This window comes from Nostoc sp. LPT (assembly GCF_017115165.1).
Classification (GTDB): domain Bacteria; phylum Cyanobacteriota; class Cyanobacteriia; order Cyanobacteriales; family Nostocaceae; genus Nostoc.
Map to the genome: position 1 here is coordinate 1 of NZ_JABXKF010000062.1, position 41,499 is coordinate 41,499.

Here is a 41,499-nt window from a genome sequence, read left to right on the forward strand (position 1 = left end):
CTGAGTGCTGAGTGCTGAGTGCTGAGTGCTGAGTGCTGAGTGCTGAGTGCTGAGTTTTGTTTACACTCCTTGTCCGCTGTCCACCAATCCCCATCTATTTTTTAATAGTGACTAATCCATGTATGCCTAGTGCTGTGATTACACCTCCCAGCAATCCCCAGGTTCCATCGGCAAATACGTTGATGCGATGAATGTAGGTGCGATGATAGGCATACTCTAACTGTCTATCATTTACTTTTCCAACCTGTACCAGGTTTTCTACATACTTTTCAGCTTTGATCAGTGCTGCATAATCGAAATTAAACCAATACAACGATACTCCTACCACTGCCAAACCAGGAAAAACCAAGGTAATTAAGAGAATTGCTATACGTGCGTTCATACATCTCACCCACTCACATATCTGCTCAATGCTGACATAGCTAGAATCCTTGTGTTACAACTTGGCAGACAATTTAATAATGTGTTGGAGTGGGTGAATTAGATTTTGGGAATAATCCTCATAGTGTTTGAAAGTATCGTTTTAGTTAGGCTCACACTATGAGAGGGCGATTTCTAGAAAAAAAGCAGATTTATTGCTGTTTATCGATTGCATTTTGCTGCATCTTGTGGATTTGTTTAGCATTAATTCCAGCCCATGCAACGTCTACAGGGTCTATTGATACTCTGCGACAACAGCAGCAACAAATGAACCAGCAGCGTCAGGGTGTGCTTAACGATCGCTTACGCTTAAATAATCTCCAACAAGAGGCCCAAAAACACCTCACTGGTTTAAAGCAAAATCTGCAAACTACAGATAGCTATCTTCTAGAGAGCGAATCACGATTACAACTGGCTACCCAACGCCTCCAGCAGTTAGAAGCTGATTTAGATGTGGCAGAACGTTCGTATCAGGAGCGGCAAATAGCAACAATAGCACGATTGCGTTACCTCCAGCGATCGCCTGCTTCTGCTGGATGGGCAGTTTTGCTCGAAAGTGAAAATATCAGCGACTTTTTCAGTCGTCGTCATCAGTTGAAATTAGTGTTTCAGGCAGACCAACAAATTTTAGCAAAACTCAACACCCAAGCAAACTCCATTGATAAACAAAAAACGGAAGTAGAACAGCAAAAAAACGAAATTGGCTTAATTCGTGAGCAACTGTTGGCACAAAAAGCTGATTATCAAACCCAGGCGCAATCGCAATCAGAATTGATTCAACGCCTGAATAGCGATCGCCTGGCCTTAGAAGCAGCGCAAAATCAGCTAGAAAGAGAATCCAAAAATCTGGAAGTCTTGATTCAACAAAAGGTAGCAGAAGCCCAAGCAAAAACCAACAGCCGCACAAGTATCATCATTCGGGGAACTGGTGTAATGGCATATCCTAGCGATGCTTCTACTAGCAGTCCTTTCGGCTGGCGGATACACCCTATTCTTGGCTATCGTCGCTTTCATGCTGGGTTAGATTTTGCCGCCAGCTATGGTAGTAAAATTCGGGCAGCCGATTCGGGAACAGTAATTTTTGCTGGGTGGTATGGTGGTTATGGCAGAGCGGTAATTATCGATCACGGTAATGGCATGACTACACTCTACGGGCATACCAGCGAATTGTATGTTTCTGAGGGACAAGCAGTTGAACGCGGACAAGCGATCGCTGCTGTCGGTTCCACAGGTTTCTCAACTGGCCCCCATCTCCACTTTGAAGTTCGTCGGAATGGTACACCCGTAGACCCAGCTAATTATCTTTAAAGCTGCGAATTTTATCACAGACGTGCTATAATATTGAAGAATAAGGGCGCGTGGCTCAGTGGATAGAGCAACAGATTCCGGTTCTGTGGGTCGGGGGTTCAAATCCCTCCGCGCTCGTTACCTTTACAAGACTAACCACAAAATCAATGTGTCATTTTCTCTCATGGGATAAACCCAATTTACACTCTGAGAAAGAATGGCAATGGATAGTCTGGAATACAAAAATTAGCCAAAAACCTTAAACTGTGTAGGTTGGGGAGCCACTGCGTTGGGCGGGTTTCCCGACTTGTTCGCGCAGCGTCTCCCCTTGGGAGAAGCAAGTGGCGTTTGAGGAACGAAACCCAACATTTCCGGGGCTTTGTTGGGTTGCGCTTTGCTTAACCCAACCTACAACTTTTCTTAACTCATTCAGTCTCTCACCCCTATACCTACCCCGAACTTTTTTAAAAAATAAAACAACGTCGCATTTGTTAAGGGGAATTCCTAAAGTAGAGGTAGAGGCTAAATCTTCCCTATTTAGCAGCGTATGGGTTTGATGCAACTCGGATTTTTGTGGAGCGCAATTAATTATGACTGCTTTAACCTTACAATTACCTCCTAATCTGCAATTTAGTGATGAGGAATTTGCACAAATTGTAGCCGTGAATAAAGAATTACGACTAGAGTTAACTGCTGAAGGGGAATTAATTATCATGTCACCGACTGGGGGAGAAACGGGAAACCGTAATTTTGAACTATATCTTGATTTAGGAGTTTGGAACAGACAAACTAAGCTGGGAAAAGCTTTTGATTCTTCTACTGGGTTTAAATTACCAAATGGGGCAACTCGTTCACCTGATGCTTCTTGGGTAAGGATAGAAAGATGGGATGTTCTTACCCCAGAACAAAGAAAGAAATTTATCCCTTTGTGTCCTGATTTTGCAGTGGAATTAGTTTCTGAAACTGATGATGTGGAAGATACTAAAGCTAAAATGAAGGAATACTTAAGAAATGGCTTACAATTGGGTTGGTTAATTAATCCTAAAGATAAACAAGTAATAATTTATCGCCCAAATCTTGCACCAGAAGTTTTACAATCTCCCACAAGTTTATCGGGTGAAGATGTTCTCCCTGGTTTTGTTTTAAATTTACAGCAGATTTTTGCATAAATCGCTGATTATCTTGATTTATTTCTACAATCACTGAACGTTCTCAAATTCGCTTAAACCATCAACACTCTCTTTAAAGACAAAAAGCCCTGCGGCTGTGGGCTACTGGAACTATGCTTACAATTTAATAGCGATGCCTGCGGCGGGCTATGCCTACGCACGATCAGAAATCCCCTTCAAGGAACTTGTAGTAATAACTTCCGATCTTTAACACTACGGCTTTCTCGATGCTCAAATTTATGCTGGCTAAATTCCCATTATCTGTATTCACACTTTTATTAGGACTTGCCATAACTCAAACCTTTGAATGCACAACTCAAAAAGATAATTCAGCGATCGCTCAAACTTCACCGAAGCCAGCACCTCAAGAAATTGTGCAACCAGGAGAAGTTCGAGCCTTACCAGGCAAGTTGGATAAAATACCCGTTTTTAACAGCAATAGCCCAGAATGGATTAAAAGTGAGGGTATTTTACTTTCTACCTTTCCTCCAGACGGTAAAAAAGTTCCAGCAGCACACCTTAATTTTCCCTTTCAGGGACGCTTTGACTTATTCGCCCACCACTACAGCCACACTCCCAAGGATTTACAAACGCTATATTTGGGCGTAATTGTGCAGAACCCTGGTAAAAAACCAGTAACAGTAGATGTATTGCAAGCTGCGAGTTATTTGATGCAGGATGCGCCCTTTGTCACCTTATCCCCCTACATAGAAAATAACGATGGTAAGGCTTACTCAGGGCCAGGCGATCGCGCTGTTGGTGATGTACTCCGGGGTGTTCGCCAAGCTGATTTTCCCGCAAAGCTGATAATTCCTCCAGGACAAAGCCGGATGTTATTAAATCATCCGATTCCTGTACGAAATCTAGAAAAGCCGGTGAATGGGCGTTCTAGCTTTATGCGGCTGCGTAGTAGCGATCAAGTTTATGCAGCAAGTTTAGCAATGTTTGCCAAGAAAAATTCTGATAATACAGAACGCCAACCCACTCTTGCAGAATGGCAAGCTTTACTAAATACCGGCAACTTCGCCGGGCCGCGAGATAAAACCCCTACTCCTCCAAATGCTACCAGTGGTGCACTAATTTATGGGCGTGTAGCTGGTGTGTCTAGTGGCTCCCAATGGCAAGCAAAGTTGGTAGATAATCCCCAAACCAAATATCTGACTATTCCTCAGCGTGGCAAAGCTATTTCTTATGGTTTAGACACATTGCTTAGTGGTCGATTGGGCACTCAACAAATCCAAACGGCCAAAATGCTGGTACGTTATCCAGATACGGCTTATGAAGCACATGGTAATTATGGGGTGGAATATAAACTCACCTTACCCTTAAGCAACAATACCAACGAAAACCAGACCGTGACTGTTACTTTAGAAACACCTTTGAAGGAAGATAAATTATCTCAAGGTGGTGTGCGTTTTCGCAAACCATCCTTAGATTTTCCTTTCTTCCGTGGTACAGTGCGGCTACGCTATTTCGATGACCAAGGTCAACAAAAGACGCGCTACATACATCTATGGCACAGAACTGGTCAGGTGTTAGAACCATTGGTGCAGCTTGTACTTCCACCTTCAACTCAGCGGATAGTACAGGTAGATGTGATTTATCCACCAGATTCGACACCGCCGCAAGTGCTGAGTGTAAGAACTTTAGAAAAATGATCTCAAAAAAATCAAATAACTTAAAGCTTATATGGTTTTTCAGTACACTAACGCATTTGTCACCATAGCATCGGTTAATTGTGAGAATTTAGTGAATTTCTATACCAAATTGCTGGAGCAAAAGCCAGTTCTTTTGATTCCGAATGTCTATGCTGAGTTTAATTTGGTTAGTATGCGATTAGGTATTTTTAAACCAAAGAACACAAACGAATCGGAATTTGAAGTTATTGCGAAAAGTAAGATAAGTTTGTGTTTAGAGGTGAGTAACTTAGAAGATGCGATCGCTCATCTAACTGCTTTAGGCTATCCTCCACTAGGAGACATTTCCATTGCTGACCACGGCAGAGAAATCTATGCCTATGACCCTGATGGCAACCGTCTGATTTTACATCAAGCTCCTAAAGAGAGTCATTAGTCATTTGTCATTGGTCATTTGCAAAGGACAAAGGACAAAGGACAAATAACAAATAACAAAGGACAAAGGACAAATGGCTATAACTCAAAACTATAGATTAAACCTGATTCAATGGTATCCAGGTCACATTGCGAAAGCTGAAAAGAAGCTCAAAGAACAGCTAAAGCGCGTAGATGTGGTGTTTGAGGTACGAGATGCTCGGATTCCTTTAGCGACTCACCATCCCCAAATAGGTGAGTGGGTGGAAGGTAAAACACGGGTGTTGATACTTAACCGAGTAGATATGATTACGCCGCAAATGCGATCGCTGTGGATCGATTGGTTTAAACGTCAAGGAGAAGTCCCTTATTTTACCAACGCTCAACATGGTAAAGGTATAGCAGAAGTGGCGCGGGCAGCGCAAGCTGCTGGGGTAGAACTCAATCAAAGAAGAAGCGATCGCGGCATGTTACCCCGTCCAGTGCGGGCTGTGGTGATTGGTTTTCCTAATGTCGGTAAATCAGCTTTAATTAACCGCCTGTTGGGAAAGCGAGTCGTGGAAAGTGCAGCCCGTCCTGGAGTAACTCGCCAACTACGCTGGGTGCGAATTTCCGAACATTTGGAATTGCTAGATGCTCCTGGTGTCATCCCTCTAAGATTAGAAGACCAAGATGCAGCCTTGAAATTAGCTATTTGTGATGATATCGGTGAAGCATCTTACGATAACCAGCTAGTAGCAGCAGCTCTAGTGGATTTACTCAACTATTTAGAAGCTGTAGCCGGAGATTTATTACCAAAAAAACCATTACAGTCTCGCTACCAACTCGATTCGACATCAGAGACTGGAGATACTTATTTGCACGCCTTAGCAGAACATCGTTACAAAGGTGATATAGAGCGAGCTGCAAGGCAACTTTTAACAGATTTTCGCAAGGGATTGTTGGGTGAAATGAGTTTAGAATTACCACCCAATTAAATCTAAATTCAAAGAGTAAAAATTCTGCAAAATGTCTACATATATAGGAAACCTATTTGATTTTTGACAGGACTTACGCAACTGCCATAAGTAATGGCGCAGCTACACACCAAACAACTAGTCGATAAACATGTTAACGTCTTGACGTTTTAATTGCTGAACTAAATAATTTGACAAGAATCTATGCTTGATTTGATAAATTGTTTAACCAGTTTGATCGGCTAAATCTTTGAGCTTAACCAAACTAAAATAGTGCAGGCAATATGATTTCTTGGAGTAGCACATAGTTCCTGTAAAAATGCGATCGCGCTAAATACCAGAGCCACTTGGGACGACCTAGTACAGCACGGCGTAAATAAACATACCATTTCAAATGGTGTAAAAGCCCGAAATACAATTCTTTTGACTTTTGACTTTTGATTTTTGACTTCCGCCTTGCGGTACTAGTCCTACAAGAACAACAGCAATTGCGTGAAACGATCGTTGATGTCCAACACCGACTAACGGTTTATGAAAAATGGGAATTCGCCAATAAAAGTACTTGTGGCTTGAACATTACGGCATTATTTTCTGGGATGAGCGGTACTGGTAAAATTATGTCCGCAGAAGTTATTGCCACTCACTAACTAAATTAATACTTCTTTGCTGTTGCCTCATGCCTTTCTTTGTCAGATCAAAAACTCCTTAACGGAGTTCTGATGCTAATTTAGGAAATTATCAAAAAGCGATCGCCATATCTATATGAAGGTGCTTTGCATTTTTGGGAAATCATCAAAAAGCGATCGCCATATCTATATGAAGGTGCTTTGCATTCCTGCTGTTTGCCTCTAGTGCCCTATACCCAATGCAACTTTTCTAACGTTTGTTAACCAAGATATGGTAGTGGGAATTATAACACTAGTATAAAGAAATTTTCGTCAAAATTTATGAGCGCAAAAGTTGATGGAACTTTAAGGATTGCTGGCTACCAAATCATCAAGCAACTTTATTCAGGTTCTCGTACTCAAGTACATCGGGCAATTCGAGAATGCGATCGCCTACCAGTTGTCATCAAGCTCTTAAAACGAGAATACCCAACTTTTAGCGAATTAGTACAGTTTCGTAACCAATATGCGATCGCTAAAAACTTAGATATTCCTGGCATTATCAAACCCTACAGCCTAGAAGCCTATCACAATGGTTATGCCCTAGTCATGGAAGACTTTGGTGGTATTTCCCTGCGGCAATTTACTCTAGGAAAAACACTGACATTAGAGCAATTTCTACCCATTGCTCTGCAACTGCTAGACACTTTACACCAGTTACATCAACAGCGCGTCATTCACAAAGATATCAAGCCAGCCAACATCTTGATTCACCCTGACACCAAACAAATCAAGCTGATTGACTTTAGTATTGCTTCGCTCTTACCACGAGAAACCCAGGAAATCCAGAGCCTCAATGGATTGGAGGGAACGCTAGCCTATCTGTCGCCAGAGCAAACCGGACGGATGAACAGAGGCATTGACTACCGCAGTGACTTCTATTCTTTAGGTGTGACTTTCTTTGAACTACTGAGTGGAAAATTGCCCTTTGAGTCCCAGGAACCGATGGAGTTAGTGCATTACCACATTGCGAAACTTCCACCCTGCGTCTGCGATTTCAATCCCGAATTGCCGTTGATGCTGGGCGAGATTATCCGCAAACTGATGGCGAAGAACGCCGAAGACCGCTATCAAAGCGCGCTAGGACTTAAACATGACCTTGTTACTTGCTTAGAACAGTGGCGAGAAACAGGCAAACATAACTGGTTTGATTTAGGACAGCGAGATATTAGCGATCACTTTCTCATTCCGGAAAAACTCTACGGACGTGAATCGGAAGTACAGACGTTACTAGAAGCATTTGGTCATGCTGCTAATGGTGACTCCCAACTGATGCTGGTGGCAGGTTTCTCTGGCATTGGCAAAACCGCAGTTGTCAATGAAGTGCATAAGCCGATCGTCCAGTGGAACGGCTACTTCATCAAAGGCAAGTATGACCAATTTAATCGAAATATTCCTCTGTCTGCTTTTGTCCAAGCCTTTCGTGATTTGATGGGACAGTTGCTTAGTGAAAGCGATACTCAACTAAAGCAATGGCAAAACAAGATTTTAGCGGCAGTTGGTGAGAACGGGCAACTTCTGATCGAGGTGATTCCTGAACTGGAGCAGATTATCGGCAAACAGCCTGCGATCGCTGAATTATCGGGCAGTGCGGCACAGAATCGGTTCAATCTGCTGTTCCAAAAGTTTATTCAAGTCTTTACCACACCAGAGCATCCGTTGGTGATGTTTCTTGATGACTTGCAGTGGGCAGATTCGGCATCGCTGAATTTGCTGAAGCTGTTGATGGCCCAAAGTAATCGCGGCTATCAATTCATTATTGGCGCATACCGCGATAATGAGGTGTTTGCAGCTCATCCACTCATGTTGACACTAGATGAAATCAAAAAGGAATCTTCTTGCGTCAACACTCTGACTCTATTTCCCTTGAGTCAAGCAGATGTCAACCATTTAATCGCCGATTCACTCAGTTGTGCAACTGAAAAGGCATTACCGTTAACAGAGTTAGTTCATCAAAAAGCCAAAGGCAATCCCTTTTTCACAACTCAGTTTTTAAAAGCGCTACATGAGGATGGGCTGATTACCTTTGATTCGGAGGCAGGTTTTTGGCAGTGTGATGTGACGCAAGTGCGATCGCTTGCTCTCACCGATGATGTGGTGGAATTTATGGCACAACAGCTTCAGAAATTGCCCAACATCACTCAAAATATTTTGAAACTGGCAGCCTGTATTGGCAATCAGTTCGATTTAACGACGTTAGCGATCGTCTCTGAAAAGTCGCAGATGGAAACTGCCTCAGACTCGTGGAAAGCATTGCAAGAAGGATTGATCGTTCCCATCAATGAGGTTTACAAGTTTTATCAAGATTTGTCATTGGTCATCGATCATTTGCAAATGACAAATGCCAAAGGACAAATGACAGTTTACAAATTCTTGCACGATCGCGTTCAGCAAGCAGCCTACTCTCTAATTCCCAACCAGCAAAAACAGGTCACTCATCTGAAAATTGGGCAACTTTTGCTGAATCATACGCCAGCCGTAGAACAGGATAAAAAACTATTTGAGATTGTTAATCAACTGAATATAGGAAATAGCTTAATTGTTAATCCATCTCAGAAAACAGAACTCGCTCAACTCAATTTACAAGCTGCACAAAAAGCAATAGCTGCAACAGCATACGCCGCCGCATTTGAGTATGCCACTATAGGTATTGCAATGCTTGCACAAGATCCGTGGCAAATAGAATATGAACTAACCCTGACACTTTATGAAGCTGCCACCGAAGCAGCTTACTTAAGTGGCAACTTTGAGCAGATGGCACAATTTGCAGCAGTCATTTTGTCAAATGCTAGAACCTTATTAGATACCGTTAAAGTCTATGAAATCCAAATTCAAGCCGCTCAAGCTCAACATCAATTTCTACAGGGCGTGGATCTGGCTCTCAAGATTTTAGAGCAGTTAGGAATCCATTTTCCCAAGCAACCCAGCGAATCAGATATTGCATCGGCGCTCAAAGTAACCAAATCTATCTTAGCTGGAAGGCAACCGCCAGATTTAATGGCTCTACATCAGATGAGAGAGTCAGACAAATTAGCCGCCATGCGGATTCTCGTAGGTGTCTCTTCTTCTGCCTTTGTTGCCGCTCCAACACTCTTACCATTTATTGTCCTTGAGCAAGTAAATTTATCTGTTCAGTACGGCAATACCTCAGACTCTACAAATGGTTATGCCTACTATGGACTGCTGCTTTGTGGGGCGGTAGGAGATATTGAATGTGGCTATCAGTTTGGGCAACTTGCACTCAAATTACTCGAACATTTTAATGCCAAAAAGTTGAAAGCCAGAACCTATGTCGGAGTATGCTGTAGTGTATTGCATTGGAAGGAGCCGCTTAGGAACACCTTAGCGCTTTTCCGGGAAGGCTATCAAGTTGGGCTAGAAACGGGAGATCTAGAATCAGCTACCATTTGTGCAGTCGTTTACGTCATGCACTCTTTGTTTGTTGGTAAAGAGCTGGGGGAGTTAAGTCGAGAAAGCGATGCCTTCCGCCTTCAACTCACTCAACTAAAACAAGAAGGACTTCTCACCCAGCTGACGATTTTTCAGCAAGGGATTTTGAATTTAAACGGTGATTGTGCCCAAGCATGGCAACTAATTAGTAAGGCTTTCAATCAAGAGCAAATGCTGCCAGATCTCCAGCAATCAGGCGATCAAACAGCGCTGTGCTATTTCTATGTGAGTAAACTTTTTCTTGGTTATCTGTTTGGGAAGTTTGAACTTGCAGTGGAAGCTGCGATCGCAACTGAAAATTATCTCGGCGGTGTCATCGGATTATTTGTGGTTCCAATCTTCCACACCTATGATTCTCTGGCTCATCTGGCAATCTATTCCCAAGTTTCTGCAACAGAACAACAACACATTCTTGGGCGGGTGAGCAAAAATCAGGAAAAGATCAAAACTTGGGCTAGCTATATTCCAGCCAATCATTTACACAAGTTTTATTTGGTTGAAGCAGAACGATATCGGGTTCTGGGACATAAATTAGAGGCAATAGAATTGTATGATCGCGCCATTGCTCTTGCAAAAGAACACGGCTACACCCAAGAAGAAGCACTTGCTAACGAACTAGCCGCCAAATTTTACCTCGACTGGAGCAAACAGCGCATAGCTGGGGAATACATAATTGAAGCCTACTATGGCTATGCTCGTTGGGGCGCTAAAGCCAAAGTCGCCGACTTGGAACGATGCTATCCGCAACTCCTCGCCTCCATCCTTGAGCAAACCCGTTCTCCCCTCTCCACTCACGAAACTATCTTCACATTGGAAAGTGTCACCTCCACCAGTTCCGCCACTTCCAGCAGTAGCAGCGTCTCTGTTGCTTTAGATTTAGCTGCCATTCTCAAAGCTTATCAAACTATCTCAGGGGAAATCGAACTCGAAAAACTGCTCTCAGCATTACTGCATATCGTGATTGAAAATGCGGGAGCCAATAAGTGTGTGTTCATGCTTTTGGAGTCAGATCGTTTGCTAATTCAGGCGTTAGCACAGCTTTCCTTAGAGGGTGTACAGAATCAGGCTGGCAAAATCGATTTTTACCCAATGTTGCTCAACCCACAGTCTGTTGAAGACTCTGTTGATCTGCCAGTTGGTTTAATATATTCCGTCAAACGCAGCTTACAACCAACAGTGATTATTGATGCTAGGGTGCATCCTCAATTAATTAATGACTCATATATTCAACGACAGCAGCCCAAAAGTATCTTGTGTAGTCCGATTTTACATCAGGGTAAGTTGCTGGGCATATTGTATCTGGAAAATAACTTAGTAACCAAAGCCTTTACAAGCGATCGCGTCGAACTACTAAACTTACTTTGCGCTCAAGCTGCAATTTCTCTGGAAAATGCCCGACTTTATCGAAATTCCCAGAACTATGCTCAACAGTTAACACAATATCTAGCAAAATTGCAGGCTAGTGAAACCCGCTTCCAAAATTTGGCGAATAATATTCCTGGTATGGTATACCAATTCCGTCTGGCAGCCGACGGTTCAACTTCAACACCATACGTTAGCTCTGGCTGTTTCGATTTATATGAGTTAGAGCCAGAGTTGGTGATGGCAGGGACGCATAGCCTTTACACTATGAATCATCCTGACGATCGCCCAGCTATTGCCCAAGCGATCGCCAACTCTGCCCAAACTCTCACACCCTTTAAGGAAGAATGGCGGATTATCCTGCCTTCAGGAACCGTGAAATGGATTCAATCTGCTTCTCGGCCAGAGCGACAAGCCGATGGCTCAATCATCTGGGATGGGGTGGTGATTGATATTAGCGATCGCAAACAAGCTGAAGCATCTCTAGCTAAAGAACGAGAGTTCTTGAATGCCATTATTCACAATATTACCGATGGGATTGTTGTTTGTGATCGTACTGGCAAATTGACTTTATTTAACAAAGCAACTAGTGAATTTCATGGTCTACCAGTAGAATCATTACCAGCAGAACAATGGGCAGAACACTTCTCACTCTATCAATCAGATGGTCAAACACCCCTATCAAAAACGGAAATTCCTTTGTTTCGCGCCTTGCAAGGGGAAATTGTCGAAAATGCCGAAATGGTAATTGCGCCGAAGCATGGTTCTAGGAGAATTTTGTTAGCTAGCGGACAAGCGATCTTCGATGCTTCGGGTGATAAACTCGGTGCAGTAGTTGTGATGCGAGATATTAGCGAGCGCAAACAAGGTGAACTTGCCTTGCAGCAAAAATCACTCTTACTAGAACAAGCGCTAACCGATCTGCAAAACGCCCAATTACAAATGGTGCAAAGTGAGAAAATGTCTGCACTAGGCAACTTAGTTGCTGGTGTCGCTCACGAAATGAATAATCCTCTCGGTTTTATTGCTGCCAGTCTCAAACTTGCTAAACCTACCCTGACTGATGTAGTTGAACACTTAAAACTTTATCAATCAAGCTTGCCCAATGTGAATGATGAAATCAAAGATCATGCCGAAGAAATTGACTTGGATTATAGCTTAGAAGATTTGCCCAAGATGATTGATGCCATGTCAATGGCGTGTGATCGCCTGAAAAATATCAGCACCAGTTTACGAACTTTCTCGCGTGCCGACAAAGATTATAAAGTACCGTTTAATATTCATCAAGGTATCGACAGCACGATTTTAATCTTGAAACATCGTCTCAAGGCTAACGAGCAACGTCCAGCAATTGAAGTGATAACTGAGTATGGAAATTTGCCTCAAATTGAGTGTTTTCCTGGACAATTAAATCAGGTATTTATGAATATTCTCGCCAATGCAATTGATGCCTTAGAGGAGTCGAATATTGGGCGGAGTTTGGCAGAAATTCAAGCAAACTCCAACAGAATTACAATTACAACTTCAGTAATAAATAATCTAGTTAAAATTACCATTACTGATAATGGCAAGGGGATGAATGAACAAATCAAGGAAAAAATATTTGACCATTTATTTACGACTAAAGCTGTCGGTAAGGGGACAGGATTAGGACTTGCGATCGCTCGTCAAATCGTTGAAGAAACTCACGGCGGAAAATTGAATTTTAACTCTGTTTTGAGTAATGGTACAGAATTTATCATTGAAATTCCAGTCTAATTTTTGCTCTTGTTGGTAAACAACTTCAGATATCTGGGAATACTAAATCTGGAAATCTTAAGGATTTAGTAATATGATTAACAGCATGGTCAGTATTCCCGGATATCGCATCAGTGAAGAACTCTACAATGGTTGCAGAACGCTCGTTTATCGTGGGTATCGAGAGACTGACGAATTACCAGTAGTGATTAAACTGCTGAAAAATCCTTATCCCAGTTTCAGCGAACTCTTGTCTTTTCCCAATCAGTACACCATTGCCAAAAATCTCAACTCACCGCTAATCGTCCAAACCTACAGCCTCATCGCCTACCAAAATAGCTATGCGTTGGTAATGGAAGACTTTGGGGGGATTTCTCTCAAAAATTATTTCACCTCACCAGAGACGCGATATATGGCGTCTCTACAATAGTTTTTAGTTCTAGCGATCGCACTGTGCAATACCTTAGATATATTGTATTGTGAGCGGATTATTCATAAAGATATCAAACCCGCCAATATTCTCATTAATCCCGAAACCAAACAAGTTAAATTAATTGACTTTAGTATCGCATCTTTACTACCACGAGAAACGCAAACACTCATCAATCCTGATGTATTAGAAGGGACACTAGCTTACATTTCTCCAGAACAAACAGGCAGAATGAATCGGGGGATTGACTATCGGACTGATTTTTATTCTTTGGGTGTAACTTTCTACGAGTTACTTACAGGTGAGTTACCTTTTCAATCAAACGAGCCGATGGAATTGGTACATTGTCATATTGCTAAACTTCCACGACTTTTAGGGAATAGAGAAGAGATTCCCCAAGTTATTTGTGATATCGTGATGAAATTGATGGCAAAAAATGCTGAATCCAGATATCAAAGTGCGTTGGGACTGAAGTTTGATTTAGAAAATTGTTTACATCAGCTACAAGTTTCTGGTAGGATTGGGAGTTTTGAAATTGCGTGTAGGGATGTGTGCCATCGCTTCATCATCCCTGATAAACTTTATGGGCGAGAAACCGAAGTATCAACTCTACTGCAAGCATTTGAGCGAGTCAGCCTTGGTGCAACGGAAATGATGCTGGTAGCTGGTTTTTCCGGTATTGGTAAAACTGCGGTTGTCAACGAAGTTCATAAACCAATTGTGCGGCAACGCGGTTATTTGAATAATTTAGCGACGGGGGCGTTCACGAGTGATCGCGTGGAACTACTCAACCTGCTCTGCGCTCAGGCGGCTATTTCTTTAGAAAATTCCCGACTTTATGAGCGATCGCTAGAAGATGCTCAACAGCTAGAAGCAGCTTTACAAGAACTTCAGGGTGCTCAATTACAAATTGTGCAAAGTGAAAAGATGTCTGCATTGGGTAACTTAGTCGCAGGGGTGGTTCACGAAATGAATAATCCTTTGGGTTTTATTGCTGCTAGTCTAAAACTTGCTAAACCTACGTTTACCGATCTTATTGAACACTTGAAACTATATGAACAAAAGTTTCCTACTCCCAGAGATGAAATTACAGACCATGCCCAAGAAATCGACCTGGATTATAGTTTATCAGACTTGCCCAAGATGATTGATTCCATGTCTATGGCGTACGACAGGCTAAAAAACATTAGCACCAGTTTGAGAACTTTCTCTCGTGCCGATCAAGATTACAAAGTGCCTTTCAATATCCACCAAGGTATCGATAGCACGATTTTAATTTTAAAACATCGTCTCAAGGCAAATGAACAACGTCCATTAATTGAAGTTATCACAAATTATGGTAATCTCCCTGAAGTTGAATGCTTTCCCGGTCAATTAAATCAGGTATTTATGAATCTTCTAGCAAACGCTATTGATGCATTAGATGAATCTAACACCGGACGCAGTTTTGAAGAAATTAAAGCTAATCATAACTGCATTACAATTACAACCTCAGTAGAAAACAATAGCGTGAAAGTTGCTATTACTGATAATGGCCAAGGGATGAATGAATCAATCAAAGAAAAGGTTTTTGACCACTTATTTACTACAAAAGGTGTGGGTAAAGGGACGGGATTAGAATTGGCGTAGACGCAAAGCGGCTTGTCGTCAGACATCGCCCGTCAAATTATTGTAGAAAAACATGGCGGAGCGATTGAGGTGAATTCTCAACTTGGCAAAGGAACAGTCATAACCTGGCTAGGAGTGTATCAGACCATGACCCCAGGAGTGCGTCTTGGTAGATAACCCAACCGTTCGCCTTGATTTGGACAACGAACCCCAACCCGACGCGATGTTATTGATTGATGCTCAGGCGGGTGGGCAATCACACCTAAGCCAGGATGGTTACGTAGAAGGAGCACCAGAACTGGTTGCAGAAATTGCCGCCAGTAGTGTCACGGTCGATTTGGGTGACAAAAAGCGTGCTTATCGGCGGAATGGAATACAGGAGTACCTCGTGTGGCAGGTGTTTGAACAGCGCATCGATTGGTTCCACCTAGAAGCAGGAGAGTATGTAAATTTGCACCCCGATGCGGCAGGTGTGATTCAAAGTCAAGTCTTTCCAGGATTGTGGCTAGACGAATCGGCCTTGCTGGCGGGGGATATGCAACAGGTGTTAACTATATTGCAGGCAGAGGTGAATTCTATCGAACATCAAGCCTTTGTGCAGAAGTTAGCCCTGGCAGTGCAATCGGATCGATAAAGTCAAAGACTGAGATTGGCGTAGACGCAAAGCGGCTTGTCGTCAGACATCGCCCGTCAAATTATTGTAGAAAAATATGGCGGAGCGATTGAGGTGAATTCTCAACTTGGCAAAGGAACTGAATTGGTGATTCAGCTACCATTGTCCGCATAAGCGAGAAAATCGCAGTTGTTGTAGGATAAAAATAAATTGTCTGTGTCCTAATTATGTCTCGTTCCTCGCTTTGGCGTTTGACAGTTCCCCCATTGGAAAACGGCGATCGCCTGACCCGCTTTGAATTTGAGCGGCGCTACAATGCCATGCCAAAGCTAAAAAAAGCCGAATTGATTGAAGGAACTGTCTACATGGCTTCACCGCTGCGTTTTGAACCCCATGCGGAACCTCATGCTGACTTGATCGGCTGGTTATGGACTTACAAGATTGTGACCCCAGGAGTACGTCTTGGTGATAACCCAACCGTTCGCCTTGATTTGGACAACGAACCCCAACCCGACGCGATGTTATTGATTGATGCTCAGGCGGGTGGGCAATCACACCTAAGCCAGGATGGTTACGTAGAAGGAGCACCAGAACTGGTTGCAGAAATTGCCGCCAGTAGTGTCACGGTCGATTTGGGTGACAAAAAGCGTGCTTATCGGCGGAATGGAATACAGGAGTACCTCGTGTGGCAGGTGTTTGAACAGCGCATCGATTGGTTCCACCTAGAAGCAGGAGAGTATGTAAATTTGCACCCCGATGCGGCAGGTGTGATTCAAAGTCAAGTCTTTCCAGGATTGTGGCTAGACGAATCGGCCTTGCTGGCGGGGGATATGCAACAGGTGTTAACTATATTGCAGGCAGAGGTGAATTCTATCGAACATCAAGCCTTTGTGCAGAGTTAGCCCTGGCAGTCCAATCGGATGGATAAAGTCAAAGACTGAAAATTACCTTGATTATCTTAAAAAAAACGGGCGACCTGACAGCAGAAACCAGGTAGTAGTGGGGATGTGAGTTCATCCTCAGATAACAACGTTCCTACCTGAGTCACGTCGCTTCTCTACGAGACGCTACGCGTAGCTTGCTTCCCCAAAGGGGTACGCTCCGAATTCAAAATTCACCCATTACAATCCCCATAAATAGATGATCTTATGGGTAAATTGATGCAAAGTATTGCTGCTTATGCCATTCTTTAATTATGAATTATGAACTAGTAATTATTCGCTCATTCCCAGTCTTTGACTGGGAACAAGGCAAACTCCAAACTTTTTACGCCTTTCCCGCCACCACTGAGTTTTTAACCAAAAGTTCCACTGCTGCTTGATATTGCAGATCCGCTTCAGTGCCAATTTGTTCGCGGTTAATGGCTGCTTGGGAAATCACTTGATCCGGCTTAATGCCTAGTTTGTTAATATCCCGATGCTGAGGAGTTTCATACTTAGCAATAGTGACTGCCAAGCCCGAACCATCTGATAATTCAAATAAGGATTGAATTAAGCCCTTGCCAAAGGTGGTTTCGCCTACCAACTGGGCACGACCATTATCTTGGAGTGCGCCGGCGAGAATTTCACTGGCACTAGCAGTTCCTTGATTCACCAAAATCACCAGAGGATCTTTCGTCAGGGCTGGCCCAAGGGCTTCAAAACTACCCTGAATGCCTTGTCGGTTAACAGTGTAGACGATAATCCCAGAGTCTAACCACAGACGGGCGATTTCAATTCCTGATTGCAATAACCCCCCAGGATTATTTCGTAAATCTAGAATGTAGGCAGCAGCGCCTTTTTTTTCTAGACTAGAAATAGCGTGTGCCAATTCCATTGAAGCGTTGGCATTAAATTGTGTAAGACTTAGGTAGCCAATGGGTGTACCCTCAGCAGAAACACGCAAATCTGAAACCACAGGGTTAAGGGCAATGCGATCGCGTGTCAGTCTAATTTCCGTTTCTGCCTCTCCGTCCCGTTCGATCGAGAGAGTGACAAGGCTGCCACTCGGCCCGCGCATTCTGGTTGCAGCTTCATCAAGGGTGAGATTTTCTGTGGAAACGCCTTCAATTTTGAGAATGCGATCGCGTGGTCGAATCCCCGCTTTATCTGCCGGTGAACCGGCGATGGGAGCCACTACTTCCAACTTCCCATTCTCAGGATTCAGGACAATTTGCAATCCTACCCCAGTCAATTCCCCAGAAGTATTAACCTGCAAGCTGCGGTACTGTTCTGGATCTAAAAAACGAGTAAAAGGATCGTCGAGGCTCTTGAGCATCTTCCCAATTGCCGTATAAGTGGCATTTGAGTCTGCCAGTGGCTTTTCCAGAACCTTTTGCCGCACAGCCGCCCAGTTTTGATGATTAAAGGTCTCATCTAGATAAGTACGATTAACAATTCGCCAAACTTCCGAAACCAGCTTTTGTTCCCCAGTCAAAGCCACCGCCGACTGAGTAAGCGTACCCAACGCCAAGCAAAACGCCATTAACAATGAAAATCCAACCCGAAAGACTTGTTTGTTCATGAACCCCATTATCAATTCCACCTCAACCCAAATTGTCTAGATAATGCCCACTTCCCCTGTTGTTGATGAAATCTATCTCTCGATTATGTTACTTTTTTTATAGAAGTGGTGCATTTTTCTCATCAAGTTGTTCAGTCAACTGATGCCTCGTATCCACTCACCAAAGGATAAAATCTACTTTGTGTCCACCATTTTGTGTGTAGGGGCGTAAAGAGATCGCAATATATTCCATCTTTACAGAGTGTAAAGTTTCTGAAGTCTCTTAGCACGCCAAAAGCCCAAAAGCTTTCCAAAAAACTCCCCTTTACTAAAATCCCAAAATTACTAGTTGGGAGAGAAGTCTGAGCGAAGGCTTCTGCCGATTCAGAACTTCGGGATTTATCAACCGCAACCGACTTTTAGGAACTTGAGATTGTATGGCCAACGTTTCCGACTGGTTTGAGGAACGCCTGGAGATTCAGGCACTCGCCGAAGACGTCACTAGCAAGTACGTCCCTCCCCACGTCAATATCTTTTACTGCCTGGGTGGAATTACCTTGGTTTGCTTTCTCATCCAGTTTGCTACTGGATTTGCCATGACGTTCTACTACAGGCCAACAGTTACTGAAGCTTTCTCTTCAGTACAGTACATCATGAATGAAGTCAACTTCGGCTGGCTAATTCGCTCTATCCATCGCTGGTCTGCCAGCATGATGGTGCTGATGATGATTTTGCACGTCTTCCGGATTTACCTAACAGGTGGTTTCAAAAAGCCCCGTGAATTGACCTGGATAAGTGGTGTCATCCTGGCTGTGATCACCGTTTCCTTTGGAGTCACCGGCTATTCCCTACCTTGGGATCAAGTTGGCTACTGGGCTGTGAAAATCGTTAGCGGCGTACCAGAAGCAATTCCCGTGGTTGGAGTTTTGATTTCTGACCTGCTGCGCGGCGGTTCGAGTGTTGGTCAAGCAACGCTAACTCGTTACTACAGCGCACACACATTTGTACTGCCTTGGTTGATTGCAGTATTCATGCTGTTTCACTTCTTGATGATCCGCAAGCAAGGCATTTCCGGGCCTTTGTAATCTCAGCTATTAGCGAAAGGCAACATTTGTCAGTTTTCAGATCGAGTTGTTTGTTTTAAACTTATGAAACACAAGAAGTTAATTGCACATAAGTTCCAAAAAACAAATACTTGTATTTGAAGCCGAAAGCTGTAGAAAAACTCTAGGCGGCTGACCGGAGATAGACACAAATACTGCCGCCTATTGGTTGCCTAGTAGCTGATAGCTTTCACAAATGCTTTAATTTAACTTAAGCAGGAGAACACATTTCAAAATGTCAACACAAAAAAAACCTGACCTGAGCGATCCTCAGTTAAGAGCCAAACTCGCTAAAGGCATGGGTCACAACTACTATGGTGAACCCGCTTGGCCTAATGACTTACTTTACGTCTTTCCAATTGTGATCATGGGTTCCTTCGCTGCGATTGTGGCTCTAGCTGTGCTAGATCCCGCAATGACGGGTGAACCAGCAAATCCTTTCGCCACACCATTGGAAATTTTGCCAGAGTGGTACTTGTATCCAGTTTTCCAAATTTTGCGATCGCTTCCTAACAAACTTTTAGGAGTGTTAGCAATGGGTTCCGTACCAGTAGGTCTAATCCTCGTTCCCTTTATTGAGAACGTGAATAAGTTCCAAAACCCCTTCCGCCGTCCAGTTGCAACCACAGTATTTCTCGTTGGTACTTTTGTCACCTTGTGGCTGGGTATTGGTGCTGCTTTGCCATTGGATAAATCTTTGACCTTGGGACTATTCTAAATTAGTCACCAGAAAATGCTTTGACGCCTGTGAGTTTCAAGAGCAGATGCAGATGTGCTTTTGAAAACAATCAACAGGCGTCAATTTTAACAGGAAAGAATTCAGGAGTCAGAAGCCAAAATTCAGAATAAAATTCTGAATTAAAAGCGGATAACGCCACCTAAAGCGAGTCCGCGTATCCTACAGGGAAGCAAGTTACGCACAGCGTCTCGTAGATAGCGTCTGAAGAAACGGGTTCAATCCCCACAGTAAATATGCTGTTTTTAGTGGTCAACAAAATAGTGTTGGCTTTGTAGCAAGATCCCGCAGCGTATCCTTCACTGATTGCATTCTGAATTCTGAATTCTCTATTCTGAATTCATCTTCAATAGTTCAGATTGCATCTGGGATTTGAAGTCTTGGATGGAAAAGCTATTCCAAAATCTCAAATCATCAAAAGTCAACAAATACAAACATTTCTTACTTACTTAACGTAAATTGCTAGTTACAACTCTCAGATTGCCAAAATCGTTCATGTTTTGTATTTTGGTACACAGAATATCTCAATTTAGATTTTTTTATGTGAGAGAAATTTTGCGAACAGCGCAGAATTTCATAACTAGCAACTTAGGTTTACTTATATTCAACTCACAGTTAATGCTTAGTATAGTGCAGCAAGACCATCTGACTGTTAAGAGCGAACTCAGGCTCTTAAACCAGGTGCAAGAATGGTTTGAGCAATTTTGTCTGCAACACTTGTCTCAACTTGGCTGGTCAAAAACCCAACTCGATCGCCTCAATTTAGCATTAGCAGAAGGCTTTACCAACGCTGTTCGTCACGCTCATCATGCTTTACCCCCGGAAACAACCATTGAAATTAACGTTTATCTGTGGATTGACCGACTAGAGATTAGAATTTGGGATTATGGAAAACCTTTCAATCCTGATGCGATCGCAGAGCCAGCCCCAGGTACTCTGCAAGTAGGTGGGTATGGATGGTTTCTCCTGCGGCGGTTGGCTGACCGGGTTGTATACGAACGTGGTGCGGATGGTAGAAATTGCCTGCTCATTGTCAAATACTCTGTAGAAGCACAAAAGTAACAGTGAAATAGTCAAGGATAAAGGAAGGTAAGAATACTTCTGATGTCAATTTTGGCTTGTGAGAGGAGTGGAGCGTAGGGAAGTAATACCAACAAAAAACGAGGGCTTGTCTTCTCTACAACGCTCTCTTGCTAACTCGATGGTACTTAGGAGTCAAACAAATAAAACTTCTCATATAGTCGTCACCAAGCTAACAAAAATTTTGCTCAAAATTTAGCCACTCATATCATGTCCGGTTAAAGACTTATCATTAAGAAGGCAGTTCTTGCTGGGGAAGAAAGAGTTTTCAGATTTTTGCACAGATGCAAGAATCATAACTAATCAGCCGGACATGATATCACTTGAAAATATAGCAGTTCCTATTGAAATACATAGTTATTTGATTGATAAAAGTATACTCCTTTTTCAATATTATTTGAATAGGAGTAATATGTTTTTTACGTGAAATTGCTTATTCATTATGATTTTTTTGTAAAATCTCAAATAAGATTTTTGTATAAAAAGAATTAGTGAATATAGTAAAAATAGCATTCGAGTTACACAAGCTCCCTTGTTAAGATTTGTCAGCAGTGTTGAGAGTCTTAATGTTTGTTCTCCAACAAGTGCCATTTCGTGCTTAAAGAGATAGACAGAATAGGGGACAAAATATGACTAAAACAGCCCTAATTACAGGAATTACTGGTCAAGATGGCTACTATCTCAGCCATTTGCTCCTCAACCGTGGTTATCGAGTTGTTGGATTAGTACCCCCAGATCGACAACCTAATTTGACAAAACTGGGAATACTGGCAAATCAGGTAGAAATTTTTACGGTTGACTTGAGGGATAATGCGGCACTGTTGACCGCAGTTGAACAACTGCGTCCCCAAGAAATTTATAATTTGGCGGCTCCCAGTTTTGTACCCGACTCTTGGAACGACCCATTGGGAACCCTGGATTTAATAACCGGTACAGCTACTAAGCTCTTGGAAGCAGTACGAAAAGTCGGTTTGTCTACAAGATTTTATCAAGCCAGCAGTTCAGAAATGTTTGGCGATGTATTCCTCTCGCCTCAAGATGAGGAAACCGCTTTTCGTCCTAAAAATCCTTATGCTGCGGCTAAAATGCACGCCCACTGGACGATGGTACATCATAGACAGCGCTATGGACTATTTGCCTGTAGCGGAATTTTATATAATCACGAGTCTCCTCTACGCGCACCTCAGTTTGTCACACGCAAAGTTTCTTTGGCGGCTGCATCAATTAAATTGGGTTTAACTGACACTTTAGAAATGGGTAATCTCGATGCCCAACGTGATTGGGGTTTTGCAGGTGATTATGTAGAGGCCATGTGGCTAATGTTGCAAATTGATGAGCCAGAAGAATATGTGATTGGCACTGGTAAACTGCATAGTGTTAGAGATTTAGTTGCCACAGCCTTTGAGTCAGTCGGATTGGATTGGAAGCAGCATGTAGTCTTAAATACTAGCTTGTTGCGACAAGATGAGCACTTTCAACTAGTAGCTAACCCCAGCAAAGCTAAAAGAAACCTCGGCTGGGAACCCCAAGTAAGCTTTGAGGAACTTTTAGAAAAAATGGTAAAAACAGATTTGGAGCGGTTACAAACCGGTGCGTTGGATGAAGTCCTTGCCGCAGGCATCGCACCCTTACCGCGAGTGTAAAGAATCTAAAATGCAAATCACTACAGTGACAGAAAACCTGAATTTAGGTGATAAAGTTAACAAAAAAACTAACCATGTCTTTGTGTTTTTAGAAATTTTTGCTCACGAAGGTGGTATTCAATCGTATATAAAAGATATTTTTCGCGCCTATCTGGGATTGAGCCAAGACTACAAGGCAGAAGTTTTTTTACTGCGAGATAGTGCTGATAGCTTAAATCCGTTTGAAGACGAGAACTTAAGATTTCATTACTTTAAAAATCAGTCCCCCTATTTGGGGAGATTGCAAATGGCAGCAGCTTTACTGAAGTGTCTGTTGCAGAGCCGTCCGCAACAAGTTTTCTGCGGTCACATTAACTTAGCAGTATTAATCCAAACACTTTGTCAGCCCTTGGGGATTCCTTACACCGTGCTAACTTACGGCAAAGAAGTCTGGGAACCGTTGAAAAATCAGGAACGTCGTGCCCTGACATCAGCAGCAGGAATTTGGACAATTAGTCGCTACAGCCGCGATCGCGCTTGTGTTGCTAATAGTCTAAACCCGAAAATGGTACAGATGATGCCTTGTGCAATTGATGGGGATAAATTTACTCCTGGTTCCAAACAACCAGAATTAGTCCAGAAGTATGGCTTAACTGGTGCGAAAGTGTTAATGACAGTAGCGCGGTTATGGTCAGGAGATATTTACAAGGGTGTAGATGTCACAATTCGGGCATTACCACAAATCGCTCAGGTTTTTCCAGAAGTGAAATATTTGGTAATTGGTCGCGGCGATGATCAACCGCGATTAGCTAAACTTGCAAAAAATTTAGGTGTGAGCGATCGCGTCGTGTTTGCTGGTTTCGTTGCCACAGAAGAATTAATGGAACATTACCGCCTTGCTGACGCCTATATTATGCCTTCGCAAGAAGGCTTTGGCATAGTTTATCTAGAAGCAATGGCTTGTGGAGTGCCTGTATTATCCGGTGACAACGATGGTTCCGCTGACCCCTTGCAGGATGGTAAACTGGGATGGCGAGTACCACACCGTAGTCCTGATGCTGTAGCAACGGCTTGTGTAGAAATGCTTCAAGGGGATGACCAGCGATGTGATGGAGAGTGGCTGCGACAACAGGCGATCGCTCTGTTTGGCCTAAATGCCTTTCAACAGCACTTGCAAAAAATGCTGCTATCCTCAGTAATGAAGTCAATTTGAGTCCAAATGACAAATGACAAATGACAAATGACCAATGACCAAAATCGCTATCCTAAAAGGAGAGCAGGACGAAATTTAAAAAATGAGCTTTAAGTCATTTCAATTGAATCTTTTAAATCTCCGCCCTTGGTTCACCCTACTGGCAGTTGTTTTGTTACTGGCATCAGTGGGCTTGGGTTGGTTAGTTAATTCATTGCTAATTATTTTCGGGTTGCTGTTATTGGCACCTATTGTGGCTTTTTTTGGCTTTCGTTGGTGGCTGCAACGCAACTTGGTTGCCGATCAATGTCCCGTCTGTGGATATGAATTTACAGGTTTAAATAACACTCAGTTGCAATGTCCTAACTGTCAGGAATTACTGTTAGTACAAAATAGTCATTTTCAGCGCTTCACACCAGAAGGCACAATTGATGTCACTGCTGTCGAAGTTCCAGCCAAATCACTGGAAGAATAGTCATTAGTCATTTGTCCTTTGCTAATGACTAATGACGACTATTTATTTTTTTGCGAGATTGAGAGGGTGTAAGTATACTGTTGCGGGGATAGTTCGCCTACATACAGTGAGTATTTTCCTGCCTGCCAATAACCAGAAAGTTCTGACTTACCTCCAGAGTAACTATCTGCTAGTACACAAAAGCGCCCCCCAGGCCCGTCGATAAGCAGTGTTGGCTTTCCTTGACTCTCTACTGTTAATCGCAAATAAGGTAGTGACTCTGTAACTTGGATAACTTGACTAGGTTCAGTGGTAATATTGCCACAATTACTTTTGACAGATCCTCCAGACTTTCCGTTCAAAATCAATGGATCTGGTTGGGAATTTCGATTAATTTGGATTGTTGGTGTCTGTGCTAAATTAGCCTCAGTGAAAACCAAACTCATCGCTAAAGCTGTGGGAATAATTGCAAGTAGCCTAAAAGTTTTCATTTTAATTAATGCTCCAGATTTTTTTTAGAGCAATATTGTTAATTTATATAGACGACAGCAATCTCTTTTGGTTCCCAAAGTTACTGTATAAAGCGACACTAGTTGTTTAGGGATTATTTGTGAAGATTTTATAGGTGTATGTAGAGACATTGCAATACAACGTCTCTACAAAAGTACTTTTCGGTTAAAGAGGAAAGGGGAAAGAAAAAGGGTTTTAGAGGCGATTGTCGCCCCTTGAAGTCAGATCCCCTATACCCTTTGAAAAACCCAGATAATGCCTGCTATACGAGTCCTAACGCTCTATTTTCCAACAGCTATCCAATTAATATGCCACTGCTGTCCGTTGGCAAACTCTGGTGTTAAAGTTGGGTATAGAGAAATTATATCAACCTCAGAAAAACGTATATAAACACGAAAACTAGTTGGTGTAGAATTATAAACTGATGACGCTCCCGTGACTCTCCAGTGAGAATTTATACCGCCTAAAGAAATAACGTATTTTGGAGTAGAGGTAAAACCAGCTTCACTAGTATCTACATCTACATAGATTCCTGCCTCAATTCCTGGGGGTGCTAGATCATTTGAATATGGTTGCCAATTTGTAGTGCCTAGAGTCGTAGAACCCGCAAAGATTTTTGTGTTTCCAAATATAGCACTATAACTTCGATTATCAGTCGAGTCGGAAAAAACTTTAGTGTTCGCTCTTTGAGCGGTCGCTTTTTGAGCTAACGGTGTAAAGTTCACAATGATACTAAAACTTAAAATAACCAAAAGTGGTACTAATAGGAATATAAGAAGATTTTTCCGAAAAAGATTCTTAAAATGCTGCAAAGGTGTAGACAATCTTGATTTCATTCAGAACTCCTTTAATGTTTGGCAAGCGATCAGGAAGAGATACGAAGTTAATAGAGCTTGAGGCATTATCAACCTATGAAGATGAAGTAAATCACAACTAATTTGCATCAAGCTATTAACCGTATACCTCTACTTGACTTTCCGGCTCACAAGTTTTATGCAGAACCAGTTGCTTCTTTACAAAAGTTCACCAAGTCCGTTGCAGTCAAAGTTTTCGCCCTTAGAAGTAACCCTTTCAAGGTGTGTTATTTTGCAGCTTTTTCTGGTTTAAAATTTTAGCAGTTGAGACATGGGGCAAGTTCAGGAGGTAAGGGACTACACTTTGCGGTGGATGGCTTGCTAATAGCTCTGATAGTCCGAACTCTAAATCTACCCAACAAATCATCACCACTGGTGCAGAAATAGAGTGCAGGGATTTTGGGCAGTGACTGGGCCAGCTTTAGGGGGATTGAGGACAGGGAATTAATATCAAGGGATGCAGAGTTAATCATCGGAATTAGTGGATGCAGAGGATTTGAGTTGTAGGTATTCAATCAGGAGTGCGCGACGGGAACGGGCAGAGCCTTTAAAAACGGTGTTGGGATTGAGAAAAATGACACCAGTTTTACGACGGATAATATCGTGGCGTTCCATAGCCGCAAGAGTAGCCAGCACAGTCGGTTTGCTAAAACCCGTTTCAGTGACAATTTCTGCGATCATTTTGGTTAGTATGACGTCAGGATTAAGTAAGTCGTGGGGAAATTTTCTAAGTATGTAACAAACACTTAAGCAGAAGAATTAGAGTTAAATCTTACACGTTGGGTACTGTAGTTTCGCTTGGATGCTCTAGATTGAACTCCATCAATCACAGCATACGCAAGGTCTAACTCGTCCTCAAAGCTTTTAGAAGCTAGTTCATCTTGTTTGAGGTGTTGCCACTCCAGTTCAATCGGGTTATTTCCGAACAATATTTAGGTAAAAAGAAGATATACAACTCTATGGTCTTCCCACTTTGACCATAATTGCTGAACTTCTTTGCACCAATGTATTGGGCCGTTATCCTGCACTATGACTCTGATGCGTCCTGTTCTTTGGGTTTCTGCGGCTTCAAGCTCTATCATCTGAATATAAGATTTGCGCGAAACGCCACCAATTACCAAACCATAGACAAAACTAATTAGGGGTTGAAGAAAGCCAATAATACTTAACCTTCGTCCCCGACGTTTACTCTGCTCTAAGCGTTTTTGCTCACCTCGGAAGTAATAGCTGTAGCTGGGTTCACTCCAAGCACAAAACCCTGATTTATCCACATACTTTAAATCTATTTCCCCAACAGCCGCAGACAATTCCAACATTTCTAAATCTGCCTGTTTGATTTGCTGTATTACTTGGTCTTGCTTTCCTTTGTGGCAATTTCAAAGTTCGCTTCCAAATGATCCCCTTTTTTTAAGTACCTGCCTTAGCCAGTCAGGACTTAATTTTACTGAGCGTTCTTGTTCTAATTTTTGGGCTAATTGAACGCTGTTATATGTACGTGGCTCTTTCTCTAAACATTCTTCTAAGAAAATCATGTCAGCTTCCGCCCACCTTGATTTTCCTCCTCGCCCTGGTTTAGACCAAAGCCCCTCTAAACCTAGCTTTTGCCACTGATGCAAAACCTCTGGCACTGTTTGTGCAGTCCAATTAAAGTGAGCCGCTATCTTCTCTACGTACCAACCATGTGCGCTCAATCTAATCACTTCTGCTCTGTCTTTCACTTTCTGCGGTACATCTGCCGTTCTCAGGTTGAAAAGAGTTTTATCTTGTTCTGGAGCCAGAAATACCCTTAAACGGCTGCCCATATCTCTGTTACCTTGGTAGAAACATTATACGTATTTACTTATCTTTACACAGTTTGGTTTTTTCACCTCGTCTTACTTAGCTAAAATCACTAAGACAACCACCAAAAATAGAATTTGGTTAGTCTATTGTTGAATAAGTATGCTAATAAGTTAGGAAAGATTGATGAATCCTCAACCAGAAGAAGACTTACAGCGTCGCCTCAATCAGCTAGAGGCAGAGATTAATTCCCCACCTGGGGTGGTTTCACAAGAACAAAAACAAACGCCAGAGTCTGTTTTTGCCAGCTTCAACTTGCAACTAGAGCGATTTCAGACTTGGTTCAACAGCTTATCTAGTGCGAAAAAGCTGGTAGTTTCAGGTGTGACGGTGCTAGTAGGCTTGGCGATGCTGCAAGCAGTGTTTAAACTAGTTGCATCTGTAATCAGTCTGGCACTTTTGGCAGTGTTAGTGTATGTTGGATACAAATTTTTTGTGTCTGGTAGCTTTCAACGTAAGCAATAAGTTGATATGCATTTACTTTGCACTCTGCCCAAAGTTATGAAAGTCAGGAGCCGAAATAAAAACGGCTTCTGACTTACAGAGGATTTCCAGGAAGGTGAAGTACACAAGCGAAGTGTCAAAACTAGGTATAAAGCCTAGTTTATTTCTGTTAGCGCAGCCTATTCAGACTCCTGAATTCTGCTGTATAACTCCTAAATCCTATTTCAATATGCTTTTCTTTTTGCTGATTAGCTTAGTCTATTTTAATTGTGCCGATCGCGGCGTAGAAATAATATCAAAGGAAACTATACGATGACGTCACCAATTGTCAGGAGAACTAGTAATCAATCTGGTCAGTCAAAAAAATCGGAAAGAGCCAATTCGCTACTGCTAGCAAGTAGACGTTTTGCTGCTTGGGCGGCTGAAATCACACTAGTGGTTACTAGTGGGTTGATTCCCTTCGGCATTGGTGTCTATGCCAATTCTAGAAGCGATCTAAACCGAGTGCCGCTTAATCCCGTACTGGTAGTCACAGAAAGAGCGATCGCCAGACCCCTAGCTCTACCTGTAAGCTATGGCATCCGTAACGTAGCATGGCCGACTAATATTTTGTGGACAATCGCCTTGTTAGCGCCTGTAACTCTCTCGTGGTGGCAATTGTATTTATTAGCTAAGACTGGTAGCACAATTGGGAAACGTTGGTTAAAAGTGCGGGTTGTCAACGAGCAAGGGAAGCCACCTGGATTGGGGGCAGTTGTGATTAGAGAAGGCGTTGGGCGTTGGACTGTACCCATTTCCATTGCCTATCTGCTGTGGCGCTACAGCTTTGCTTTTCCGAATTTAGGATTATTCACATTTTTGTCTTTATTAATGATTGTGGGTGAAGGGATAGGCTTACCGTCGCGTCGGGGGCGTGGCGCACTACACGATCAACTCGCAGGTACTTATACAATCGATGCAGTTTTAGCTAGCAACAGACAAGCTCAGTCTGCTGGCGATAACGATCAAGCAGAAGAATGGCAAGAGGGTGAAGAATTAGCGGCAGATCAAACCAGCCAGTCGCCTAATTTGTGGCGGCGGATACAGCAAAATCCCAATCTAGCTTTGTTTGGGATAGGGCTAACGAGTATGACTGCTGTGTTGGCAACTTTAATTGGCACTCAAGTTTATATCCAAATTCAACAATCCCAGCGAGCAACTAAGCAAATCAACAGCCAACAATTCCTTGAGATCGTCAAACAATTGACTCCCAACTCTGGGGCGACTAATGAGCAACGCCAAAGTGCAATTCTGGCTATGGGTGGTCTTAATGACCCACAATCCATTAAATTTCTCACGGATTTATTAGTTAGCGAAACTAACCCCAGCCTCCTGGATACGATTCAACAAGCTTTGACAACTGTTGGGCCCCAAGCCATCCCGGAACTCAAAAATAAGAATCAGTTTTTGGTCAGCGAACTGGAATCTGTAGGTAGCACTGCAACCAAAGAGCGGGAATTACGACAAGGGCGGCTACAAAGAAACCAACGGACAATCAACAAGATTCTCTCTGTTTACAGCGGTAAAAAAATCGAGGGTGTTGACCTTAGTAGCACCCAATTAGATCAAAGCGGTACTTCAGGAAGTTCCTACTTCAACTTGGTACTGGACAATCTTGATTTATCAGGAGTTAAGTTTAAATCTGCAAATCTTAACCAAGCCAGCTTTAAGGGTAGCCGCTTCCGAGGTGTGGGTGAAGATGGACGCTGGGATACCTACGACGATGTAATGGCTGATTTAAGCCAAGCTCAGTTGCAGCAAGCCAATCTTACTGATGCTAACCTCAGTCGCGTCTTGATGAACCGGATCGATTTGAGTCGCGCCACTCTTAACAGAGCCAACTTATCCAACGCGCGTCTATATGATGCTAAACTCAACAGCACCCAACTAGTAGGAGCCGATCTGCGAAACGCAGTTTTGGAAAAAGCCAGCTTGACTGGGGCAGATTTAGGCGATGCCAAATTGAACGAAGCCAATCTGTATGCAGCGCGTTTAGGTCGCGCCACTGCGATCGGAACGCAATTATCTTTTGCCAACTTAACTAACACTGATTGGCAAGGAGCAGATTTATCAGGAGCTTATTTGGATCGTGCTAATCTCAGCAATGCTAACCTGAGTGCTACTCGTTTAACTGGTGCTGTTTTACGTTCTGCCCAAATGGAAAACGTTAACTTGCAAAATGCCGACCTGAGTCTTGCAGATTTACGAGGGGCAAATGTCGCTGGAGCAGATTTTAAAGGAGCAATTCTCGCTCCTAGCAAACAAGATCCAGCAGATCAATTTGTCCAAACCCCAGATTTAGGCTCAGTATCTGCCGTAGTCCAAGGAGTTGATTTTTCTCAAGCCAAAAATTTAGATGCCAAACAATTAGCGTACATTTGTACTCAAGGAGGTATTCATCCCCGTTGCCCGTAGAATGGAGGGGGCAGGGGAGCAGGGGGCAGGGGGCAGGGGAGGATGAGGGAGACAAGGCGAATAAATAACCAATGCCCAATGCCCAATGCCCAGTGCCCAATGACAAATGACAAATGACAAATTGGTGTGAGGAGTAGGTTATGAAGTATATTCCATCTTTGATTTCAGTTTTGGGGGCTGGTTTGGTCTTGAGTCTGGCGAGTACGAAACCAGCACAAGCTCAAGTAGCTTATGGCAGCTATATCGGTATCGGCCCCACTGTTGGTTTTACTGATGGTATCCAATTTGGTGGGGTGATAGCGGGGCGCTACAAGCTTTTGGAAGCACCAATTTCACTACGCGCTCAAGTGTTAATCGGTAATAATACGGCAGTTGTACCAACGGTTTCTTACGATTTCCCCCTCAACTGGCAAGCTGATGCCTACCTGGGCGCGGGATTAGTGTTGGCTGGTGGTGGTGGTTCTTCTCCTGTGGGCGACAAAATTAGTTTTGCTTTACAACCGGGCATTGATTATATGATCCCAAATAGCAATACTGTCCTTTTTGGCAACGCCATTATCGCTTTTGATGCTTACCGTGATAGCGGTGGTACAGCTATTTCTGTACAAGGTGGCGTTGGTTTGAGATTTTAAGGGGCATCGGTAAAGAGTCACCAAAACAGTGCCGCTCAAAGATTACTGAGTGTTGATTGTGGTTGCAAAACACCTGCTGAATTATCAGACCAAGACTTTGTTTTGCTGCCACACCTTTATCGTGCCATTGCTATAACTACTTACTAAAACTTGTCCATTCAGACTAAAATCAAGCGAACTGACCGTATAGTCGGATTGATCGATGAGACAAGTCTCGTTGCCAGTTTCTAGATTCCAAAGTCTGAGAGGGGCTTCGTCAGTAATAGTAAACGCAAGCGTTTGTCCGTTAGGGCTGAAAGCCATACACCTTCCCCAAGCTTGATGAACGCGATCAATAGTGTGTATCTTTTCGCCGGAGCTAACTTGCCATAATGTGATGTTTCGAGTTGCTGCGATCGCCAAAAGTTCACCATCTGGACTAAACAGGACTGGATCGGGACATGGAAGATCCGTATCATCTTCAATATATGGAAGATACGTATTATCTTCAATATTGTCAGTATGGATTGTACGAATTAACCTGCCAGTGGTAATCTCCCAAATCGCAAACTCAGATATACTATGTCGAGTCGCTAAAAGACGCTTGTCTGGGCTAAAGATAATCTGCAACACACGCTGGTAGCCACCCCTGAGTGTACAAAGCGTTTGACCATTACGAACTTCTAGAACTTTAATCGACAAGCTTATCGGATCAATGATCGCTAGCAAATCTCCATACTGATTGACAGTTCTTGGACCCCAATGTCCTTGACTCAAATAGTCAATTGACTCAACTTTTCTGCCCGTTGCAACTTCCCACATAATAATATTCTGAGAAGTAATAAGATCCTCATGAACGTAACCAACAAGACTGTTTTGGACACCAATCAAAAACTTGCTATTTTGACTAAAAACAATCTTGCCAACGTAGCAACTCTCGAGGCGACGGAGGAAAGCAGCGTTCTGTGCATCCCAAAGCTTAATCATGCTATGAGCAGTGTCAATGCAGGCAACTACTTTGCCATCAGGACTAACCGCTAACTGATCACGATCTGTGAAAGAATTGGAAACCTTATTGGCTTCTAGGAAGTGACCAGAGAGAGTTTTATGTTTTTTCCCGTTTTTCACATTCCATAGGGTAATTCCGCTATTACTGTCACCAAGTCCACTCGCCAATGTTTGCCCATCTGGACTAAATGCAAGAGTTTTGACAGGTTCGCAGGATTCACAACTAATCAGAGTCCGAATTTTTCTGGCTTTTAGGGGTCGTAGCCATCCTTTACTCAATCGCCATAACGTGATTACGCCAGTTGAGTCACCAATCGCTAATAGTTGATTATCAGGGCTGAAAGCAAGAGATGTAACTCTGTCCAAACCGCCAGAGTTTTTCTCTCCAAATCCTTGGAACCGACAAAGTTCTACCCCTGTGGCTGTTTCTGCCAAGACGATAACTCTTCTAAGACTATCGCCACAATTACTGGCTAAAATGCGACTATCTGAGCTAAAGGCAAAGATACCAGTGCACCTATTGATTACACCTGGCAATGAAATACTGCAAAGTTCTTTCCCCGTTTCGACTTGCCAGAGCTTAATTTTTTCCTCGCCGATTGTGTCAAAACCATCATAGCCTGCAAACCAGATTAAGCTAGCAAAGATTTTGCCATCGGGACTGAACTGATTGACATAAATATCCCTTACTTGTTCGTTGAGGCAAAAAGTATGTCTGTCTACTCCAGTGGATGTTTCCCAAAGCTTTAAAATGGAGGTAAAGGTGTGAGCGGATACTGCTACTTGCAAATCTGGACTGACGGCAACAGTTTGCCACGGGTATGTTACTTGCAAATCTGGACTGACGGCAACAGTTTGCCACGGGTATTCTTTAAGATGCGATGTAATTCCTCGCACGTTGACGACCTTGCCCAATGCTAGACCATAAATAATGCCGCCATAAGTCAAAAACTTTCCGTCAGAGCTAAAAAAGAGGGACTTGCAATCGAAAATATAATACAACTCTTCGCCCTTTGATGCAAATGTCGGGTAAAACCCTTCGCCGTTGAATGCAAATGTCGGCGAATTGATAGCGCAAAGTTGTTTCCCGCTCACAACGTCCCATAATTTTATAAACTGAACTGATTCACCAAAATAACTAGCTATTATTTTTCCATCAGGACTGAAGGCAAGCTGATCTACAAAACGGGAAGTGGTGGGTAAACATTCCCAAATTTGATTGCAATTTACCGAATGGGGCGGCTCTGCATTTAAAGTCATGAATAGAACTCTTCTTTACACAAACTAATAATTAAGAATAATAACTGTTGTTGCATAAGCTACTCAAGTCTCATTCGCTTACAGACGTGAAAACCCGCGTTACTATCGTCAAAATCCACTTACATGGATGAGTAGCGTCTTAAACAGCATTGGCTTGGGATTCGTACTCATGCAGCAGATCCTCGAAATACTGTACGTGTCGATCAATCCCACGTTCGACGGCTTTAATTACGCTATGAAGTTTGGTTGAATCCCCATCGTAGCGAGTCAGCACCGGACGAATAGAATCTTGGAAATGATTCACCTCTAATTCCGCGTGCAAGCTCAACCAAGTTGGGTGCTTCATGCCACGAGCATCAAAGTAAGATTGGAGAATTCTGGCATTTCGGATTGACACACACAGTTCTCGACCACTCAGCGCAGCCAGGGCTTCATAAAAGTTGTCGGTTCCGTAGCCGAATTCATCGAAAAATGAACGTTCATAGGATGCAGTCGCGGCACTTCGCTGAGATGCCATAATTTCAGTATCACTCAATCCCAGATCGTGAAGAAATTCCACATACATCTCACTATGATCGTCTTGCAAATCTGTGAAGGTGTGATCTGCTAGAGACATAATGGCAGATTTCTGATCTGGGTCAGTACAACTGCCAGCTTTGACGATGCATAAGCCAAACCACTGATGCAGCCGATCGCGCCAAAAATGGTACTGGAGAAAGGCATATTGTATCATTGGTGGAGCGATCGCAGAATCTTTCAGCAGGCAAAAAAAACGACTCCGATCAAGGGCTTCGTGACAATAAGCGATTGTTCTAGAACTGATTGCCGATTCTTGCGCTTTCACCGCAGGCGATAGTTCGATGTCTCGATTTAAGCGGCTAGAGGTCAGAGCGATCGCAGGCTTCACTTTCATAAAACTTTCTCCTAGTTGCGAGTTATGAGTTTATGAAAGCAAGCTTAGAAGATTATCTACTATGATAGTAAGAGGATTTTGATTATCTTAGTATGACATTTTAATCATACTATTTCCGTGAAATGAGCCTTCGACCTTGGAATCAGCTTGAAATGCGACAGCTACACTATTTTATGGAGCTTGTTGCAGAAACGGGCGATAAAAAAAGCTTTAGCAAAGCGGCTGAACGTTTAGATGTGGAACAATCCTACCTCAGCAAAACGATCGCCGCCCTGGAAGCGGCCTTGAGCGTCGAACTCTTTGATCGCACTCGTCGCCCTCCGGTGTTGACGGCGGCGGGAAAAGTGTTTCTCACGGAGCTAAGAATTGCCACAACAGCCCTCGAACGGGCGGTGACACGGGCACAGGAAGCGAGCCGTGGCGAAATTGGCAAGCTGGTTGTGGTGGTGAACACTGCGATCGCCAATAGTTTACTACCAGATATTCTCAAAACCTTTCGCGATCGTTATCCGAACGTGGAATTAGAACTGCGATCAATGACGATCGAGGAAATGATCCAAGGACTACGGGATAACTCCATCGATGTTGGATTTGAACATCTGCCCAATCCTTACTCAGGTGATTCAACTCTCAACTTTCTCCCGATTGTGCAAGAGACCTTTGTCGTCGCATTGCCAGAAGATCATCCCCTGACGGCGCGATCATACATTTCACTTGAAGCACTCAAGCACGAGCAGCTGATTTTACCACCGCTTGACGCGGTGCCCTCCTACGAAGTGATCTTATCGCAATTTGAGCTTCAGGGATTCAAGCCAACATTGCTGGAAACGGTCAAAGCAACTTGGATGGTGATCAACCTCAGTTTAGTGGCAGCAGGCGTAGGTGTCTCGATTCTACCGGACAACGTGCAAACGCTTCAACGTCAAGGAGTAGTGTACCGAGAGCTTCAAGATGCCCCGTTTACAAGAGCAATTGCGGTGGTGTGGCGACGGGCAGATATCAAGGCTTTGTTAGAGCCAGCACCGACCGATTCGATCTTGCTGCGCCAATTCCTCACGGTAGTTCAAGAGATAGCAGAACGTTGTGCATCGCCTGCTAATTAACCAATAAGAGTTTCAGCCCTGGCGAAAAAGGAGTCTAACAACGTTTGCTTTTCTGGCGATCGCCCTCTTGAAAGCAAATTTCCCACCTCAAACCCAAACCCTACTGCGATCGCTATCCCTAAAAAAGCGTTAAACTTCATTGCAAATTAAGAAGTTAGTCCAAACAACGTGATAGTTTTTGGTCATGAAGAGAGACAGCACAGGATTAACACAGGAGAACACAGTGGCAATGGAATCAAATTTATTAACGGATGCGGGCGCAGATGAAATGAATCAAGATTTCAGTGAATATGTCGCCAACCTGCAACTTCACATGACTCTACAAGCTCGCAATCTTGTTCCAACGCTGAAGCAAACACTGGTAGATAGTCGCCACCAATTACTCCATCAAACCCAAGCCCACTTTGAAAAGCTAGTTTCTCGGCAAGGGTTATAAAATATATACAAATTTTAATCAAAATTCAAATAAAATAAGGGCAGATGTTGTTGGGTCAATGCCAATGGTGTTCTCACAAGGTCTGCTTTTTCTGCTTTTTAAGTATTAAGTTACTAAAATCACCCTTTTGGCACAATAGTAGAGAGCAGAAACTGGTTAAGATTATTGCAGCAGTTCCTTCCTTTGAAGAGCAGTTAGTTAAGGCTAAATGGCGGCTCGAATTAAAATGACTTCATTACTTCCCAGAAACCTCAGCGTTGTTATTCGACCAGTCCAATACCGGGATCTGGATGGAATCGAGCGCATAACTCAAGAGTCATTCGCAGCCCTCACTCCCAAGGGAGCAGGTTTTGCCATCAGCCAGATGCAAAGGCTGCGTCGCTGGTATGGATTACTCAAATTTTTAAGTTGGTTTCCTAACCCGCTACAGTATCGCCTCTGTGCCTATGTCGCGGAGCAAGGGCGGATACTTTTAGGGATGGTTCAAGTGTCACCTTTTAACCGCACACGCAGTACTTGGCGGATCGATCAAGTGCTACTAGAACGTGGTGTCGATAAACAAGGAATTGGTTCGCAACTTTTGCGTCATTGTTTTGAGTCGATTTTGGAAGCTCGCACTTGGCTACTGGAAGTTAATATCAATGACATAGAGGCGCTGGCACTATATCGGCAAAATGGATTCCAGCGTCTGGCAGAAATGACATACTGGGAAATTGGACCAGAATTACTGGCTGAATTGGCACAAGCAGAGCCAGACTTGCCCAACCTCTTACCTGTGAGTAATGCTGATGCCCAGTTGCTATATCAATTAGATACGGCATCGATGCCACCTCTGGTACGTCAGGTTTTTGACCGCAATACCCGCGACTTTAAAACCAGCTTATTCGGCGCTTTAACTGATGCAGTCAAGCAATGGCTGACCAAAACAGAAGTAGTCAGTGGTTACGTATTTGAACCGCAACGCAAAGCTGCGATCGGCTATTTTCAGGTGCAACTCGATCGCAAGGGTGAAGTTCCCCATGCTGCAACGCTGACAGTTCATCCTGCTTACACCTGGCTTTATCCAGAATTACTATCTCAATTGGCTCGTATTGCCCAAGATTTTCCTCAGCAAGGGTTACAACTAGCCTCCTCAGACTATCAGGCAGAACGAGAAGAATATTTGGAGCGAATTGGGGCAAAACGCATAGAACATACATTAGTGATGTCTCGCTCTGTGTGGCATAAGCTACGAGAGTCTAAATTCGTCTCCTTAGAAGGAATGCAGTGGACTGATATGCTGCAAGGTTTACAACCTACTCGTAAACCTATACCAGGTGGGATGTCATGGATACAACCAGGAAAGTTACCATCGTCAGATAAACCTCTGCCAAGCAAGCCAGAACCGATTAACTTTTCGGTAAAAAACCCTAGCATAGAAACATCGCCGATTGCTGAATCAGCAGATGGACAGCAGGAGAATTAGTGTGATATCCCAAGAGCAACCAAAACCGTTTATTTCCGCATTGGGACTAGATTTTGGTCGCAAGCGGATTGGTGTGGCTGGATGCGATCGCACGGGTTTAATTGCCACGGGTATTACCACAATTGAGCGTGCATCTTTTGAGCAGGATGTCGAGCAAATCCGACAAATAGTTAATGAACGTGAGGTGCAAGTTCTAGTTATGGGCTTACCTTATTCAATGGATGGCTCACTAGGATTTCAGGCTCGTCAAGTTCAAAAATTTACTACAAGACTTGCTAAAGCACTTAATCTGCCTGTGGAATATATGGATGAGCGATTAACTTCATTTCAAGCAGAGCAACTGCTGATAGCTGAAAACCGCTCCCCATCACGCCATAAAGCTTTGATTGACCGCAAGGCAGCCGCTTTGATTTTGCAACAATGGCTGGATGTTAAACGTGCCAACTCCCGTAGCTCAGTTGCGAGTATTGAATATTGATACCTTTTAACATGATATTCTGAAAACGATTAGCCAGCAGTTGTATCTACGTATAAAGCTATTTGATTAACATAATATGTCATTAAATAGTTAAGCGATTTTCAAACTTGCTGGTATTTATTAAATTTCTACATTTCGGCTATGTTTTCCTCTCCATTTCCTGAAGAAAATGATAACGCTCATGCGGGTTCCATCACTTTAACCGATGACAAAGGGCGATCGCTCGACTGTTATGTAGAGCATTCCCTAGAGGTAGATGGACAAGAATACGTTTTGCTTCTTCCTGTAGACTCACCTGTAGAAATTTTTTCTTGGGAAGGGGACGGTGAGGAAGAAGAAGCGGTTCTGGTAGAAGATGACACGATAATTGAGCAAATTTTTGCTAATGCCCAAGCTGTACTATCTGAGCAAAATTTGATATTAAAGAACACAGCTTATGCTCTGACTGTTGCAGGTGATTTACCGCCAGTGGAAGAATCAGAACTGTTCACCTTAGAAATCGAAGACGAAGGGGCAGATTTAGAGCCAGAACAATTACAGCTACTCGCTAGCTTCTATGATGAAGATCAGGAGTATGCAATTTATACACCCCTAGATCCCCTGTTGTTTTTTGCACGGATAACAAAAACAGGTGAGCCGGAATTACTTTCTCCAGAGGAGTTCCGCAAAGTTCAACCTCTGTTAGAGGAACATCTTTTTAATGAAGTGGAATAAAATTAAAAATTCAAAATGTAACATTTTCATTTTGGATTTTTTAATTGTGAATTTCCTTGTCAGCACAATCTACTTACATCTTTTACCATGTCTCATTAAATGTGCAAGCAATGAAACACTAACACTCAATTGTGACAATTAGTATTGTTTAAAATCCTGGAAAAAGCATTTTAGTTGGTAGAGATTTTTAATTCCATTATCTAAAATCCAAAATCCAAAATTGGTATGAGTTGCTGAAAATGGCTTATAGCGATTTTACATTAAGTAAATTTAAAAAGTCATTCAGCATCCGCATTGATGAAAAAACTGATTTATGTGCTGACATAGAACCTTTACAGGCAAGTGAGAAACTCAAAAACTCTTTAGAAGAGACTACAGAACTAGCTTTAGCAATTAATACTGAAAAAGCTCGCTCAGAAATGATTATCACTCCGCTTGTTGGAGGTAAGACGCAGGGCTAATTATCCAATTAGCTTATTTTCGGGAACATATTTTAATGTAGATGTAGAAAAAGGTCTGAATGGATACTGTGATTTTATCATCAGTCGTTCTAGAGAACAGCTAACGATTAATGTGCCAGTGGTGGTTATTATTGAAGCCAAAAATGAAAATATTAAAGGTGGATTAGGTCAATGTGCAGCCGCAATGTTGGCAGCACAATTGTTTAATCAACAAGAAGGAAATGAAATCAGAAAAATTTATGGTGCGGTAACAACAGGGGATATTTGGAAGTTTTTGAAGTTAGAAGAAAACGATATATTTATTGATTTGAGTAATTATTACATCAAAGAAATAGATAAGATTTTGGGAATTTTATCTCAAAATGTTCAGGGAGATATTCCAGGATGGAGTTCGACTAACTAAACTATATTGGGTTATGCTCATTTGTCTTACCTATCTACATTTGACTGTTGATTATGGTCTGGAACAATTTTTTACAGCCTGATTTGATTTTAGAGGGTTCAGTGTTGAACCTAACACCAGATATTATCCAAAAATACGGGCTTAAAGGGCTGGTATTGGATGTAGATGAAACTTTAGTACCCTTTACAGTCGGGATAGCTTCTCCAGAACTACGAGAGTGGGTGGAGCAAATCCGCACCTGTACTGCACTGTGTTTAGTGAGTAACAACCTCAGTGAAGCCCGAATTGGTGGAATTGCGCGATCGCTCAACTTACCTTACTACTTAGGTGCAGCTAAGCCTTCCCGACGCAAAATTAGAGCAGCACTTAGGGGAATGGATTTACCAGTGCATCAAGTGGGAATGGTAGGCGATCGCTTGTTTACCGATGTTTTAGCAGGTAATCGCCTGGGAATGTTTACCATTTTAGTCGAACCCATTGTTCATGCCGACGCGGCTCTCCGCTCTCATCCCGTCCGCAACTTTGAAGTTTGGATATCTGAAATTCTGGGAGCTTCTATTACTCCCAAGAAAAAGAAGATTCACAAAAGTTGAGAAATCGTCAGGAAAGTAAATCTAAAGAAATAATTAAGAAATCTTATTGGAACCAAAAAATCGGGGATCATAAGTATTAATAACATGGGGTCAGCCAAAAAAGACCCTAACTCATACTAAGTAAATATACTTCCGTAAAGCGTCAACCTTCACTATAGAGGGATTGGCGCTTTACAATTGTTTTAGTCATTCGTTCGTTGTCATTCGTCCGTTGTCATTTGTCCGTTGTCATTCGTCAGTTACTAATGACCAATACTTCGACTACGCTCAGTACAAGTGACTAATGACCAATAACTAATGACTAATGACCAATGACTAAAACAATTGTTGTCAAAATCGGCACTTCTAGCCTAACTCAACCTGAAACGGGACAATTAGCACTTTCTACCATCGCTACTTTGGCGGAAACACTCTGCCATTTAAGACGCCAGGGACATCGGGTGATTTTGGTTTCTTCTGGCGCTGTAGGCGTAGGTTGTGCGCGGTTGGGTTTAACTGAACGTCCCAAGGCGATCGCACTCAAACAGGCTGTAGCAGCAGTTGGACAAGGCAGGTTAATTCGGATATATGATGATTTATTTACTACCTTGCAACAGGCGATAGCTCAAGTATTACTGACTCGTAGTGACTTGGTACAGCGCAGCCGCTATCTCAACGTCTACAACACTTTTCAAGAACTATTGGGGCTGGGAGTGATTCCCATAGTAAATGAAAATGATACCGTAGCAATAGACGAACTAAAATTTGGTGATAATGACACTCTTTCAGCATTGGTTGCCAGCTTAGTAAAAGCAGATTGGCTATTTTTACTTACCGATGTCGATAGGCTGTACTCAGCCGATCCGCGTTCTGTACCAGATGCGCGGCCGATCGCTCTAGTTAGTAGCATTAAAGAATTAGCTCAATTACAAATACAAACAGGTTCCCAAGGTTCTCGGTGGGGTACTGGCGGTATGGTGACAAAAATTTCGGCTGCGAGGATTGCGATCGCGGCGGGAGTGCGGACTGTAATTACCCAAGGGCGATTTCCCCGGAATATTGAAAAAATTATTCAAGGTGAACTTATTGGGACACATTTTGAACCGCAACCGGAACCAACTTCGGCGCGTAAACGTTGGATAGCTTACGGACTTGTACCTGCGGGTAAATTGTATTTAGATGAAGGTGCGATCGCAGCAATTTCTCTAGCGGGAAAATCCTTATTAGCAGCTGGAATTAAGCTAGTAGAAGGAGAATTTGACACACAGGATGCTGTGCAATTATGTGACACTAACGGTAACGAAATTGCCAGAGGACTTGTAAATTACAACAGCAATGAACTGCAAAAGATTCGCGGCTGTCATTCGCGGGAAATTTCCACAATTTTAGGTTATGCCGGTGCAGAAACCGTGATTCATCGGGATAATTTGGTTTTGACTTAAAATGGAAATAAGATAAATTTCGTAACGACTAACTGAGAGAGTAAAAAATATTATGACTCAACTCACATCTTGCACCTGGAAATATGAATGTCAAAACCACAACTAAGTGCAAGGAG

33 protein-coding genes, 1 tRNA gene and 4 pseudogenes are annotated in these 41,499 nt (G+C 42.8%); 29 read left to right on the forward strand and 9 right to left on the reverse strand.

Annotated elements, in window-relative coordinates:
• Positions 1–94 precede the first annotated feature (94 nt).
• Entirely contained in the window at positions 95–382 is a 288-nt protein-coding gene (locus tag HWQ58_RS14175; RefSeq protein ID WP_292863318.1) for a hypothetical protein, read from the reverse strand.
• Positions 383–540: 158 nt separating this feature from the next.
• Between HWQ58_RS14175 and HWQ58_RS14180 the strand changes: the two genes are divergently transcribed.
• From HWQ58_RS14180 to HWQ58_RS14230, 12 genes and pseudogenes are all read left to right on the forward strand, one after another.
• Positions 541–1,728, forward strand: coding sequence for a murein hydrolase activator EnvC (locus tag HWQ58_RS14180; protein ID WP_292863321.1), 1,188 nt, complete (start codon positions 541–543; stop codon positions 1,726–1,728).
• A gap of 44 nt (positions 1,729–1,772) precedes the next feature.
• A tRNA-Arg gene (locus HWQ58_RS14185) sits at positions 1,773–1,845 on the forward strand.
• Positions 1,846–2,297: 452 nt separating this feature from the next.
• Positions 2,298–2,876, forward strand: coding sequence for a Uma2 family endonuclease (locus HWQ58_RS14190; RefSeq protein WP_292863324.1), 579 nt, complete (start codon positions 2,298–2,300; stop codon positions 2,874–2,876).
• Between the two features lie 239 nt (positions 2,877–3,115).
• Positions 3,116–4,534: a DUF3370 domain-containing protein gene (locus HWQ58_RS14195; protein ID WP_292863327.1), complete on the forward strand. Its 1,419-nt coding sequence runs from the start codon at positions 3,116–3,118 to the stop codon at positions 4,532–4,534.
• Between the two features lie 31 nt (positions 4,535–4,565).
• Positions 4,566–4,949, forward strand: a complete 384-nt coding sequence (locus HWQ58_RS14200; protein ID WP_292863330.1) for a VOC family protein — start codon at positions 4,566–4,568, stop codon at positions 4,947–4,949.
• A gap of 73 nt (positions 4,950–5,022) precedes the next feature.
• The gene (gene ylqF, locus HWQ58_RS14205; RefSeq protein WP_292863333.1) at positions 5,023–5,904 is read left to right on the forward strand and encodes a ribosome biogenesis GTPase YlqF; all 882 of its coding nucleotides are present in this window, start codon (positions 5,023–5,025) and stop codon (positions 5,902–5,904) included.
• A gap of 416 nt (positions 5,905–6,320) precedes the next feature.
• Positions 6,321–6,530, forward strand: coding sequence for a hypothetical protein (locus tag HWQ58_RS14210; protein ID WP_292863336.1), 210 nt, complete (start codon positions 6,321–6,323; stop codon positions 6,528–6,530).
• A 300-nt stretch (positions 6,531–6,830) separates the two neighbouring features.
• Entirely contained in the window at positions 6,831–13,118 is a 6,288-nt protein-coding gene (locus tag HWQ58_RS14215) for an AAA family ATPase (protein ID WP_292863339.1), read from the forward strand.
• 73 nt (positions 13,119–13,191) lie between these two features.
• Positions 13,192–15,252 (forward strand): annotated as a pseudogene (locus HWQ58_RS14220) (protein kinase); the annotation flags it as partial.
• Positions 15,253–15,769 (forward strand): annotated as a pseudogene (locus HWQ58_RS14225) (Uma2 family endonuclease); the annotation flags it as partial.
• A 36-nt stretch (positions 15,770–15,805) separates the two neighbouring features.
• Positions 15,806–15,922 carry a hypothetical protein gene (locus tag HWQ58_RS38450; protein WP_366837937.1) on the forward strand — a complete coding sequence of 39 codons (117 nt, stop codon included), beginning with the start codon at positions 15,806–15,808 and terminating at the stop codon, positions 15,920–15,922.
• A gap of 53 nt (positions 15,923–15,975) precedes the next feature.
• The gene (locus HWQ58_RS14230; protein WP_292863342.1) at positions 15,976–16,650 is read left to right on the forward strand and encodes a Uma2 family endonuclease; all 675 of its coding nucleotides are present in this window, start codon (positions 15,976–15,978) and stop codon (positions 16,648–16,650) included.
• A 364-nt stretch (positions 16,651–17,014) separates the two neighbouring features.
• On the opposite strand, the gene ctpA is transcribed toward HWQ58_RS14230, so the two are convergent.
• Entirely contained in the window at positions 17,015–18,259 is a 1,245-nt protein-coding gene (gene ctpA, locus HWQ58_RS14235) for a carboxyl-terminal processing protease CtpA (RefSeq protein WP_292863345.1), read from the reverse strand.
• Positions 18,260–18,666: 407 nt separating this feature from the next.
• On the opposite strand from ctpA, the gene petB reads away from it, so the two are divergent.
• From petB to HWQ58_RS14265, 6 genes are all read left to right on the forward strand, one after another.
• The gene (petB, locus tag HWQ58_RS14240) at positions 18,667–19,314 is read left to right on the forward strand and encodes a cytochrome b6 (RefSeq protein ID WP_292863348.1); all 648 of its coding nucleotides are present in this window, start codon (positions 18,667–18,669) and stop codon (positions 19,312–19,314) included.
• 253 nt (positions 19,315–19,567) lie between these two features.
• On the forward strand, positions 19,568–20,050 hold the full coding sequence (petD, locus tag HWQ58_RS14245; RefSeq protein WP_292863350.1) for a cytochrome b6-f complex subunit IV: 483 nt from the start codon (positions 19,568–19,570) through the stop codon (positions 20,048–20,050).
• A 636-nt stretch (positions 20,051–20,686) separates the two neighbouring features.
• Positions 20,687–21,130: an anti-sigma regulatory factor gene (locus tag HWQ58_RS14250; protein ID WP_292744744.1), complete on the forward strand. Its 444-nt coding sequence runs from the start codon at positions 20,687–20,689 to the stop codon at positions 21,128–21,130.
• Between the two features lie 647 nt (positions 21,131–21,777).
• Entirely contained in the window at positions 21,778–22,791 is a 1,014-nt protein-coding gene (locus HWQ58_RS14255) for a GDP-mannose 4,6-dehydratase (RefSeq protein WP_292863352.1), read from the forward strand.
• Between the two features lie 10 nt (positions 22,792–22,801).
• Entirely contained in the window at positions 22,802–23,983 is a 1,182-nt protein-coding gene (locus tag HWQ58_RS14260; RefSeq protein WP_292863355.1) for a glycosyltransferase, read from the forward strand.
• A gap of 82 nt (positions 23,984–24,065) precedes the next feature.
• The gene (locus HWQ58_RS14265; RefSeq protein ID WP_292863358.1) at positions 24,066–24,437 is read left to right on the forward strand and encodes a hypothetical protein; all 372 of its coding nucleotides are present in this window, start codon (positions 24,066–24,068) and stop codon (positions 24,435–24,437) included.
• Between the two features lie 38 nt (positions 24,438–24,475).
• Here HWQ58_RS14265 and HWQ58_RS14270 read toward each other — a convergent pair whose 3' ends face one another.
• The 4 genes and pseudogenes from HWQ58_RS14270 to HWQ58_RS14285 form a co-directional block, all read right to left on the reverse strand.
• The gene (locus HWQ58_RS14270; RefSeq protein ID WP_292863362.1) at positions 24,476–24,907 is read right to left on the reverse strand and encodes a hypothetical protein; all 432 of its coding nucleotides are present in this window, start codon (positions 24,905–24,907) and stop codon (positions 24,476–24,478) included.
• Positions 24,908–25,207: 300 nt separating this feature from the next.
• Positions 25,208–25,651: a hypothetical protein gene (locus tag HWQ58_RS14275; RefSeq protein ID WP_292863365.1), complete on the reverse strand. Its 444-nt coding sequence runs from the start codon at positions 25,649–25,651 to the stop codon at positions 25,208–25,210.
• Positions 25,652–26,245: 594 nt separating this feature from the next.
• A complete protein-coding gene (locus HWQ58_RS14280) occupies positions 26,246–26,515 on the reverse strand; it encodes a replication/maintenance protein RepL (protein ID WP_366837946.1) in 270 nt (89 codons plus the stop codon).
• A 136-nt stretch (positions 26,516–26,651) separates the two neighbouring features.
• Positions 26,652–27,582: pseudogene (locus tag HWQ58_RS14285) on the reverse strand (IS630 family transposase).
• Between the two features lie 163 nt (positions 27,583–27,745).
• Here HWQ58_RS14285 and HWQ58_RS14290 point away from each other — a divergent pair.
• From HWQ58_RS14290 to HWQ58_RS14300, 3 genes are all read left to right on the forward strand, one after another.
• Entirely contained in the window at positions 27,746–28,084 is a 339-nt protein-coding gene (locus HWQ58_RS14290; protein ID WP_292863368.1) for a hypothetical protein, read from the forward strand.
• A 291-nt stretch (positions 28,085–28,375) separates the two neighbouring features.
• Complete coding sequence (locus HWQ58_RS14295; RefSeq protein WP_292863370.1) at positions 28,376–30,517, forward strand: pentapeptide repeat-containing protein; 2,142 nt, start codon at positions 28,376–28,378, stop codon at positions 30,515–30,517.
• Between the two features lie 140 nt (positions 30,518–30,657).
• The gene (locus tag HWQ58_RS14300) at positions 30,658–31,149 is read left to right on the forward strand and encodes a hypothetical protein (RefSeq protein WP_292863373.1); all 492 of its coding nucleotides are present in this window, start codon (positions 30,658–30,660) and stop codon (positions 31,147–31,149) included.
• 84 nt (positions 31,150–31,233) lie between these two features.
• On the opposite strand, the gene HWQ58_RS14305 is transcribed toward HWQ58_RS14300, so the two are convergent.
• Together HWQ58_RS14305 and HWQ58_RS14310 are read right to left on the reverse strand one after the other, a co-directional pair.
• Positions 31,234–33,396, reverse strand: coding sequence for a hypothetical protein (locus HWQ58_RS14305; protein WP_292863375.1), 2,163 nt, complete (start codon positions 33,394–33,396; stop codon positions 31,234–31,236).
• 139 nt (positions 33,397–33,535) lie between these two features.
• Positions 33,536–34,309: an iron-containing redox enzyme family protein gene (locus HWQ58_RS14310; protein WP_292863378.1), complete on the reverse strand. Its 774-nt coding sequence runs from the start codon at positions 34,307–34,309 to the stop codon at positions 33,536–33,538.
• A 122-nt stretch (positions 34,310–34,431) separates the two neighbouring features.
• Here HWQ58_RS14310 and HWQ58_RS14315 point away from each other — a divergent pair, with 122 nt between their 5' ends.
• Complete coding sequence (locus tag HWQ58_RS14315; protein ID WP_292863381.1) at positions 34,432–35,412, forward strand: LysR family transcriptional regulator; 981 nt, start codon at positions 34,432–34,434, stop codon at positions 35,410–35,412.
• On the opposite strand, the gene HWQ58_RS14320 is transcribed toward HWQ58_RS14315, so the two are convergent.
• A complete protein-coding gene (locus HWQ58_RS14320) occupies positions 35,409–35,552 on the reverse strand; it encodes a hypothetical protein (RefSeq protein ID WP_292863384.1) in 144 nt (47 codons plus the stop codon). The two genes, HWQ58_RS14315 and HWQ58_RS14320, sit on opposite strands and share 4 nt — an antisense overlap.
• An 89-nt stretch (positions 35,553–35,641) precedes the next feature.
• Here HWQ58_RS14320 and HWQ58_RS14325 point away from each other — a divergent pair, with 89 nt between their 5' ends.
• The 7 genes and pseudogenes from HWQ58_RS14325 to proB all read left to right on the forward strand — a co-directional run bounded on the left by HWQ58_RS14325 (position 35,642) and on the right by proB (position 41,383).
• The gene (locus HWQ58_RS14325; protein WP_104907762.1) at positions 35,642–35,848 is read left to right on the forward strand and encodes a hypothetical protein; all 207 of its coding nucleotides are present in this window, start codon (positions 35,642–35,644) and stop codon (positions 35,846–35,848) included.
• Positions 35,849–36,056: 208 nt separating this feature from the next.
• Positions 36,057–37,313 (forward strand): GNAT family N-acetyltransferase, encoded by a 1,257-nt coding sequence (locus HWQ58_RS14330; protein ID WP_292863386.1) that lies wholly within the window; start codon positions 36,057–36,059, stop codon positions 37,311–37,313.
• A complete protein-coding gene (gene ruvX, locus HWQ58_RS14335) occupies positions 37,294–37,791 on the forward strand; it encodes a Holliday junction resolvase RuvX (RefSeq protein WP_292863389.1) in 498 nt (165 codons plus the stop codon). The genes HWQ58_RS14330 and ruvX overlap by 20 nt, the downstream gene beginning before the upstream one ends.
• 141 nt (positions 37,792–37,932) lie before the next feature.
• Positions 37,933–38,505, forward strand: coding sequence for a DUF3727 domain-containing protein (locus HWQ58_RS14340; protein ID WP_292863392.1), 573 nt, complete (start codon positions 37,933–37,935; stop codon positions 38,503–38,505).
• Positions 38,506–38,744: 239 nt separating this feature from the next.
• Positions 38,745–39,369, forward strand: a pseudogene (locus HWQ58_RS14345) (hypothetical protein).
• A 53-nt stretch (positions 39,370–39,422) separates the two neighbouring features.
• The gene (locus tag HWQ58_RS14350) at positions 39,423–39,962 is read left to right on the forward strand and encodes a YqeG family HAD IIIA-type phosphatase (RefSeq protein WP_104907767.1); all 540 of its coding nucleotides are present in this window, start codon (positions 39,423–39,425) and stop codon (positions 39,960–39,962) included.
• Between the two features lie 311 nt (positions 39,963–40,273).
• Positions 40,274–41,383, forward strand: a complete 1,110-nt coding sequence (gene proB / locus HWQ58_RS14355) for a glutamate 5-kinase (RefSeq protein ID WP_292863395.1) — start codon at positions 40,274–40,276, stop codon at positions 41,381–41,383.
• Positions 41,384–41,499: the final 116 nt, after the last annotated feature.

Excerpts from the sequence above, each read along its gene's own strand:
- HWQ58_RS14175 (WP_292863318.1), bottom strand. The coding sequence starts at position 382 with ATGAACGCACGTATAGCAATTCTCTTAATTACCTTGGTTTTTCCTGGT.
- HWQ58_RS14180 (WP_292863321.1), top strand. The coding sequence starts at position 541 with ATGAGAGGGCGATTTCTAGAAAAAAAGCAGATTTATTGCTGTTTATCG.
- HWQ58_RS14190 (WP_292863324.1), top strand. The coding sequence starts at position 2,298 with ATGACTGCTTTAACCTTACAATTACCTCCTAATCTGCAATTTAGTGAT.
- HWQ58_RS14195 (WP_292863327.1), top strand. The coding sequence starts at position 3,116 with ATGCTGGCTAAATTCCCATTATCTGTATTCACACTTTTATTAGGACTT.
- HWQ58_RS14200 (WP_292863330.1), top strand. The coding sequence starts at position 4,566 with ATGGTTTTTCAGTACACTAACGCATTTGTCACCATAGCATCGGTTAAT.
- ylqF (WP_292863333.1), top strand. The coding sequence starts at position 5,023 with ATGGCTATAACTCAAAACTATAGATTAAACCTGATTCAATGGTATCCA.
- HWQ58_RS14215 (WP_292863339.1), top strand. The coding sequence starts at position 6,831 with ATGAGCGCAAAAGTTGATGGAACTTTAAGGATTGCTGGCTACCAAATC.
- HWQ58_RS14230 (WP_292863342.1), top strand. The coding sequence starts at position 15,976 with ATGTCTCGTTCCTCGCTTTGGCGTTTGACAGTTCCCCCATTGGAAAAC.
- ctpA (WP_292863345.1), bottom strand. The coding sequence starts at position 18,259 with ATGGGGTTCATGAACAAACAAGTCTTTCGGGTTGGATTTTCATTGTTA.
- petB (WP_292863348.1), top strand. The coding sequence starts at position 18,667 with ATGGCCAACGTTTCCGACTGGTTTGAGGAACGCCTGGAGATTCAGGCA.
- petD (WP_292863350.1), top strand. The coding sequence starts at position 19,568 with ATGTCAACACAAAAAAAACCTGACCTGAGCGATCCTCAGTTAAGAGCC.
- HWQ58_RS14250 (WP_292744744.1), top strand. The coding sequence starts at position 20,687 with ATGCTTAGTATAGTGCAGCAAGACCATCTGACTGTTAAGAGCGAACTC.
- HWQ58_RS14255 (WP_292863352.1), top strand. The coding sequence starts at position 21,778 with ATGACTAAAACAGCCCTAATTACAGGAATTACTGGTCAAGATGGCTAC.
- HWQ58_RS14260 (WP_292863355.1), top strand. The coding sequence starts at position 22,802 with ATGCAAATCACTACAGTGACAGAAAACCTGAATTTAGGTGATAAAGTT.
- HWQ58_RS14265 (WP_292863358.1), top strand. The coding sequence starts at position 24,066 with ATGAGCTTTAAGTCATTTCAATTGAATCTTTTAAATCTCCGCCCTTGG.
- HWQ58_RS14270 (WP_292863362.1), bottom strand. The coding sequence starts at position 24,907 with ATGAAAACTTTTAGGCTACTTGCAATTATTCCCACAGCTTTAGCGATG.
- HWQ58_RS14290 (WP_292863368.1), top strand. The coding sequence starts at position 27,746 with ATGAATCCTCAACCAGAAGAAGACTTACAGCGTCGCCTCAATCAGCTA.
- HWQ58_RS14295 (WP_292863370.1), top strand. The coding sequence starts at position 28,376 with ATGACGTCACCAATTGTCAGGAGAACTAGTAATCAATCTGGTCAGTCA.
- HWQ58_RS14300 (WP_292863373.1), top strand. The coding sequence starts at position 30,658 with ATGAAGTATATTCCATCTTTGATTTCAGTTTTGGGGGCTGGTTTGGTC.
- HWQ58_RS14305 (WP_292863375.1), bottom strand. The coding sequence starts at position 33,396 with ATGACTTTAAATGCAGAGCCGCCCCATTCGGTAAATTGCAATCAAATT.
- HWQ58_RS14310 (WP_292863378.1), bottom strand. The coding sequence starts at position 34,309 with ATGAAAGTGAAGCCTGCGATCGCTCTGACCTCTAGCCGCTTAAATCGA.
- HWQ58_RS14315 (WP_292863381.1), top strand. The coding sequence starts at position 34,432 with ATGAGCCTTCGACCTTGGAATCAGCTTGAAATGCGACAGCTACACTAT.
- HWQ58_RS14320 (WP_292863384.1), bottom strand. The coding sequence starts at position 35,552 with ATGAAGTTTAACGCTTTTTTAGGGATAGCGATCGCAGTAGGGTTTGGG.
- HWQ58_RS14325 (WP_104907762.1), top strand. The coding sequence starts at position 35,642 with ATGGAATCAAATTTATTAACGGATGCGGGCGCAGATGAAATGAATCAA.
- HWQ58_RS14330 (WP_292863386.1), top strand. The coding sequence starts at position 36,057 with ATGGCGGCTCGAATTAAAATGACTTCATTACTTCCCAGAAACCTCAGC.
- ruvX (WP_292863389.1), top strand. The coding sequence starts at position 37,294 with ATGGACAGCAGGAGAATTAGTGTGATATCCCAAGAGCAACCAAAACCG.
- HWQ58_RS14340 (WP_292863392.1), top strand. The coding sequence starts at position 37,933 with ATGTTTTCCTCTCCATTTCCTGAAGAAAATGATAACGCTCATGCGGGT.
- HWQ58_RS14350 (WP_104907767.1), top strand. The coding sequence starts at position 39,423 with ATGGTCTGGAACAATTTTTTACAGCCTGATTTGATTTTAGAGGGTTCA.
- proB (WP_292863395.1), top strand. The coding sequence starts at position 40,274 with ATGACTAAAACAATTGTTGTCAAAATCGGCACTTCTAGCCTAACTCAA.